Source organism: Streptomyces sp. NPDC051677 (assembly GCF_044453465.1).
Classification (GTDB): Bacteria; Actinomycetota; Actinomycetes; order Streptomycetales; family Streptomycetaceae; genus Streptomyces.
On sequence record NZ_JBITCT010000034.1, the window covers coordinates 1 to 48,373 of the forward strand.

At 70.8% G+C, this 48,373-nt stretch carries 28 protein-coding genes and 1 tRNA gene; 11 read left to right on the plus strand and 18 right to left on the minus strand.

Annotated features, from left to right (window positions below):
• Positions 1–1,365, plus strand: a 1,365-nt coding sequence (locus ACIBAF_RS32470; protein ID WP_399467761.1) for an AMP-binding protein, incomplete at its 5' end; no start/stop codon positions are given.
• Positions 1,366–1,901: 536 nt separating this feature from the next.
• Here ACIBAF_RS32470 and ACIBAF_RS32475 read toward each other — a convergent pair.
• From ACIBAF_RS32475 to ACIBAF_RS32540, 14 genes are all read right to left on the minus strand, one after another.
• A complete protein-coding gene (locus ACIBAF_RS32475; RefSeq protein ID WP_399467762.1) occupies positions 1,902–3,302 on the minus strand; it encodes a hypothetical protein in 1,401 nt (466 codons plus the stop codon).
• Positions 3,303–4,441: 1,139 nt separating this feature from the next.
• On the minus strand, positions 4,442–4,825 hold the full coding sequence (locus ACIBAF_RS32480) for a helix-turn-helix domain-containing protein (protein WP_399467763.1): 384 nt from the start codon (positions 4,823–4,825) through the stop codon (positions 4,442–4,444).
• The gene (locus ACIBAF_RS32485) at positions 4,825–6,054 is read right to left on the minus strand and encodes a tyrosine-type recombinase/integrase (protein WP_399467764.1); all 1,230 of its coding nucleotides are present in this window, start codon (positions 6,052–6,054) and stop codon (positions 4,825–4,827) included. The genes ACIBAF_RS32480 and ACIBAF_RS32485 overlap by 1 nt, the downstream gene beginning before the upstream one ends.
• Before the next feature lie 55 nt (positions 6,055–6,109).
• On the minus strand, positions 6,110–6,931 hold the full coding sequence (locus ACIBAF_RS32490) for an acyl-CoA dehydrogenase family protein (RefSeq protein WP_399467765.1): 822 nt from the start codon (positions 6,929–6,931) through the stop codon (positions 6,110–6,112).
• A gap of 11 nt (positions 6,932–6,942) precedes the next feature.
• On the minus strand, positions 6,943–8,076 hold the full coding sequence (locus ACIBAF_RS32495; RefSeq protein ID WP_399467766.1) for a thiolase family protein: 1,134 nt from the start codon (positions 8,074–8,076) through the stop codon (positions 6,943–6,945).
• Positions 8,076–8,873 carry an enoyl-CoA hydratase/isomerase family protein gene (locus tag ACIBAF_RS32500; protein WP_399467767.1) on the minus strand — a complete coding sequence of 266 codons (798 nt, stop codon included), beginning with the start codon at positions 8,871–8,873 and terminating at the stop codon, positions 8,076–8,078. Before ACIBAF_RS32500 ends, ACIBAF_RS32495 begins: the two co-directional genes overlap by 1 nt.
• Positions 8,870–10,060 (minus strand): CaiB/BaiF CoA transferase family protein, encoded by a 1,191-nt coding sequence (locus tag ACIBAF_RS32505; RefSeq protein WP_399467768.1) that lies wholly within the window; start codon positions 10,058–10,060, stop codon positions 8,870–8,872. The genes ACIBAF_RS32500 and ACIBAF_RS32505 overlap by 4 nt, the downstream gene beginning before the upstream one ends.
• A gap of 2 nt (positions 10,061–10,062) precedes the next feature.
• Entirely contained in the window at positions 10,063–11,637 is a 1,575-nt protein-coding gene (locus ACIBAF_RS32510; RefSeq protein ID WP_399467769.1) for a FadD3 family acyl-CoA ligase, read from the minus strand.
• Positions 11,637–12,818: an acyl-CoA dehydrogenase family protein gene (locus ACIBAF_RS32515; RefSeq protein ID WP_399467770.1), complete on the minus strand. Its 1,182-nt coding sequence runs from the start codon at positions 12,816–12,818 to the stop codon at positions 11,637–11,639. The genes ACIBAF_RS32510 and ACIBAF_RS32515 overlap by 1 nt, the downstream gene beginning before the upstream one ends.
• Complete coding sequence (locus tag ACIBAF_RS32520) at positions 12,815–13,768, minus strand: acyl-CoA dehydrogenase family protein (RefSeq protein ID WP_399467771.1); 954 nt, start codon at positions 13,766–13,768, stop codon at positions 12,815–12,817. The genes ACIBAF_RS32515 and ACIBAF_RS32520 overlap by 4 nt, the downstream gene beginning before the upstream one ends.
• 2 nt (positions 13,769–13,770) lie before the next feature.
• On the minus strand, positions 13,771–14,592 hold the full coding sequence (locus ACIBAF_RS32525; protein WP_399467772.1) for an enoyl-CoA hydratase/isomerase family protein: 822 nt from the start codon (positions 14,590–14,592) through the stop codon (positions 13,771–13,773).
• Positions 14,593–14,659: 67 nt separating this feature from the next.
• A complete protein-coding gene (locus tag ACIBAF_RS32530; protein WP_399467773.1) occupies positions 14,660–15,409 on the minus strand; it encodes a FadR/GntR family transcriptional regulator in 750 nt (249 codons plus the stop codon).
• Positions 15,410–15,502: 93 nt separating this feature from the next.
• Positions 15,503–16,270: an SDR family NAD(P)-dependent oxidoreductase gene (locus ACIBAF_RS32535; protein WP_399467774.1), complete on the minus strand. Its 768-nt coding sequence runs from the start codon at positions 16,268–16,270 to the stop codon at positions 15,503–15,505.
• Positions 16,270–17,436, minus strand: a complete 1,167-nt coding sequence (locus ACIBAF_RS32540) for an acyl-CoA dehydrogenase family protein (protein WP_399467775.1) — start codon at positions 17,434–17,436, stop codon at positions 16,270–16,272. Before ACIBAF_RS32540 ends, ACIBAF_RS32535 begins: the two co-directional genes overlap by 1 nt.
• 169 nt (positions 17,437–17,605) lie before the next feature.
• Here ACIBAF_RS32540 and ACIBAF_RS32545 point away from each other — a divergent pair, with 169 nt between their 5' ends.
• Positions 17,606–18,802: a serine hydrolase domain-containing protein gene (locus tag ACIBAF_RS32545; protein ID WP_399467776.1), complete on the plus strand. Its 1,197-nt coding sequence runs from the start codon at positions 17,606–17,608 to the stop codon at positions 18,800–18,802.
• 10 nt (positions 18,803–18,812) lie between these two features.
• Here ACIBAF_RS32545 and ACIBAF_RS32550 read toward each other — a convergent pair whose 3' ends face one another.
• On the minus strand, positions 18,813–19,391 hold the full coding sequence (locus ACIBAF_RS32550) for a TetR/AcrR family transcriptional regulator (RefSeq protein ID WP_399467777.1): 579 nt from the start codon (positions 19,389–19,391) through the stop codon (positions 18,813–18,815).
• A gap of 114 nt (positions 19,392–19,505) precedes the next feature.
• Here ACIBAF_RS32550 and ACIBAF_RS32555 point away from each other — a divergent pair, with 114 nt between their 5' ends.
• Both ACIBAF_RS32555 and ACIBAF_RS32560 read left to right on the plus strand, forming a co-directional pair.
• Positions 19,506–20,933, plus strand: a complete 1,428-nt coding sequence (locus ACIBAF_RS32555; protein ID WP_399467778.1) for an MFS transporter — start codon at positions 19,506–19,508, stop codon at positions 20,931–20,933.
• A gap of 44 nt (positions 20,934–20,977) precedes the next feature.
• Positions 20,978–21,051 (plus strand) — tRNA-Pro (locus tag ACIBAF_RS32560).
• Positions 21,052–21,150: 99 nt separating this feature from the next.
• Here ACIBAF_RS32560 and ACIBAF_RS32565 read toward each other — a convergent pair.
• Positions 21,151–21,387 (minus strand): hypothetical protein, encoded by a 237-nt coding sequence (locus tag ACIBAF_RS32565; protein ID WP_399467779.1) that lies wholly within the window; start codon positions 21,385–21,387, stop codon positions 21,151–21,153.
• Positions 21,350–22,447, minus strand: coding sequence for a LacI family DNA-binding transcriptional regulator (locus ACIBAF_RS32570; RefSeq protein WP_399467780.1), 1,098 nt, complete (start codon positions 22,445–22,447; stop codon positions 21,350–21,352). Before ACIBAF_RS32570 ends, ACIBAF_RS32565 begins: the two co-directional genes overlap by 38 nt.
• Positions 22,448–22,654: 207 nt before the next feature.
• Here ACIBAF_RS32570 and ACIBAF_RS32575 point away from each other — a divergent pair, with 207 nt between their 5' ends.
• The 7 genes from ACIBAF_RS32575 to ACIBAF_RS32605 all read left to right on the plus strand — a co-directional run bounded on the left by ACIBAF_RS32575 (position 22,655) and on the right by ACIBAF_RS32605 (position 35,360).
• Positions 22,655–25,765 (plus strand): alpha-mannosidase, encoded by a 3,111-nt coding sequence (locus ACIBAF_RS32575; protein ID WP_399467782.1) that lies wholly within the window; start codon positions 22,655–22,657, stop codon positions 25,763–25,765.
• An 88-nt stretch (positions 25,766–25,853) separates the two neighbouring features.
• Positions 25,854–27,158: an ABC transporter substrate-binding protein gene (locus ACIBAF_RS32580; RefSeq protein WP_399467783.1), complete on the plus strand. Its 1,305-nt coding sequence runs from the start codon at positions 25,854–25,856 to the stop codon at positions 27,156–27,158.
• Positions 27,155–28,135 carry a carbohydrate ABC transporter permease gene (locus ACIBAF_RS32585; RefSeq protein ID WP_399467784.1) on the plus strand — a complete coding sequence of 327 codons (981 nt, stop codon included), beginning with the start codon at positions 27,155–27,157 and terminating at the stop codon, positions 28,133–28,135. The genes ACIBAF_RS32580 and ACIBAF_RS32585 overlap by 4 nt, the downstream gene beginning before the upstream one ends.
• The gene (locus ACIBAF_RS32590) at positions 28,135–29,010 is read left to right on the plus strand and encodes a carbohydrate ABC transporter permease (protein WP_399467785.1); all 876 of its coding nucleotides are present in this window, start codon (positions 28,135–28,137) and stop codon (positions 29,008–29,010) included. Before ACIBAF_RS32585 ends, ACIBAF_RS32590 begins: the two co-directional genes overlap by 1 nt.
• 1 nt (position 29,011) lies before the next feature.
• On the plus strand, positions 29,012–30,313 hold the full coding sequence (locus ACIBAF_RS32595) for a glycosyl hydrolase (protein WP_399467786.1): 1,302 nt from the start codon (positions 29,012–29,014) through the stop codon (positions 30,311–30,313).
• Positions 30,300–32,621 (plus strand): glycoside hydrolase family 3 protein, encoded by a 2,322-nt coding sequence (locus ACIBAF_RS32600; protein WP_399467787.1) that lies wholly within the window; start codon positions 30,300–30,302, stop codon positions 32,619–32,621. The genes ACIBAF_RS32595 and ACIBAF_RS32600 overlap by 14 nt, the downstream gene beginning before the upstream one ends.
• A 102-nt stretch (positions 32,622–32,723) precedes the next feature.
• A complete protein-coding gene (locus tag ACIBAF_RS32605) occupies positions 32,724–35,360 on the plus strand; it encodes an endo-beta-N-acetylglucosaminidase (protein ID WP_399467788.1) in 2,637 nt (878 codons plus the stop codon).
• Between the two features lie 163 nt (positions 35,361–35,523).
• On the opposite strand, the gene ACIBAF_RS32610 is transcribed toward ACIBAF_RS32605, so the two are convergent.
• The gene (locus ACIBAF_RS32610) at positions 35,524–48,114 is read right to left on the minus strand and encodes a glycosyltransferase (RefSeq protein WP_399467790.1); all 12,591 of its coding nucleotides are present in this window, start codon (positions 48,112–48,114) and stop codon (positions 35,524–35,526) included.
• Between the last annotated feature and the right edge of the window lie 259 nt (positions 48,115–48,373).

The following is a 48,373-nucleotide window of genomic DNA, read 5'->3' on the forward strand; positions in this document are numbered from 1 at the left end:
ACGGGACGTCCCAAGGGCGTGGCGAGCGTGCACCACGGATGGGTCAACCGCATGGCGTGGATGCAGCGCCGGTTCGCACTGCGGGCCGGTGAGACCGTCCTGCACAAGACGACCCTCACGTTCGACGATTCGTGCCTGGAGATCTTCTGGCCGTTGGCGTACGGCGGCCGGGTCGCGCTGATCGAACCGGGGCGGCACCGAGATCCACGGGCCGTCCTCGACGCCGCCATCGCCTCACAAGCGGTCCACCTGCAGACAGTGCCGAGCATGCTCAGCCTGCTGCTGGACACGATCACCCCCGAGGATCGGAAAGCCCTCGCACTGCGGGCCGTCGTCTCCAGCGGCGAGGCGTTGCTGCCGGGGGCGGTGCGGCGCTTTGAGAAGCTGTTCCCGGGACGGCTGCACAACACCTGGGGCGCCACGGAGGTGTCGATCGACTCCACCATCCACACCTGCTCGGCAGCCGACCACGACGACACCGGCGCCGTCTCGATCGGCATACCCTTCGACAACAACCGCGTCACCGTACGCGACACCGCACTCCACGAGGTACCACCCGGCGTCATCGGCGACCTGTACATCTCCGGCACAGGACTCGCACGCGGCTACCTCAACGACCCGGTCAAGACCGCCGGCGCCTTCGTACCCGACCCCGACGACCCCGGCGCACGCATGTACCGCACCGGAGACCAGGGCTTCCGCCGGCCCGACGGATCCCTGAAGTTCACCGGCCGCAACGACCACCAGGTCAAGATCCGCGGCATGCGCGTCGAACTCGGCGAGATCGAGGCGACCCTGTCGCGGCACCCTCAGGTGGTGGAGGCTGTGGTCACGGTGCAGGCGGCGTCTGCGGAGCTGAAACGACTGGTGGCCCACGTCGTCCCCACGGGGGACGGAACGCTGTCGCCGGGAGCGGTACGCGCCTATCTGACCGGCAAGTTGCCGGAACACATGGTGCCGTCGTTCGTCCTCCTGCACGAGGCACTGCCGCTCAACGCGAACGGCAAAGTGGACCGCAAGCGCCTGCCCGAGCCCGATCGGCTGCGCGACTACACCGAGGTGGAGTACGTGGCACCCGGGCGGGACACGGAGATCGCCCTGGCCGGCATGTGGCAGGAACTGCTCGGGATCGACAGGGTGGGCATCCGGGACAGCTTCTTCGCCCTGGGCGGGCACTCGCTCGCCGTCACCCGCCTCAATGCCAGGATTCAGCGCCGCTTCGGCGTCGGGCTGCCGCTCCAGACCATCTTCGACCGGCCGACGATCGAGGCGATGGCCGGAGAACTTGAACGCCGCCTGCTGGAGCATGTGAACGAACTGTCCGAGGACGAAGTGGCGGCGCTGCTGGAAGAGATGGCCAAGTAACGGCGCGACGGCGGCGACAGGGTGAAAAGGGCGGATGCGTGACTCCGGGGAGAACTACGAGGCGGTTGACAGATTTGCGGCGCTCGACGAGGACGTCGTGGAGTGTTTTCGTTGGATCACCGCCTGGTGACCAGCGAGCCCGAAGTGCTCGGCCGTTCCCTCCACCGATTCACCGTGCCGTCCACCAGAGGCTTCCTGGTGGACGGCACGCCGCGGGTGTGCGGCTGTCAGACCGCGGCGAGGCGGGCCAGCAGGGCCTGACCGTCCGGGATACCGGGTCGGGTACAGGCGGCCCAGCCAGGTGCGGCCGCGAAGTCGCCGACGTCGCCTGCGGCAAGTCGTCGATCAGCAGAGCCAGGGCTCATTCATGATCGGCGACCGCACTCTGGAGATCGAGCCGGTCAAGCCCCGCGGCGGCACAGAGCTCAGGCAGAGTCTCACCGGGGGAGGAGTTCGGCGCCGAGCAGTGGTTCGGCGTGTGGTCCGCGGTAGCGCCGTCCAGTTGAGCTGACCGTCAAGTGCGCCGGACCTGGCCCCTACTCGGGTTCGGTGGGTGCTTGAGAGGCTTTGAGTCTGCTGGCGACATAGCTGGCGCGGTCTCCCCCGTTGAGCTTGTGCCAGTTGTGGGCTGTGCCGTCGGCGAGGCCGAGGAGGTCGGCGAGCATCTTCCAGTGGACGGCGCCGACCATGGCGAGCCAGGCCCCGTTGCGGGCCTTGCTGGTGCTGGGGATGCCCAGGCGGGTCAGTCGTCTCTGCAGAGTGTTGGAGGTCATGGGCTGGTCGGGTCGGAGACCGGGGAAGAGGTAGGGCGTCTCGCGGGTCCTGAGCGGGGCGGCCAGTGGGCGCCGTTCGTTGATCAGCTGTTGGAGCAGTGTCGACAGTCGCGGCCGGAGCCAGAGTGGGTCTCGGCCGAGTTGGAGACCGAGGACGCCGGGCTCCTCTGGGTGGACCAGGACGTGGCCGGTCGTGAGGCTCGCGAGTCGGTCGGTTCGCAGCCCGTATTGCAGGACGAGACAGCCGGCGACGCGGTCGGTGATGTGTTCGGACTCGTCGGTCTCCAGGCGGAGAGCGGTGAGGATCCGGTCGGCATCGCTCATGATCGCCCGGTCGACGGTCCTGGTCGCGGTGGCGATCGCGACGTTCTGAGGGATCAACTGGCAGGTGGCGGCCCAGAGCAAGAAGGAGCGGGCTTGATTCTGGCGGGGCTTGTTTGCGATCAGCCATCGGTCGACGAGGGTCTGGGTGATGTTGTCGAGGGTGTTGCCGCGGCGGCGAATGTGGGTGAGCAACACGTGTGCCGTCTGCAACTTGCGGCGGAGATGCTCGCGCTGGAACCGGTTGATACCGGACTGTTCGAGGCGGTGGTGAGCGAGGGGCATGAGATGCCAGCGTGCGTATCGGGCAAGGACCGTCTTGTCGTGCGGGTCCGTCACCTCGTCGAGACATACCTTGATGTCCCGTTTGAACTGGGCAAGTTGCTCCTCGCGAGGCTCCAGCACCTCGGCCAGTACCAGCAGTCCGCGTAGGTGCTGAACGGACGCTGTTTGCCGCAGGGCGTCCAGAGCCTCGTGTGAGCATTCCAGGTCACCGCTGGTCATCGCCCGGATCAGTTGACCGCCGGGCCGTCGCAGGTAGAGGACTAGGGAGTACGGCTGCTCGTACTGCTTCAGGACTTCGGCCAGCGGGGCAAGCTGGGGCGAGCGTTGGCCGTCGAGGCTGGCGAACGTCTCGTCGAGCTCCTGCAGAGCCCGACATCGGGGGCACTGCCCGTGCAGAAGTCTGCCCATCGCGTTGCAAGTCGGGCAGCGGTAGGCGAAGTTGACTCCGGCGCACTCCGGGCAGATCGGACCTTCCTCCTCCTGGCGGAAGACGGCCGCCATCTGGCCGCATCGGTGGCAGTCCGCGTGGGTGAAGCGGACCTCGTCGACGCAGGGCAAGCAGACCGGGCCTTCCGGCCAGTGACGCTCGGCTCTGGCGAGCGTCCCGCAGCGGCTGCAGGGGACACTTGCGGCCCCGTAGCACGAGACGCAACGTGGTGTGCCGTCCCAGCTCGGCATCGGCATGGACGGGTTCTGTCCACAGTCGCCGCAGGTGGGACCGGGGCGAGCGTGCTGCCAGCAGGCCGAGCACCACGGTCCGCGGGCGTCACGGGCGGTGACCACCTTCGTGATGCCGCAGCCGGAGCACGGTTGCGCACAGTCGCGACGACGGCAGTTGTCGCACCAGGGTTGGCCCTCGGTGTCGCGGAAGGCGACCGGCATGCTCCGGCGACAGATGCGACATGGCTCGCGTGGCCGCGTCTGCTGGGTGCAGGCCCGGCAGACCCCGGTGCTCAAAACGCCGATCTTGCGGTGCTTGCCGCAGCGCGGGCAGAGCACGAAGGGCGCCCGCCGGTTGTTGCACTTCTCGCAGAGCGGTCCGTCGTCTGCGATCCGGTCCACGGCTTTCATCTCGCCGCAGTCGACGCACTTGTGCCGGGGCCGATCACCGCGATGTTCCCGCTGGTAGCAGGCACTGCAGACCGGGCTCCCGTCCTCTTCGCGAGCGGTGATCGTTCGGGTGATGCCGCAGCGGGAGCACGGCTCGGCGAGTGCCCGCTTACGGCAGGTTTCGCACCAGGCGCCCTCTTTGGTGTGAGCCGAGGCCACGACCATGCGACCACAGACCCAGCACGCCTCCTTGGGCAGCGTCGTTCGGTGGCAGGTGTAACACATCCGCCCCGTGGGGGTGTTCTTCGTGGCCTTCAGGACGCGGCCGCAGACGTGACACGGCAGCGGGATGCGACGCTCGCGCTGCCAGCAGCGACAGCAGACCGGCTTCCCGTCCCGCCGTTCTGCGACTTTTCCGCCCCGCCCGCAGACGCAGCACGGCTCGGCCAGATTCCTCGACCGGCAGAGCCGGCACCAGGCCCCTTTCTCGTCCCGGAAGACCGCAGGCTCCTGACGTCCGCACTGCCAGCAGGTCTCCGTCTGCCGGAGCTTGGTCCAGCAGGTGTAGCACAGGCCCCGCGACTTCAGCGCGATCGAGCGGTCCTTGCCGCAGCCTTTGCAGATGCCGCGTTCCTTCCGCCCCACCCTCAGCCCTCCGCATCGAAGAAGTCCGCCGACAGCAGCGGCATATCCGGGACCACGGGCCGCGGGCCCTTCGGCGCCGGCTCCTCGACGTCCGGTTCCGGCTCGACCTCGACGACCAGGTCCTCGAACGTGCACTGAAGGATCTTGCAGAGCGCGAGGATCAGCTCCACCGGCATCTTCGGCGGACGGTCGGTCTTCACCAGCCGGTAGATGCTGCTGCGGTCCAGCTCGAACCCGAACTTCCGTAGCTCAGGCTCCAGCTTGGTAGTGCTGTACCAGTTCTTGCGGACAGCCATCAGCTCCTGCAGCCGCCACTCGTAGCGTGGGTGGAGAGCCTCCTGCCCCGCCTTCTCCTGCGGGTTGTTGCCAGCGGGAACCGCGGTCATCACATCTCCTTCGGCCGACCGGCGCCGACAAGCTCGCCAGTTGCCTGATCACTGAAGTCGTCGTCCATCTCCGCCTCGGCATCCGCCCTGGCGAACGCGGCCGCAAGCTGGGCTTCCTCGGCCGCATCCAGGAACTCGCGGACCTTGAGGTTCTTGAAGTCGCTGCTGAGCGCGGTGTAGATCGCGGTGGTTGCCGCGTGGGAGTGACCGACCTGCTCGGTCACGAACTGGCCGTCGTAGCCCGCCTCGATCAGCCTGGTCACATAGGTGTGCCGCAGGCAGTGGGGGCCCAGGCACTCCGGCAGCTCGGCGAGCTCGCGCCAGTGCTGGAACCGCTGGTTGAACGCACGCTCGGAGATCATCTCCTCGCGCTCGGTCGGGAACATCACGCCGTCGTCCGGGCGGTCAAGGTAGAACTGCGGGCGGATGTGTTCCATGTAGAGCCGGACGGTCTGCACTGCCCAGGGCCAGACCGAGATCACCATCCGTCGCTTTGGCGGCTGCCCCGGACCGGCCGGTTTGCCCCAGCGGACGGCCAGGCCCGCATAGTCGCCGAACTCCGGCAACTTGGCCTGTCGCCGCCAGTCGTGCGTCTCCAGCCTGGCAGCCTCCCGCCGCCGCAGACCCCAGCCGTACGTTGTGGTGAACATCGCCAGGTCACGGGCGGCGGCCAAGGCGCCCTTGTGTCCTGCCGCCCGCAGCCGCTTGATCTCCGGGTCCATCTGCCCGAAGAACTTCTTGATCTCGGCCCGCGACAGCGGCCGGTTGCCGCTGGGCTGCCCCATGTACTCCTGGGCGTGCCGGACCGCGTTGAGGTCACGCAAGGCGAAGCCGACGAACGTGCCGAACGTCTCCATGCAGACTTGCGGCCACTCATAGGCCGGATCACACAAGTAGGTCAGATACAGAGCCAGATCGCCCTGGTAGCCCCGCAGTGTGGAGGTTGTCACCCTCTTCGCCTGCACGGCCGACCAGCGGTCGAACAGGGCATGGTTCCAGACCGGCTCCCACGGATAGCCGTCGGCGAACGCCTGCACCTGCCGGACGATGCGGGCACGCGACCTGATCGTCTCGGGGGCCAGATGGCGGGCCCGCTGGTGATCGCCGAACCCTTGCAGCGTCTTCTCGAAGATCGCGGCCTGCGGCCGCAACATCGACACGCCCTCGACGACGTGCAGCCTGGCGGCCCCGGGCACGGTGGTGGCACCGCCCGAACTCCCACGAGCCATCCATCACCCTCCGCGACCGGAAGCCACCCGTGACGCCCACCACGTGATGCATCCGCTACACCACCGGTGCACGGAGTACACCAGCCACAGGAGTCGCGCAGGTTGGAGGCAACAAGGAATCACTCCTTCGAGGGACCATTCGACGCGGCTGGCCACGAGAAGCGGTACTGTCCAGGTACTTCACGGCGAACCCGTTGATGCAGTCCGCGCAACATTGCCCAGAGTCGAAGGCAAGCTCGACGGTGTCCTGCGTCCTGATGCCCATCTTGTCCAGCACCCGGCCGCGGGTGAACCCGGGCATGCCGTCCTCCACCACCAGCAGGGTGAGGCCCGAGCGCCGGTCGCCGGGGTCGGACGCGGTGCGCGCCACCACGATCACCAGATCGGCGAGCAGCCCGCCGGTGATGAACGTCTTCGCCCCGTCGAGCACATAGCAGTCCCCGTCGCGCACCGCGGACGTACGGATCCCCGCGAGGTCGGAGCCGGTGCCGGGCTCGGTCATCGCGATGGCGGTGAGCAGCTTCCCCGAGGCGAGCCCGGGGAACCAGCGCCGGCGCTGCTCCTCGTCGGCGTACGCGAGGAAGTAGGGCAGCACCACGTCGAGCTGGGTGCGGACCGTGCCCAGGGTGACCAGGGCACGGGAGGCCTCCTCCTGCAGGACGACGTTGTAGCGGTAGTCGGGCAGACCGGCGCCGCCGTACTCCTCCGGTACGGCCGTGCCCAACAGGCCCAGTGAGCCGAGCAGTTCGAAGAACGAGCGCGGCGCCCGGCCGGCCTTCTCCCACTCGGCGTAGTGCGGGACCACCTCGTTGGCCACGACGTCCCGCACCAGCGCGCGGAACGACTCGTGGTCGTCGGTGAACAGAGTGCGCTGCACGACAGCTCCCCTCAGGAGGCGAGTTCGACGAGGGTGGCGTTGGCGGTGCCGCCGCCCTCGCACATGGTCTGCAGGCCGTAGCGGATGCCGTGCGCGCGCATGTGGTGGATCATGCGGGTCATCAGGACGGCCCCCGAGGCGCCCAGCGGATGGCCGAGGGCGATGGCCCCGCCGAGCGGGTTGAGCCGCCCGGGGTCGGCGCCGGTCTCGGCCAGCCAGGCCAGCGGCACGGGCGCGAAGGCCTCGTTGACCTCGAACACGCCCACCTCGGCCAGTGCCACGCCCGCCCTGCGCAGCACCCTCTCGGTCGCCGGGATCGGCCCGGTCAGCATCAGCACCGGGTCGGAGCCGACCACCACGCCCGCCCGGTACCGCACGAGCGGGGTCAGTCCCAACCCCTGTGCCTTTTCCAGTGTCGTGATCAGCAGGGCGGCGGCCCCGTCGGAGATCTGGGAGGCGTTGCCCGCGTGGATCACCCCGTCCTCCTCGAAGGCGGGCCTGAGCCTCGCGAGCGTCTCGACGCTGCTGGCCCGCCGCACCCCCTCGTCAGCCGAGACGCCCGCCACCGGCACGATCTCCTGCTCGAACGCGCCCGCGTCCTGCGCGGCAGCCGCCCGCTCGTGCGAGAGCGCCGCGAAGGCGTCGAGCCGCGTCCGGCCGAACCCCCACTTGCGCGCGATGAGTTCGGCGGAGATCCCCTGGTTGAAGGCGAAGTCCTGGTAGCGGGAAAGGACTTGAGGGCCGTACGGCATCCCGCCCGCACGGCCCGAGCCCAGCGGCACGCGGCTCATCACCTCCACCCCGCCCGCCACGACCACCTCGTGCTGCCCGGACAGGACCGACTGCACCGCGAACTCCAGCGCCTGCTGGCCCGATCCGCAGGCCCGGTTGACCGTCGTCCCGGGCACGCTCTCAGGCCAGCCCGCCGCCAGCACCGCGTACCGGCCGATGTTGCTCGACTGGTCGCCGACCTGGGAGACACATCCCCAGATCACGTCGTCGACGATCTCGGGGTCCAGCCCGGTCCGCTCGACCAGCGCCCCCAGCACGGCTGCGGACAGACCGGCCGCATGCACCTCTGCCAGCCCTCCGCCCCGCTTCCCGACGGCCGTGCGCACCGCCGCCACGATCACCGCTTCCCGCATCACGTGTCCTCCGTCCGTCCCCGCGCCGCCCAGCGGCCTGTGAACCGTGGCGGGCGCTTCTCCGCGAACGCGGCGAACGCCTCCGGGGCGTCGGCGCAGGCGAAGTTGACCGACTGCGCCCGCGCCTCGCCCGCGAGAGCGTCCCGCAGGGTGCGGTCGGCGCCCTCGTCGAGCAGGGCCTTGGTCTGCGCGAGCGCGACCGGGGGGCCGGCGGTCAGCCGCGCGGTGACGTCGTCGACGAAGGCGTCCACCTGCTCCGCGTCCACCACCCAGGTGACCAGGCCGAGCGCACACGCCTCCTCGGCGCCGACCGTCTCCGCCAACAGGGCCAGCCGCTTGGCCTGTTGGAGGCCGACGAGCTTCGGCAGCAGCCAGGAGCCGCCCAGATCCAGGGAGAGTCCGCGCCGCGCGAAGATCTGCGAGAACGTGGACTCGGGGGTGGCCACGACCAGATCGCAGCCGAGCGCCAGATTCCAGCCCGCGCCCACCGCGACCCCGCACACCTTGGCGACCGTCGGCATCGGCAGCTCGTGCAGCAGCAGCGCCACTTCGGTCAACGTCCGCATGCGGTACAGCGGATGGGGCTCGCCGAGCCGGTCGGACAGGTCGGCGCCGGAACAGAACGCCCCGCCCGCCCCGGTCAGCACGACCGCCCGGACGCTCCGGTCGTTCCCCGCCTCGGCCAGCGCCGACCGCAGCGCCTCCCAGAGGTCGCCGTCGATCGCGTTCCTGCGGTGCGGACGGTTGAGGGTCAGCGTGCGCACCCCGTCCCGGTCGTCCGTCAGCAGCACGGTCACCGCACGGCCCCCTGATCACGCAGTGCGGCGATCTCCCCGTCGGAGAAGCCCAGTTCGGCGAGGACGGCGTCCGTGTGCTGCCCGAGCGCGGGGATCGCGCCCATCGGCGGCTCATACCCGGAGATCACCGGAGGCGGCAACAGCGCCGGCACCGGCCCGGCCGGGGAGTCGATCTCCCGCCAGCGGTCGCGGGCGGCCAGCTGCGGATGTGCGAGCACCTCGCTCGGCGTGTTGTAGCGGGCGTTGCCGATCCCGGCGGCGTCCGCGCGCTCCTGGACGTGCGCCAGCTCGTGCCGCCCGCACCAGGCGGCGATCTCCGCGTCCAGGACGGCCCGGTGCTCGACCCGCCCGGCGTTGCCGCGGAAGCGTGCGTCGTCCGCGAGGTCGGGGCGGCCCAGCAGCTCGCGCGCGAGCCGGTCCCACTCACGGTCGTTCGTCGTCCCGAGCACGACGGTCTGCCCGTCGGCCGTCCCGTACGCCCCGTACGGCGCCACTGCCGGCGAGCTCATGCCGAGCGGCTGCTGCTCGACCCCCGCGTGCCGGGTGTACGTCAGCGGGTAGCCCATCAGCTCGGTCATCGTGTCGAACAGGCTCACCGTCACCGACGCGGCCGGCCGGCCCCGGCCCTTCGCGAACAGCAGTGCCACCACGGACAGCGCCGCGTACAGACCGCTGGACACATCGGCCACCGGCGGCCCGGGCTTGGCCGGTTCCCCCGGGCGGCCCGTCACCGCGCACACCCCCGACTCGGCCTGGACCAGCAGGTCGTAGGCGCGCTTGTGGGAGAGGGGGCCGCCGGGGCCGTACCCGTCGATCTCGACCGGGATCAGACCCGGATGGCGTGCCTCCAGATCGGCGGGGGCGATGCCCAGCTTGGCCGTGGCGCCCGGGGTGAGGTTGGAGACGAGGACGTCGGCCCGGTCGAGGAGCCGGTGCAGTACGGCGAGCCCGGCCTCGGACTTCAGGTCCAGGGCCACCGACTCCTTGCCCCGGCCGAGCCAGACGAAGTGCGCCCCGAGACCGCGCACCACGTCGTCGTAATGCCGGGCGAAGTCGCCCCCGTCGGGGTTCTCCACCTTGATGACACGGGCGCCGAGGTCGCCGAGCGTGCGCGAGCACATGGGCGCCGACACGGCCTGCTCCAGCGCCACGACCGTGATCCCGGTGAGCGGTCCGCTCGTGTCCATGATCAGGCTCCGAATTCCGCGCGCAGTTCGTGCTTGAGGACCTTCTGGCTCGCGTTGCGCGGGAGACGGTCCACGAACCGCACATGGCGCGGCGCCTTGAAGTTGGCCATGTGCGCCCGCGCCCACGCCACGACCTCCGCCTCGGTGACCTTCGTGCCGGCTCTCAGGACGACGAAGGCGCAGCCCACCTCGCCGAGCCGCTCGTCGGGCACGCCGACGACCGCGACCTGGGCGATCGGCTCGTAGTCGAGCAGCAGCTTCTCGATCTCGGCGGGGTAGGCGTTGAACCCGCCGACGATGTACATCTCCTTCTTGCGGTCGACGATCGCGAGGTTGCCCGCCGCGTCGAGCCGCCCGACGTCTCCCGTGTGCAGCCAGCCGTCGGCGTCGACGGCCTCCGCCGTGGCCTCGGGGTCGTCCCAGTAGCCGCGCGTCACGTTGTAGCCGCGCACCAGGACCTCCCCGACCCCCTCGTCGCCCTCGCCGTCGGCGATGCGGACCTCGACGTCGGGGATGGGACGGCCGGTGGTGCGGGCCACCGTCTCCTCGGCGTCCCCGACACGGGTCGAGGTGACCAGCGCCGTCGACTCGGTGAGCCCGTACGCGCTGAGCACGATGTCGAAGGACAGCTCCTTCTTCATCGCGCGGATCAGGGACTCCGGGACGGTCGTGCCGCCGGTCATGGAGACCCGCAGCGAGGAGAGGTCGCGGGTGGGGCGGTCGGAGTGGTTCAGCAGGTCGTGGAAGATCGTGGGCGGGCCGAGCAGGATGCTCACCCGCTCCCGCTCGATGATCTCCATGGCCCGCCCGGTATCGAAGACCGCCATGGGGACCACGGTCACGCCGTGCAGGAAGGACGCGAGCCAGCCCGCCTTGTAGCCGAAGCAGTGGAAGAACGGCGGGACGACCAGGAAGGCGTCCGAGGCGCGGAACGTGTACTCCTGCGACATCCAGCCGTACGCGCGCAGCGACTGCCCGTGCGTGAGGATCACGCCCTTCGGACGGCCGGTGGTGCCGGACGTGAACATCACGTCGCAGACGTCGTCCGGGGTGAGACGGTCGATGGCGGCGTGTGCGTCCGCCGACCGGTCCCCGGCGGCCAAAAACTCGTCCCAGGAGAGCCCTGCCGATCCGCGCGGCCCGAGCAGCGAGACCGTCGTCCGAAGCGAAGGCAGCCCGGGGTCGGCCTCCTGGAGATCGCCGATGTAGTCGGTCCCCAGAAACGACGCGGCGGCGAAGAGCGCCTTCGCACCCGACTTACGCAGGATGTAGGAGATCTCCCGTGCTTTGAACCGGGTGTTGAGCGGGACGACGATCCCACCGGCCCCCTGGATGCCGAGTGCGGCGACGATCCACTCCGCCGAGTTCGGCGCGCACAGGCCCACCCGGTCGCCCGGCCCGATGCCGAGCGTGAGCGCCGACCGCACGGACCGGAGCATCAGCGACTCCAGGTCGCGGAAGCTCAGGCGCACCTCACCGGCCACCAGCGCGGTCGCGTCGCCGAACCGGCGGGCGGCGATCCGGACGACGTTCGGGACGCTCCGGAACTCCTCGTCGTGGCCCTTGAGCTGACCCATCAGCCGCCTCCGTCGGTCAGGCGCAGCACGCGCTTGGCGATGATGTTCCGCTGGATCTGCGAGGTACCGCCGTAGACGGAGGCGGCCCTGGAGTAGAGGTACTCGGCGAAGACCTCCCCGCCCGGCCCGTGCAACTCCTCCGGAAACACTTTCAACGCCGTCTCGTACAGGCGCTGTTCGGCCCGGGTCATCAGCAGCTTGTCGATCGACGACTCCGGCCCGGCGACCTGCCCGGCGAGCCGCTCGGCCGTGCGGCGGCGGGCATGCGCGACGAGGACCTCGTAGTCGACGAAGCACCGTCCGATCTCCGACAGCAGCCCGTCCGGCAGCTGTCCGCGCCGCTCGCGGGCGGTCCGCCGCAGCCGCTCCACCAGCAGCCCGTACTTCGACAGATGCCCGGTGTCCAGCGCGTTGCGCTCGTACGAGACCGTCGTCATGGCCAGCGCCCAGCCGTCCCCCTCGCCCCCGATCCGCTCCGACTCCGTCAGTCGTACGTCGTCCAGGAACAGCTCGCAGAACTCGTCGTCGCCGTTGGCCGCCCGCAGGGGCCGTACGGTCACGCCGGGCCGGTCGAGGGGGAGGACGAAGGCGGTGATCGACGCGTGCGGGGGAGCGGTGCGGTCGGTGCGGGCCAGAAGGAGGCAGTAGGCGGAGTACTGGGCGTAGCTGGTCCAGAGTTTCTGACCGCGGACGGTGTAGTACGCGCTGTCTCTGTGGCCGTGGCCGTGGTCGTGGCCGTGGTCGTGGCGCTCGGCGTAGGTGCTCATCCCGGCGAGGTCCGAGCCCGCGCCCGGCTCGCTGAAGCCCTGGCACCACACGTCGTCCCCGGCCAGCATGCGCGGCAGCAGGCGGCGGCGCTGGTCCTCGGAAGCGAACTCCAGCAGGGCGTGCGCGAGATAGCCGATGCGGGGCACGCCGGGCGCGCCGCGGACCCCCAACTCGTCGCTGACCGCCACCTGGTGAAGAGGCGTCAGGCCGCGTCCGCCGTATCGCTCGGGCACGTCGAGGCCGACCCAGCCGCCGGAGTGCAGCAAACGGTGCCAGCGGTGCAGGAAGACGGGGAGCGGCTCGCCCGGGAGGCGTTCGGGCAGCGGGTGCTCGGCGAGCCAGGCCCGGAAGTCGCCGCGCAGGCGCTCCAGGTCGGCCGGGTCCCCGAAGTCGAGGGGGGTGTCGGCCCTCATCGTGCGGCCTCCGGTTCCGCCAGCGCGGCCAGCAGGTCGGCGGTCGTCGCGAGCAGGTTCGCGCCCAGCAGGACCCTGCGCAGATACAGGTGCGCCACGTGCTCCCAGGTCTGCGCGATCCCGCCGAACACCTGCATGCCCGTGTACACCGCGTCCACGGCCGAGGAGTTCACCTCCGCCTTCGCGACCCGGGCCGCGGTGAGCGCCCGGCCGGGCGGCTCGTGGTCCAGGCACCAGGCGGCGTACCGGACGGCGCTCGTGCACGCCTCCACCCGGACCGTCGCGTCGGCGAGCAGATGCTGTACGGCCTGGAAGGAGCCGATGGGCCGCCCGTACTGGCGGCGCTCGCGGGCGTGGTCGACGCTCAGCGAGACGAACGCCCGGGCTGCGCCGACGAGTTCGCTCGCCAGGACGACCAGGGCGTACCCCTGCCAGCGCCACAGCTGGTCGCGGGTGAGCCTGCCCACTGCCGGGCCGGGGCGCGCGGTCCGCACGCTGCGCAGCAGGTCGGCGGTCGGGGCCGGGTCGCCCAACTCGGCCCGGATCACGGTGCCTTCGGCGCTCACGCACAGGGCGCTGTCGGCGCCCGCGCAGTCCCAGGCGACGAGTTCTCCGGGGTCGGCGGGGAAGCGCAGGTCGGGGGCGAGGGCGATCGTCGGCCTGCCGTGCGGGCCGCCCACCAGGCGGACCAGCTCGGGCGCCAGCAGGACCGTACCGATCAGGGAGGTGGTCAGCGGCTGACCGCCGTGCTCCTCGGCGAGCAGCGCGCACTCCTGGACGGTGGCGACCGGCCGTGCCGTGGCGCGCAGTTCGGCGAGGCCCAGCTCGTCGAGCGCCTCCTGTGCCGCCGCGCGGGCCGTGGGTCCGACGTCGTCGGCCGACCTCATCCGGTGCCGGGCCGCGAAGGACCGCAGCATGTCGCGGACCAGCAGGAACTCCTCGGTCTCCACGCTCAGGCCTCCTCGTCCGCAGGCGAGCCCGCCGCCCGGTCGGCGCCCCGTCGGGCGGACCGGGAGGCGAGCTCCTCGACGATGCGGACGTGGTCCGGGCTCGTCATCGTGGCCCGCTCCGCCAGCAGAGCGGCCTCCATGCCGCCGCGCGAGACCTGCTCCACCACCGCGGCCAGCGCCGCCTTCGTCGCGCGCAGGGCCTCGGCGGGCTGTGCGGCGAGCCGACGGGCGAGCGCGAGCGCCTCGTCCATCAGGCGGTCGCCGGCCACGACCCTGTTGGCCAGGCCCAGTTCGACCGCCGTCGTGGCCGGGATGCGGTCCCCGGTGAGGAGGTACTCCTTCACCCGCAGCAGGCTGGTCAGCAGCGGCCACAGGGTCACCCCGCCGTCGCCCGCGACCAGGCCGACCGACACATGAGGGTCGGCCAGGTAGGCGTCCTCGGCCATCAGCACCAGGTCGCAGCCCAGTGCCAGCGAGCAACCCAGGCCCACCGCCGGGCCGTTGACCGCCGCGACGACCGGCAGCGGGAAGCGGATCAGCTCGGTCTGGATCGTCCGGTCCAGGCGGATCGACCGCTCCCGCAGCTCAGGATCGGTGTGATGGCGGCGCAGGTGCTCGAGGTCGCCGCCCGCGCTGAACGCCCGGCCCGCGCCGGTGAGGACGACGGCCCGCGCCTCGGTGTCGTCGGCGAGTTCGCGCCACACCTCGGAGAGCCTGCGGTGCAGGTCTTCGCAGACGCAGTTCAGTCGGTCGGGGCGGTTCAGCGTGACGATCCGGATGTCGCCGTCGGCAGTCACGGTCAGTACGGGACGCACCTCGCTCATACCGGGATGGTATTAAAGGTGAGACCGAAACTGTCAATGGTGTTGCACGTATGCGAGAATCACATTCTCAAACTTTTCGGATCGAGGTGCGGTGGTCCACCTCGGCCGCCGCCTGCGCGAAGCCGCATACATGGCGTGTCATCCGCCGCGCGGCCGCCGCCTCGTCCCCGGCCCTGATCGCGTCGGTGATCCGGGCGTGGGCGCGGGCGGTCAGCTCACGGATGTCGGCGTCCAGGAAGCGCTCCAGGTTCGTGGCCGCGTGGATCGACCGGGACAGCGCGCTCATGAAACCGATGAGCAGCTCGTTTCCGCCCGCCTGCGCCACCACCGTGTGCCAGCGCACATTGGCGCGCAGGAACCGCTGGACGTCCTCCTCGGCTCCGACCAACTCCGCGTGGGCCGCGTCGAGTTCGGCCAGATCCTGGTCGGTGCGGCGGCGCGCCGCCAGCGCGGCGCACGCCGGTTCGATCGCCTCGCGCGTCTCGTGCAGCGCCTCCAGACGGATGCGCTGGCCCCGGATCACCAGCTGCACGGTGTTCGCCAGGGACTCCCGCCCCGGGCGGTGCACGAAGGCCCCGCCCCCGCGCCCCGGCCGGATCTCCAGCAGCCCCTCGACCTCCAGAATGCGCAGCGCCTCCCGCACGGTCGCCCGGCTCAGCCCCGTCTGCTCCACCAACTGCCGCTCCGGGGGCAGCGCCGTGCCCTCGCCGAACTCCCCGGACAGAATCCGCTCCCGCACCTCGGCCGCGAGCACGTCCGACGCCTTCGGGACGGTCAGCGTCTCGAAACGGGGGGCGGGCTGCTCGGAGCGCGGCACGGGACGGGCCTCTCGTCGGGGCGTCGAATTCTGAACCGAACGGCGTTTTCGGCCCTTCGGCCGAACCATTCAATACGTCGCCCCCGCCGACTGTCACATGACCAGGCCGCCGTCCACCGGCAGCACCTGCCCGGTGATGAAGGACGCCGCGTCCGAGGCGAGGAACACGAACGCCCCCGCGACCTCGTCCGGCTCCGCCCAGCGGCCGAGCGGGATCCGGGCCAGCATCCGCGGGGCGAACTTCTCGTTCGTGCGGATGGTCTCGGTCATCGGGGTCGCGGCCAGCGGGGCGAGGGCGTTGACGAGGATGTTCCTGCGGGCCAGTTCACGGGCCAGGGACTTGGTCAGGCCGATGACGCCGGCCTTGGCGGCGGAGTAGTCGACCTGGCCGAGCGTGCCGACCAGGCCGGCGGACGACGTGACGTTGAGGATCCGGCCTCGCCCGTCCTCCGGCAGGAACGGCAGCGCCGCCTGCGCGCAGCGGTACGCGCCCAGGAGATGGATGTCGAGGAGACGGCGGAAGGAGTCCTGCGCCAGCTTGTCGAACATGGCCGGGGCGGTGACCCCGGCGTTGTTGACGAGGATGTGCAGCGTCCCGTCGGCCAGGGCGGCGGCCCGCGCCACCGCTGCGTCGGCGGACGCCCGGTCCGTCACGTCCAGCCCCGCCGCCTCCGCGGTGAGCCCGGTCGCGGAGATCTTCGCCGCGACCGCCGCCGCGCCCGTCTCGTCGACGTCCGTCACCAGCACCGAGGCCCCGGCCCGCGCGAGCGCCTCGGCCACGGCGGAACCGATGCCGCCCGCGGCGCCGGTGACCAGTGCCGACCGTCCCGTCAGATCGAACAGTGCCGTACCGCTGCTCATCAGTAACTCCTCGGCAGTCCCAGCGTGTGCGAACCCAGGTAGTTCAGGACCATCTCCTGGCTGACCGGTGCGATCCGCATCAGCCGGGCCTCGCGGAAGAAGCGGGCCACGGGATACTCCTCGGAGTAGCCCATGCCGCCGTGGGTCTGCAGGGCCCGGTCGGCGGCCGTGAACCCGGCGTCGGCGCACAGGTACTTGGCGGTGTTCGCCTCCCGTCCGCAGGGCCGGCCGTGGTCGTACAGCCAGGTCGCCTTGCGCAGCACCAGCTCGGCCGCGTCGAGCCGGGCGAGCGCGTCGGCGAGCGGGAACTGCACGCCCTGGTTCATCCCGATGGGCCGTCCGAACACCACCCGGTCGCGGCCGTAGCGCACGGCCCGCTCCAGCGCGACGCGCCCGATGCCGAGCGCCTCCGCCGCGATCAGCATGCGCTCCGGGTTGAGCCCGTCGAGCAGATACCGGAACCCCTGTCCCTCCTCGCCGACCCGGTCCTCGACGGGGACTGGCAGGTCGTCGATGAACAGTTCGTTCGAGGTGACGGCGTTGCGGCCCATCTTCGGGATGGGCCGGACGTCGATGTGGTCGCGGTCCAGGTCGGTGAGGAACAGCGTCATCCCGTCGGTGCGCTTGTCCACCTCGTCGAGCCTGGACGTGCGGGTCAGCAGCAGGATCTTCTCCGACTCCAGCGCCTTGGAGATCCACACCTTGCGCCCGCTGACCACGTAGTGGTCGCCCTCCCGGCGCGCGTACGTCGTGATGCTCGCGGTGTCGAGTCCGGCGCCGGGCTCGGTCACGCCGAAGCAGACGTGCAGGTCGCCGGTGGCGACGCGCGGCAGGGTGCGCCGCTTCAGCTCCTCGGAACCGTGCACCACCACCGGATGCATGCCGAAGATCGACAGGTGGATCGCGCTGGCGGCGTTCATGCCGCCGCCGGAGCGCGCGACCTCCTCCAGCAGCAGCGTGGCCTCGGTGATGCCGAGGCCGTGGCCGCCGTACGCCTCGGGGATCGTGACGCCCAGCCAGCCGCCGCCCGCGACGGCGGCGTAGAACTCCTCGGGGAACGCGTGGCTCTGGTCCTTCTCCATCCAGTACCGGTCGTCGAAGTCCTTCAGCAGTCCGGCGACGGCCCCCCGGATCGTGTTCTGGTCCTCGGTCAGTTCGAAGTCCACGGCGGGGACACCCCTCTGCCGGATCGACACGATGTGTACGCGGCGTGCGAAACATATTAAAGGTCAGACCAAAGCGGCCCTCATGTCAACTCCTCCGTACGGGTCCGGGGCGACGCCGTCCGGAGTGTTGGCGTCGAAGCCGGTATGACGATCAGCCCATAGTGCGCATATGACGCGTACCCGTACGGCGCTGCTGTGCGCCGCCGCCCTTCTCGCCACGAGCCTCCAGACGGTGGCCGCGAGCGCCGTCCCCGAAGGCCACGACCAGGCGTGCACCGCCACCCGGAAGCCCACGGGCCAGGCCCGCCAGGTCCTCGACATCGTCCGCCGGGCCAAGAAGGAACTCGACCTCAAGGCCGCCCTCGTCAAGGTCACGGTCGACGGGCGTGAGCTGGTCACCGGCGCGGTCGGCGAGTCGCTGACGGATGTGCCCGCCACCCCCGCCATGCACTTCCGCACCGGTTCGGTCGGCATCGCCTTCATGGGCACCGTCCTGCTCCAACTGGCCGAGGAGGGCAAGGCGGACCTCGACGCCCCCGTCTCCCGCTGGCTGCCCGACCTGCCGCACGGCGACAAGATCACCCTGCGCATGCTCGGCGACTCGACCTCGGGCCTGCACGACTACGTCCCCGACCCGGTCTTCCTGAAGAAGCTGTACGCCGACCCGTGGCAGCACTGGACGCCGGAAGAGGTCGTCGGGATCTCGCTGAGCCACCCCCTGTGGTACGAGCCCGGCACCAACTGGAGCTATTCGCACGCCAACTTCGTCCTCCTGGGCCTCGCCCTGGAGAAGATCAGCGGCACCCCTCTCGACCGCCTCCTGCGGGAGCGGATCACGGGCCCGCTCGGCCTGCGCAACACAGGGAGCAACGACACCGCGCTCATCCCGCCGCCGGTGCTGCACGCCTACGACGACGAACGCGGCACCTACGAGGAGTCCACCTTCTTCAACCCCTCCTGGACCACCGCCCCCGGCGCGGTCATCACCCAGGACATCTGCGACCTCGCCCGCTCCGGGCAGGCCGTCGGCTCGGGCGAACTGCTCTCACCGGCCGCCTTCCGCACCCAGCTCAACCCGGGCACGGTCGGCCTCGGACACCCGACGGCCCGCTGTCCCGCCACCGTCTGCCTGCCGATGACGGAGGACTTCCACTTCGGGGTCGGCGTCGTCGTCAAGAACGGCTGGGTGGTGCAGAACCCGTCGTTCTTCGGCTACGCGGCCGTGATGGCGTACGAGCCGCACAAGCGTCTGTCCATCGCGGTGTCGACGACCGTGGGCCCGAACGCCCCCGCCGGCAACACCTCCCAGACGATCACGGAACGGATCGCGGAACTGCTGGATCCCGGCCACCCGCTCGCGGACTGACCGGGGCGTCTCAGCGCCCGGCGCGCACCCCGTCCAGGGCGATGGCCAGGACGCGGTCGCGCTGGGCGTCGTCTACGAAGGCGGTCGCCGTGACACCGGCGACCAGGCGCAGCAGATCGCCGAAGTCCATGTCCGCGCGGGCGACGCCGGCCTGCTGCGCCCGCTCGAACATCGGGCCGCCGGCCCCGTACAGCGACTCGCGGCAGGCCTGGAAGATCTCCGACTCGCCCTCCAGCGCCTCGCGCACCGCCCGCTTGGTGACCATGTAGGTGGCGAACCGGTCGAGCCAGGAGGTGAGCGCCTCCCACGGTTCCCGGTCGGCGAACTCCACGGCCGACCGGCACAACGCGTTGACCTCGTCGGCGTAGACGCTCTCGAAGAGCGCCCGACGGGTCGGGAAGTTCCGGTACAGGGTGCCGATGCCGACCCCCGCCCGCCGGGCGATGTCCTCCAGGGAGGCCTCCGAGCCGTGCTCGGCGAACGCCTCGCGCGCGGCCGTGAGCAGCGCGTCGTAGTTGCGGGCGGCGTCCTTACGGGTGGGGCGCTGCACCGCGACGATCTCGCTGACGGGGAACTGCTGGGCCGGCACTGCTGCCTCCTGGGCGGACTCGGTTGAACCGGAGGGTTACCTCCGCTACAGTGGAGGGGTGCCTCCACTTTATCAGTCCGAGGCCGTCTTCCCCTCTTTTCGAGAGGCTTCTTCATGCCCCGCACGTCCACCCGCCTCACCTTCGCGGTCCTCGCGACCGGTGCGGGCGTGTTCTCCATGCTCCAGTCGCTGATAGCGCCGGCCCTGCCGACCGTCCAGCACGCCCTGCACACCTCGCAGTCCACCGGGACCTGGGTGATGACCGCGTATCTGCTGTCCGCGTCCGTCTTCACGCCGATCCTCGGCCGCGTCGGCGACCTGATCGGCAGGAAGCGCACCCTCGTCGCGGTCCTCGTCGCCGTTCTGGTGGGCTGTCTGCTCGCCGCGCTCGCGCCGAACATCGGCGTCCTGATCGTCGCCCGCGTGATCCAGGGCGTCGGCGGCGCCCTGTTCCCGCTGTCGTTCGGCATCATCCGGGACGAGTTCGCCCCGTCCCAGGTGGCCGGCAGCATCAGCAACCTGTCCGCCGTGATCGCCGCCGGCGGCGGCGTCGGCATGGTCGCGGCCGGACCGATCGTCTCCGCGCTCGACTTCCGCTGGCTGTTCTGGATCCCCGTCGGCATCGTCGCCGCCGCCGCGCTGATCGCCCTGCGCTATGTCCCCGAGTCGGCCAACAGGGCTGAGGGCAGCGTCAGTTGGCTGGGCGCGGTGCTTCTGTCGGGCTGGCTGGTCGCCCTGCTGCTGCCGCTCAGCCAGGCGGGCAACTGGGGTTGGGGCTCGGCCCGCGTGATCGGACTGTTCGTCCTGGCCGTGGCCCTGTTCGCGCTGTGGCTGACGGTCGAGGCCCGCTCCCGTTCCCCCCTGATCGACCTGCGCATCATGCGGCTGCCGGCCGTGTGGACCACCAACCTCGCCGCCCTGCTGTTCGGTGCGGGCATGTACGCGATCTGGTCCTTCCTGCCCGGCTTCGTCCAGACCCCCAGCACGGCCGGCTACGGCTTCGGCGCGAGCGTCACCGCCTCCGGACTGCTGATGCTGCCGATGCTCCTCGCGATGTTCGTCTCCGGTGTGCTCAGCGGTCGCCTCGAACCCCGCGTGGGCGCCAAGGCGTTGCTCACGACCGGTGCCGGACTCGGCGGGCTCGCCCTGGGCTTCCTCACCCTCTGGCACGACGAGCAGTGGCAAGTCGCCGTCGTAGCGGGCGTGTTCGGCCTCGGCATCGGGCTCGCCTTCGCCTCGATGGCCAACCTGATCGTCGGCAGTGTCCCTCCCGCGCAGACCGGCGCCGCCACCGGCATGAACGCCAACGTCCGCACCATCGGCGGCTCCATCGGCGCCGCCGTCACCAGCGTCCTGGTCACCGGCCGCCTCCAGCCGTCGGGCCTGCCCTACGACTCCGGCTACACCCACGGTTTCATCCTGCTGACGCTGCTCTGCCTGGGCGCGGCCCTCGCCGCCCTGCTGGTCCCCGCCCGGCGCCCCACCCGCCCGTCGACCCCGGCCGCCCCGGCGCCGACCGCCGCACCCACCCCCGTACGGTAAGGTTCACCTACGCGTTCTCGCAGCTCACCGCCGCGGAAACGCCTCGGGACGTGGCGCAGCTTGGTAGCGCACTTGACTGGGGGTCAAGGGGTCGCAGGTTCAAATCCTGTCGTCCCGACTTGTGAGAGTCGCTGGTCAGGGCCGGTTTCGGAGGAATCCGAAACCGGCCCTTGGCCGTTCTTGGGGACCAGGCGGGGACCGGCGTCCTTGACCGGGGTCAGCGGGTGACGGCGATCGGGCTCGGCAGCGAGCGCGGTGTGCGTACGTCGTGCGGGCCGGCGGACAGGACGAGTCGGGCGACGAGGGGGCGGATCTCCTCGACGACGGGAACCTTGCGGGTCCGCTTGCCCTTGGCGCCCTTGACGGGGGCGTCACCGCGCAGCCACCCGCCGGCGGGCCCCCTCGGCTTCGCCCGTTCAGCGCCCCTCCACGGCGCCGGCCGGATGCGGACCACGGTCGGCAGGAGGAGCCGGCGGAGCCGTACTTCCTCGTACGACCAGCCGGGGTGTAGGAGCCTGCGTGGCACGGGGGTCCGGGTCGTCGGACATCACCCGGAGCAGTTCGGTGGCCGTGAGCGTGCCCAGTGCGAAGGTGTCGCGGGTCAACGCGGTGACTGGCGGATGCGCCATGGTGGTGAGGACGGAGTCGTCGAAGGACACGAGCGAGACGTCGCCCGGGACGGAGAGGCCCATCTCCGTGGCCACGCCGAGACCGGCGATCGCCATGACGTCGCTGTCGTAGACGATCGCCGTACAGCGACGGCCCGCCCGGAGCAGTCGACGGGTCGCCTCCGCACCCTGGGCGTCGGAGAAGTCGGTCGGGATGGAGTCCACCTCCGTGCCGAGCGTGGTGCGTACGTCGCCGATGGCCTGAAGCCGGCGCCGGGTGTGCTGGAAGGACGTGATGCCGCTGACATGTCCGATGTGGCGGTGCCCCAGGGAGGACAGATACCGCAGAATGCCGACCATCGCGGCGTGGTCGTCCACCCATACGCTGGTCAGCGGCATGGGACTGTCGTGACTTCCCAGCGTCACCGCGGGAATGCCCAGGTCGGCGACGAGCTGTGGCCGGGGGTCGTCGACCTCCAGGTCGAGCAGGACCAGCCCGTCGACGCGGTTCTCCGCCGCCCAGCGCCGGTACACCGCCGTCTGCGCCTCGGTGTCCTCGACGATGAGCAACTGGGTGGCGATGCCCTGGCCGGACAGGCAGGACTGCAGGCCGGAAAGGAAGTGCGCGAAGAAGGGCTCCACGCCGAGCGTCCGGGCGGGACGGGCGATGACGATGCCGACCACGTCGCTGGACGCGCCCTTGAGCGCGCTCGCGGCCCGGTGCGGACGCCAGTTGAGCTCGTCGGCGACCTCGAGGATCCGCCGGCGCGTCGCCTCGCTCAGACCCGGACGCCCGTTGATCGCCAGGGAGACCGCCGAGACCGACACACCGGCCAGCCGCGCGATGTCGGTGCTCTTGAGACGTGGCGCCGCCTGCCCCGCTCCCGCTTGCTTCTTCCGTGCCATCGGACCTCCACCGCCGGCCGTACCGGCGTTACCCGACTGTGATGATTCGGCGCGGTGACTGCGCTGCTAAAACGTATTAGTCTGCCGCCACTCGCACCAAGACTAAAACGTATTAGAGCATCTGCACGGCATGCACTGCTGACTGCACATCGAAGCAATGACGTTATTGGTCCGGCTCCTTCGCCCTCCCGTACGGAGAGATCCAAGGTGCACAATCACTTCGCTTCGACACTCGACCGGCTCGACCGCGTACGGCGGGAACGCATCCTCCCCCGCGTCCGCACCCGGCTTGCGGAAGTCCTGGTCGAGGCCTGGACCGTCGGGGACGATGGTGAACCAGTGAGCCCCGGTCACGCACTCGGGCTGACCACCGACGCGGGCCGCACCCGTCCCGACCACCGGCCCTTCGCGCTGGGCGACAGCTGGGGCCCTGCCTGGTCCACGACCTGGTTCCGGGTCCACGGCACGGTGAACCCCGGTCAGGCCGGACCTGTCGACCTCGTGCTGGACCTCGGCTGGTTCGACCACTCGGTCGGCGGTCACTGTGAGGGCCTGGTCTTCACCGGGGACGGCACCGTCGTCAAAGGGCTCCATCCCCGGCAGAGCAGCATCCGGCTCAAGGACCCCGACCACGACTGCGGTCTGCTCGACACCGAGGGACGCTTCGTGGTCCATGTCGAGGCCGCCGCCAATCCCCTCCTGCTAGGTCTGCCGCCCTTCGTCGTCACCGAGCACGGTGAGAAGGGCGCGCGGGAGCCGTTCGAGGAGTTCAGGCTGCGCCGGGCGGAGACCGCCGTGTTCTCCCCCGACGTGCACGGCCTGCTGTGCGACCTGGACGTACTGGGCGGCCTGGCCGCGGAACTCACCGAGGAAGAACCACGGCGCTGGCGGCTGTTACGCGGCATCGAAGAGGCCCTGGACGTCTACGACGAGACCGACGCGGCGGCCACCGCACGGCAGGCACGCGCGGTGCTGGCGCCGTTGCTCGCCGCGCCCGCCCACCACAGCGCCCACCGGATCACCGCCGTGGGACACGCACACATGGACTCGGCGTGGCTGTGGCCGCTGCGCGAAACGGTGCGCAAGATCGGCCGCACCGTCTCCAACGTCCTCGCGCTGCTGGACACCCACCCGGACCTGATCTACACCATGTCCGCCGCGCAGCACTTCGCCTGGCTGGAGGAGCACCACCCCGAACTCTTCGACCGGTTACGCCGGTACGTCGAGCAGGGCCGTCTCGTCCCGGTCGGCGGGATGTGGGTGGAGCCGGACGGCGTCCTACCCACCGGTGAGTCCATGGTGCGTCAACTGACCTACGGCAAGCGGTACTTCCTCGACCGGTTCGGCATCGAGACGCGCGAGGTGTGGCTGCCGGACTCCTTCGGCTACTCGGGCGCGCTGCCACAGCTTGCGCGCCGGGCCGGCGCACGCTGGTTCCTGACGCAGAAGATCTCATGGAACGACACCACGGCCTTCCCCCACCACTCCTTCTGGTGGGAGGGCATCGACGGCACCCGGATCTTCACCCACTTCCCGCCCGCGGAGACCTATGCCGCCGAGGTCACCGCCCGCGAACTGCGGCACGCGGTCAGCACCTTCAAGGACAAGGCCATCGCCTCCCACTCCCTGCTGCCCTACGGCTACGGAGACGGCGGCGGCGGTCCCACCACGGAGATGGCGGAACGGCTGCGCCGCTTCGCCGACCTGGAGGGCGCTCCACGCGTCGCCTCGCGTACCCCGGCGGAGTTCTTCCACGACGCCGAGACCGAACTCCAGGCGATCACCGAAGCCTCACCGTCCCTCGCTCCCGTCCACCGCGGTGAGCTGTATCTGGAGCTGCACCGGGGCACTCTGACGTCTCAGGCGGCCATGAAGCGGTACAACCGGCGCTGCGAGTCGCTGCTCCGGGCCGCCGAGTACCTCAGCGCGGCCGCCACCGTCCTGCACGGCACGCCCTGGCCGCGGAAGGAACTCGACGAGATCTGGCGCGGTGTGCTCCTGCATCAGTTCCACGACATCCTGCCCGGCACCTCGATCAGCTGGGTGCACCGTGAGGCGCGCGCCTTCTACCGGACTGCCGTGGCGCGCCTGCACGACATCGTCGAGCGGGCCGCCAAGACACTGGGTGGAGCGGGGGACGACGGGGCCGCCGCGGCGCTGCCTCCGTTCCTTCCCGCCCCCGTCCAGGGCCCGACCGGCGCCGGGGGCGATCCGGCCGCCGTCCGGGTCACGGGCACCGAGGCCAAAGCCACGGTGCTGGACGACGGACTGCTCCGGGCCGTCGTCGACGCCGACGGCCACCTCGTCTCACTCGTCGACCTGCGCAGCGGCCGGGAGACCGTGCCGCCCGGCAGGCGCGCCAACGAGCTGCAGATCTTCCGTGACGAGCCGGTGCGCTGGGACGCCTGGGACGTGGACCGCCACACCCTGCGCCGGCCACGAACGGTCGGCGAGGTCACCGGCCGCAGGGTGGTCCACGACGGCCCCGACGCCGGCGTCGAGGTCGTCCGCCGGTTCGGCGCCTCGGTGTTCACCGTGACGACGTGGCTGCGCGCGGGCGCCGGGCGGCTGGAGACGGAGTGCGCCGTCGACTGGCGGGAACGCGAGCACCTGCTCAAGGTCGCACTGCCGGTCCATGTCATGGCCCGGACCGCGCGGTTCGAGACGCAGTACGGGTACGTGGAGCGTCCGCTGCTGGTGAACACCGCGGCCGAGGACGCCATGTTCGAGGCCGCCATGCATCGGTACGTCCACATCGCCGACGGCGCCTACGGCTTCGCGATCCTCAACGACACCATGTACGGCGCCGACGCGCGAGCCCAGGGCGACGCCACCGTCGTCCGGCTGTCTCTGCTGCGGGGCAGCCGGTTTCCCGACCCGGACGCCGACGTGGGCCGTCACACCTTCCGTTGGGCCCTGCTGCCCGGTGTGGACGTGCCCGCCGCGGTGGAGGCCGCCTACCGGTTCAACGCACCCGAGGTGAGCGGCCCCGCGCACCTGCGTCCCCTCGTACAGCTGGAGCCGCTGAGCGGTCACGCGATCGTCGACTGGGTCAAACTCGCGGACGACGGTTCGCAGGACCTCGTCGTGCGGGTCTATGAGACCCAGGGCGGGCGGGCACGGGCCCTGCTGCGCCCGTCCGCCGCCCTCGGCACGGACCTCGTCGTACGCGAGACGGATCTGCTCGAACGCGACTTCCGGCCCGAGGACGGCCTGCCCGGGGCCCTCCACCCCGCCTCGGACGGGTCCGTCCCCGCGGACGGCGCGTACCTGGACCTCGGCCCCTTCCAGGTGGCGACCCTGCGGATCACCACCTGACCTCCGCCGTTCCACACCGCCACGCACCCCACCGTCACGCACCCACACCGTCCCACACCGTTGCGCACCACGCGTGAGGAGAACCCACATGACATCAACGGGCAGACGGCCCACGCTCGTCGCGGGCGCCCTGTTCGGATCGCTGCTGCTGTCCTCGTGCGTCATCGGCGGCGGCTCGACGCCGAAGGCCTCGGATGCCTCGGGCGGAGAGGTGTCCGGCACGATCACGTTCCAGACCTGGAACCTGAAGAACGACAAGTTCACCTCGTACTTCAACGACCTCATCGCCTCCTTCGAGAAGGCGAATCCGGGCACGGACGTCAAGTGGGTGGACCAGCCCGCCGAGGGCTACCAGGACAAGCTGTCCGCCGACGCCGCGGCCGGCTCGCTCCCCGACGTCGTCGACATGGGGCCGGAGGCCGCCTACACCCTCGCGCAGGCGGGCACTGTGCTGGACCTCGGCAAGGCCGATCCCGAAGCCAAGGGCAAGTACCTGGACAAGGCGTGGGAGGCGATGACGTTCGACGGCCTGGGCGGCGGCACGTACGGCTACCCGTGGTACCTGAACACCGGGCCGTCGTTCTTCAACAAGGCGCTGCTGGAGAAGTGCGGTCTGAGTGCCGCCAAGCTCCCCACCACCTACGACGAGCTGTTCGACCAGGCCGAGACCATGGCCGGCAAGTGTTCCGACGACGAGATGATCGCCAGGATGCCCGCCATCGAGACCTTCGGCGAGTACGGCGTGGAGCTGATGGACAAGGACGGCAAGAAGTTCACGTACAACAACGCCAAGGGCGTGGAGCTCGTCGAGCGGTTCAAGGATCTGTACGCCAAGAAGGGGTTCACCGAGGAGGCGCTCAACAACCTCCAGACCAAGGAGGTCGAGGAGTTCAAGGCGGGCCGTCTGGCCTATCTGCCCGGCAGTTCCTACACCCTCACCGACCTCAAGGACACGGCGCCCAAGGTCTACAAGAACCTGGCGATCGGGCCGCGGATCAACAACGGCTCGCCCAACATGTACATCGAGTCGCTCGTGGTGAACGCACGGTCTGAGCACCAGGCCCTGGCCGTGGCGTTCGCCAAGTACGTGACGGACTCCGCCCACCAGCTCGCGTTCGCCAAGAAGGCCTCCGTCTTCCCCTCGTCGGCCGGAACGCTGGACGACCCGTACTTCACCAAGGACGACGGCGATCCGGCCACCAAGGTACGGATCGAGAGCACCGCCCAGGTGAAGAAGGCGGTCGTGTGGTGGCCCCCGGCGTTCTCGGGATCCGCGGACAGCGAGACGCTGCGTGAGCAGATCGCGCAGGCCCTGCTGGGCAAGAAGTCCGTGAAAGCGGCGCTCGACGCTTCCGTCAAGTACTCCAACGAACGGCTGGAAGCGAACGGATGACGACCACGGCCCAACGCACCACCGCGCAACGCACCACCGCACGAAGCGCGTTCCCCGACCGGCCGAGCGGCCGGGTGCGCCGGCGCCGAGGCCACCTGTCCACCCATCGCTGGTTCCTGACCCCGTGGCTGTTCCTGGCGCCGGCGCTGACCGTCATCGTGCTCATGGTCCTCGTGCCGTTCGTCAACACGCTTCAACTCGCCTTCACCGACTCGACCTTGCTGAGGACCGGCGGGTTCGTGGGCGGGGACAACTTCCGGAAGATGTTCGCCGACGAGCGGTTCGTGACGGCCCTGCTGAACTCCGGCCTCTACACGGTGTGTGTCGTGCCCGTCATGGTGGTCCTGCCGCTGGTTCTCGCCGCGCTGGTGAGCTCGACACGGCGGCTGGCCGGTTTCTTCCGCACCACCATGTACCTGCCCGTCATCATGTCACCGGTCGTCGTCGGGCTGATCTGGACGAACATGCTCGACAAACAGGGCCTGGTGAACGAACTCGCCGGCACGCTCCGTGTCGCCTCCGAGCCCTTCCCCTTCCTCAGCGACCGGTGGCTGCTCCTCTTCAGCGCGATGTTCGTCACCGTGTGGATGGGCATCGGCTACTACATGGTGATCTACCTGGCGGCCCTGGTGAACATCGACCGCAGCCTGTACGACGCGGCGGCCGTGGACGGGGCGGGCACGGTGCGCACCTTCCTCGACGTCACCGTCCCCGGGGTGCGTTCGACCATGGCGCTCGTCGCGGTGCTGTCCTCGGTGGCCGCGTTCCGGGTGTTCGGCGAGATCTACGTCCTCACCGACGGCACGGGAGGGGTGGGTGGCGGCGACCTCACGATGACCATGCTCATCCAGCGCGAGGGCACCGGTCTGCAGGCGCGTACCGGATACGCGAGCGCGATCAGTCTCGTCATGTTCGTCATCCTCGGCGGGCTGCTCCTGGCGCAACTCGCCGTACAGCGCAAGCAGAGGAACTCCTGATGTCCCACCTCGACTCCCCCCGCACCGGGGCCGGGGCGCCCCGCGGCCGGCGTCGGGCCCTGCCCGGCGCGGTGGCCCGGTACACCGTTCTGGCGCTGATGGCCCTGCTGCTGGCGGGCCCGTTGGTGTGGCAGCTCTCGCTGTCCCTCAAGGGCGCGGGCGAGCCGCTGTACGAGCGGCCGCCCCGGGTGATCCCCGAACACCCCACGTTCGAGCACTTCGGCACGGTGCTGGACCGCATCCCGGTACCGCACTACCTGTTCAACTCGCTGCTGGTGGCGGTCATGGCGGTGGCCGGCAACGTCGTCGGCGCGACCTGCGCCGGCTACGCCCTGGGGAAACTGCGCTTCCGCGGCAGGTCCGTGGTGACCGTGCTCGTCGTCGCGGCCCTGCTGGTGCCGTCGGAGGCGGTGCTGATCTCGCAGTTCCTCATGGTCAGGGCGGCCGGACTGGCGGACACGCTCTTCTCCGTCGCCCTGCCGACCCTCGTGGCGGCACTGAACGTGCTGCTGATGCGCAACGCCTTCCGCGCTCTTCCGCCGGAGTTCGAGGAGGCCGCCGTCGTGGACGGCGCCAATGCCTGGCAGCGGTTCATCCGGGTGTCCGTCCCCCAGGTCAGGGGCGTGATCACCGTCGTGGCGGTGTTCTCCTTCGTCGGCTCGTGGAACGACTTCCTGTGGCCGCTGATCGTCCTGTCGGACGAACAGAACTACACCCTCACCGTCGGTCTGAACCGGCTGCGCGGCACCTTTTACGACGATCCGCGCCTCATCGCCGCCGGCACGATCATCGCCCTCGTTCCCATCATCGCGTTCTTCGCCGTCCTGCAACGCTACTTCTTCCGTGGGTTGGAAGCCGGCGGACTGAAAGGTTGAGATGCTGAGGTTCGGAGTCAACTACACCCCCTCCCAGGACTGGTTCTACTCCTGGCTGGATCCGGACTGGAAAGCCGTCCGCCGCGACCTGGAGGCCGTGGCAGCCCTGGGGCTCGATCACATCCGCGTCCTGCCGCTGTGGCCTGTGGTGCAGCCGAACCGGACGCTGATCCGCCGCCGCGCCCTGCGGGACGTCCGCCGGGTCGTGGAGATCGCCGGTGAGGCCGGTCTGGACGCCGGCGTCGACGTCCTGCAGGGACACCTGTCCGGATTCGATTTCGTGCCGAGCTGGCTGACGGACTGGCACCGGCGCAGCATGTTCAGTGACCCCGACGCCGTCGCCGCCCAGGTCCACCTGGTCGAAGCGTTCGAGGAGCAGCTGCACGACCTGCCCAACTTCCTCGGGCTCACCCTGGGCAACGAAATCAATCAGTTCGCCTCCGCGATGCACCCCACCCCGATGTCCGCCACGACGGAGCAGGTGACGTCCTGGCTCGGCGCGCTGCACGGGGCCGGGCCGCGCGTGGCCCGCCACTTCCGGCTCAACGCCGAGTTCGACGCCGTGTGGTACGCCGACGGGCACGCCTTCGTACCGTCCCACTCCAGCCGGTTCGGCGGGATGAGCGTGGTGCATTCCTGGATCTTCAACGGCACCGCGCAGGGATACGGCCCCATGTCACACGAGAGCGTCCACCACGCCGCCTACCTCGTGGAGTTGTCACGCGCCTTCGCCGTGGACGCCGCCCGCCCGGTGTGGCTGCAGGAGGTCGGCGCGCCGCTCAACCAGCTCACCGAGGCCCAGGCGCCCGACTTCTGCGAGCGGACGGTACGCGCGGCGGCCGACAGCGAGACGCTGTGGGGGATCACCTGGTGGTGCTCGCACGACGTGGACCGCCGACTGGGCGACTTCCCCGATCTGGAACACAGCCTCGGCCTGCTGGGCGCCGACTCGGAGGTGAAGCCGATCGGGCGGCGCTTCGCCGAACTCGCCGCGGAACTGCGCGACCGGCCGCGTCCCGCGTCCCGGCGCGAAGCCGTCGTGGTTCCGGTCGACGGCGCGGACGTGCCCCTTTCCCGGGCCGAACTCTCGCCGGGGGGCGGCGTCTTCGAAGCGTGGATGGATCGTGCCCGCGCCGGCGCGCGCCCCGCTCTCGTCACCTCCGGCACCGCCGCCGACACCGGCGCCCTCAGCGCTCGCGGAATCGAGCGTCTGGTCTCCGCCGACCCGACCGGCCGCACCTTCTACACCTCCGTCAGCGACGCCGAGGTACTGCAACGGACCGCCGCCCATGTCGACGGCTGACCTCAGCAGGGCCTCGCCCTCCGCCGTCGAGCGCCTCCTCGCCGAGCTGTCCCTGACCGAGAAGGTCGGCCAGCTCAACCAACGGCTGTACGGCTGGCAGGCCGTCGAACGCACCGCCGACGGCGGGTTCCGGCTCACCGACCGTGCGCGGGCCGAACTGGACCGGTGGGGCGGCCTCGGGGCCCTGTACGGGGTGTTTCGCGCGGACGCCTGGTCGGGCCGCACCTGGGACGACGGCATCCGCCCCGAGGAACGCGCCGAGGTCGCGGCCCTGGTCCAGGAGGAGGCGGTCCGGGCCGGCCGGCACGGCATCGGCGTCCTGCTCTCGGAGGAGGCGCCACACGGTCACCAGGCCCTCGGTGGCACGCTGCTGCCCACGAACCTGGCTGTCGCCGCCGGTTGGGACCCCCGGACGCTGACGGAGGCGGCGGCGTCCGTCGCCGAGGAACTGGCCGCGAGCGGGGTGCACCTCGCCCTGGTGTCGGCCCTCGACCTGTTGCGGGATCCGCGCTGGGGCCGGGCCGAGGAGTGCTTCGGGGAGGATCCGCTGCTGGCGGCCGAACTCACCCGGGCCGTGGTGACCGGCATGCAGAACGGCGGTCAGGACACACCCGCCCCCGGCGGTGTCGCCGTCGTCCTCAAGCACCTGGCCGCCCAGGGCGAGGCGGTCGGCGGGCGCAACGGCCAGTCCGCCGTCATCGGCGCCCGCGACCTGCATGAACTGCATCTGCCCTGCGTCCGGGCGGCGGTGGAGGCGGGCGCGCGGGGGTTCATGGCGGCGTACAACGACATCGACGGCGTGCCGTGCTGCGCCAACCGTGAGCTGCTCACCGGATTCCTGCGCACCGAGTGCGGGTTCGACGGGATCGTCATGGCGGACGGCCTGGCCGTGGACCGGCTGGCCACCATGACCCAAAGCCCGGTCGCCGCCGCGGCGGCCGCGCTGGAGGCCGGCGTGGACCTCTCGCTGTGGGACGACTCCTTCGCCCTGCTGGACTCGGCCGCGGCTGAGGACCGCGGGCTGGCCGCACTGGTCGACGCCGCCTGCCGCCGGGTGCTCACGCTGAAGTACCGCATGGGCCTGCTGCCGGACCGGGGCGGCGGCGGGTCCGGCCACGACGAGGCGCGGTCCGCCCACGCCACCGGGGTCGCGGAGACCGCAGGAGGCAGGGCGGCCGCACGGGAGCGGCTGACGCTCGCCGCCCGTGCCACGGACCGGGTGTCCAGGCGCCTGGCCCGGCAGTCCCTGGTGCTGCTGCAGAACGCCGGAGACCTGCTGCCTCTGGATCCGCGCAGCCTCACCAAGGTGGTGGTGGCGGGCCCCAACGCCCGCGATGTCACCGCGCTTCTGGGGGACTACGTTCCGCCCCTGCCCGAGGAGGGGGCGGCGGTCGGCCTGGAGGTCGCTCTGCGCCGAGCCCTGCCGCACGCCACGGTGGCGAGTTCCCCGAGCGTGCCGTCGGCGGCCGATCTGGGCGACGCCGACCTGGTGGTCCTCGCCCTCGGCGGAACGAGCCACCGCGCCTACGCCGACCGTTTCGCCGCCAACGGCGCTGTGGCCGAGGCCCCGGTCATGGCCACCGCGGGCGAGGGCGTCGACCTCGCGGACGTGTCCCTGCCCGGAAACCAGGACGCGCTGGTCGCCGCCGTGCGGGCACGCTCACGCTGCCCCGTGGTCGCCGTCGTGGTCGCGGGCCGGCCGCATGTGCTCACCGCGGTGACCGAGCACACGGACGCCGTGCTGTGGGCCGGGTACCCCGGCCCCCACGGCGCCGGCGCCATCGTCGACGTCCTCCTCGGCGTCGTCGAACCGGTGGGCCGGCTGCCGTTCACCGTGCCCCGTCGTCCCGGCGTGGTCCCGGTGCGGTACAACGACCGGCATCCGGCCGCCGACGTCTACCGGGATGCGCCGGACCCGGTGCTCTTCCCCTTCGGCTTCGGCCTGCGGTACCGGCCGGTCGTCTTCGACGGGCTCACGGCGGACATGGCGGGGCCGGCCGTCCAGGTCAGCGTCGGCCTGACCAACCCGGCCGACGCCGACGCCGAGGTCGTCGTCCCGTTGTTCGCCCACCGCGGCGGCGGAGTCGTCCTGCCCCGACTGCGGGAACTGCTCGCGTTCCAGCGGGTGACCGTCCCCGCGCGAGCCCGCGTCACCGTCGTCTGGGACCTGCCCGCCGCTCGCTGCCTGGCTGAAGGCGCGAGCCCGCGGGCGCGAACCGATCTGTACGTGGCGGACCTGCACACCGTCCTCCACCCTTACGGCACTTCGCGGACCGGCCCGTCCTCGGAGCCGGCCATGCCCCGGTAGCCCCTTCGGAGAAAGCGAGGCAACGTGTTGTTACGGCATCGCGGAACGGGAAGCGGAACGGGAAGACGGTCCGCCCTACGGGCCTGTGCCGGTGCGCTGGCGGTGGTACTCGCGCTCACGCTCGACGCCAAGAGCGCCGTGGCCACCGACACCCTGCCCTGGACCGGTGACAGCGCGGTGGGCGCCAACCAGCCCTACCAGCACGGCTACTCACCCACCGACCTGCTGCGCTGGAACCCCGCTGACGACACCGACGCGGAGTACCTGCGCGCGAAGGTGCCGCTGCAGCAGCGGGTGGTCGCCAACTCGGCGACCCAGCGCAACCGGGCGCTGCCCACGCAGACCCAACAGCTCACGCTGGCGGGCGACTACGGCAACGCCTTCTTCGAAAGCCACCCGTACACCAACGAGTTCAGCCAGTACCTGTTCAACTACTGGCAGTACACGGACGTCTACGCGTCCTGGCACGGCATGCCCACCGAGGGCGTCCCGAGGGACTACTACGACCCGAACCTGGACTGGCGGGAGAAATGGTTCGAGTTCGGGATGCTGAACCTGCCCAACCCCGGCTACACCAACGCCGCGCACGCGAACGGCGTGCGGTCACTGGGCTGCATCTTCTTCTCCCCGAACGACCGCGGCGACCAGGCCTACTCCGAGCTGCTGGTCCGCGACGCCGGCGGCGGCTTCCCCGCGGCCAGGAAGCTCATCGAGATCGCCGAGTACTACGGCTTCGACGGCTATTTCGCCAACCAGGAGAGCTCCGTCGCCCCGGCTGACATCCCGGCCTACAAGCAGTTCCTCAAGCAGCTGCGCGACGGCGGGCTCTACGTGCAGTGGTACGACTCCATCGACAACTCGACCGGCGCGATCTCCTACCAGAACGAGTTCAACGCGGTCAACGCCCCCTTCGTGCGCGATTCCCGGCTCGGTGACGTGTCCGCCTCCACCTTCCTGAACTACTGGTGGAACAAGACCAAGCTCACCAACTCGAAAGCGTACGCGGCCGGTCTGGGCCTGGACTCCCGCAAAAGCGTCTTCGCCGGCGTCGAGGCGGGGATGTACCAGTTCGACCAGCCCTACAACCTCGACGACAACCTCGGCGCCGACGGCGCCCCCATGAACGCCATCGCCACACTCGGCGCCGACTTCGTCTCCTCCGACTACGCGGACAAAACCCACGACGACGCCCAGGCGCAGGTCTTCGACCGGGAACGCCGTTGGTGGACCGGCTCCTCCCAGGGCGCCACCAGCCCCGACGGCGCCTGGAAGGGCATCTCGAAATACATCGCCGAACGCTCCGTCATCAACGGCAGCACCTTCGCCACGTCGTTCAACACCGGCCACGGCCTGTCGACCTGGAACGAGGGCAGGCTGTCCAACGACGCCGAGTGGGGCAACATCAACCTCCAGGACATCCCGGTCACCTGGCAGTGGTGGATCGACGCGGCCCGCTCGCCGCTGACCGCGGACTTCGACTACGGCCCCGAGTACACCCCGGCGAGCAGGTTCTCCTACCAGAAGATCGGCGCCTACGACGGCGGCAGCTCCCTCGTCCTCAGCGGCACGCTCGCCAGTGACAACACGGTGCGCCTCTACAAGACCGACCTGACCGTGACATCCGCCTCGACGCTCGACCTCACCTACGCCAAGCCCTCGGCCGACGACGACTCCGAACTGCGGCTCGCCCTGGTGCTGGCCTCCGACCCGGACAAGGTCGTGCAGGTTCCCCTGGCCGGTTCCGGCCGGCGCACCGACGGCTGGACGACCGCCACGGCCGACCTGTCCGCCTATGCGGGCCGGCGCATCGCCTCGCTCGGCCTGGTCGTCGCCGCCGGAGCGCAGCCCATCGAGAGGTACCAGGTCAACCTGGGCGCCCTGGCCCTGCACGACGGCGTCGACCGCACACCGGCCGTCCCCCAGGGTCTGGCCATCACCCAACTGCTGCCCGACACCGACGAACTGTTCCTCTCCTGGCAGCGCAGCGACTACGACACCGTCCGCCGCTACGACGTGTACCTGGACGACACCTACCTCGGGGGCATCTACGACGACGTCTTCTACGCCAAGCACTTCACCGCCGCCTCGGGAACCGTCAAGGTCGTGGCGGTGGGCCCGGACGGCAGCCGGAGCGCGCCCGCCGTCGTGCCGTTCGACCTGGGGACGGCGCCGGGCAAGGTGACTGCCGTGGCCGCCCGGGACGGCACGCTCAAGGCGACGTGGACGCCTCCACCGTCGGGGCAGCCGGTCACCCTGAAGGTGACGAGCGTCGACACATCCGCCCCCTACACCAAGGAGGTCACCGTCCCGGGCGGCGGCACGGGCACGACACTGACCGGCGTACCCGTCGACGGCGCCGGCTACGTCCTGACCGCACGATCGGGGAGCGGCACGACGACCGCCGTTCGCGGCGCCTTCGCCGATGCCGAGATCACGCCCTATCCCGCCTCCGCGGTGCGGGTCAGCGGAAACTCCTTCACCTTCTCCCGGCCCGCACTGGCCGACTGGCACACCCTCACCGTCCTGGAGGACGGCCAGCCGAAGTCGTTCGCAACGACGTACGGATCAGGGAACAAGCCGTACATCATCCGCGGCCGCACCACCCGTGCCGCGATGACAGTGACCATGTCCCGCTCCGCCAGCAGGGTCGTCGCCGTCCTGGAGGACTACGCGGGCAACAGGACGCAGACGGTCCTGCGGGGCAGCCAGGTCGTGTTGCCCGACTCCGGTGGGGCGTGAGGGGCTTCGCCGACGCTCGCAGACTCATGACGCGGCACTCATGAGCACCCCGCACCGCTGCTTCCTGTGATCGGAAGGCATTGAGGGCGACGCCGGACGGCGTCGCCCTCAACGGTGTGCCTGCCCTGGGGCCGCCCCCGTGGGCGCCGGTCCCGACGGCCGGTCAGGAGCCGAAGCGGCTTTCCCAGAACTGCTTCGCCCTGCTGAAACGGTCCGTGGTGTTCCGCATGTGCGCCTGGGCCACCGACAACTCACAGTCGGCCGTCCCCGCGCCGCCCGCGAGGGCGGCCGCCGCCTCCGCCTCCCGGACGGTCATCGCGGCCGCCGCCATCGCGGCCCTCGCCTCCTCGAACTCCCGCAGGATGAGCTCTCCCAGCGGATCCGGTCGGCCCCCGAACGCGGCGCCCCCGTCCGAGCCGGCCCCCGAGCCGCCGTCGGAGCCTCCGCCGTTGTCGCCGAGGCGCACGCCGGCCTGGCCCTGCCGGACGTCCTCCTGCGCGCCCAGGGCCCGGGTCAACCCGGCGCGCATCGCGTCATCGGTGTTGGCCATGCCGACGAAAGGGTCGTCGTGCGGCTGCGACGAGGTTGCGACGGGCCTCGGGGCGTCGAGGAAAGCCTGCGGGACCGTGGGCCGCGCGGGCCCGGGAGTCTCGTACGGCGCTGTGACGGGATCGGGATCGGGGGCGGGCTCCTGACCGACCGACGGCTGCTCGAGGATGCGGTCCGGAACCCGTAGGTTCGCGAAGTCCTCCTCGGGGATCGGCCGCAGCGTGGGCGACCAGAGCCCGCGCCAGGCCCCGGAGCGGCTGCCGAAGGAGTTCGCGGGTACGTTCACCGTCGGCTGGGGTTCCGTCTGTGCCGCCTGTGTGCCCTCTGGCACCGGCGGCTGAGGCCGGGGCTTCGGCGGGGCCGGTTCTCTGCTCCGGTCCGGCGCGAACAGCTCGGGCAGTGCCGTCTCGAGTCCGCCCAGCAGCCGGCCGTCCCTGCCCAGCGGCAGCATGGCGAACAGACCGTGCGGCGCCCTCACTTCGAGCGTGCGGTGCGGCCCGTGGAAGACCACCGTCAGGTCGAACTGGTAATAGCGGTAGGGGCGTTTGACCTTGCCGGTCCTGGAGTTCTCGTCGTTGGAGGCGTCCCGGTACCCGGCGGCGTTGCTGCGGGAGACCCCTCCGGCGACCGGCGCGGCGCCGTAGACGGTGGTCGGCCCGGCGCCGTCGCCCACGGTCCGCAGGCCCGCCCCCGCCGACCAACCGCTCGACTCGGCTGCGCTGTACGTCGTGGCCGGGTCCTCCTTGGAGAACCGCGCCGCCTCGTACTCCACCTGCGTCGGGCCCACCGTCCTGGCGTTGTCCAGACGGAAGCCCACCGAGACCTGCCGGCCGTTCACCGGCACGCCGTAGGTGTGCTGCAGCAGCCGGCCGATGTTGGCCTTCACCATCCCCGTACCGGTGAAGTGGGCGTACGACGGGCCGGCGGTGGTGGTGAAGTCGGCGCCCTGGACCCTCCAGGGCTCGGCGGCATCGAGGTCGGGCGTCCGCCTGGCCGCCGAGGCGGCCAGGGCCGCCCACCGCTCCACCGCCGCGGCGGCCGGGACCGCCAACGGGTGCAGGCGGTACAGCAGTTCGGCCGGGAGTTCGGGCACGGGCCGGCGCTCGACCCATCTCGGCTGCACGCCGTACACCCGGCTGACGGGTGGTACGGGTCGGTCAGCGGCGGGCCCGGTCAGATGCGAGGGCACGAGAACGCGTACCTCGCCCTCGGCCTGTCCCGCACCGTCGAACCAGGTCCACCCGCGGTGCTCGTTGAGCACCCTGGCGATGCGCTCGCGCGAGTCGAAGCCGTGGTGCGCCACGCTCAGCAGTGCGTGGTGCACCACGGTCACCGGCAGATCCAGGACCCGGGGCAGCTCGGTCGTACCGCCCACCTCGACCCGGAAGACCACCCGGTGGTTGAACTCCTCCAGCGGGTCCTTCGGCTCCTGCGGGTCCGCGTCGTAGATCTCGGCCCGGGCGTTCGCCTGGGACACCGTACGGCTGCTGGTGTGCCGGTAGCCGGCGTTGACCTCGAACCCGTCCCGGCCGCTGGCGTGGAACGCCCCCGCCCGGGCGTGGAACTCCCCTCCCCATGAGGTGAAAGCGCCCTCGTCGTCCTTGGTGTTCAGGGTGGCCGACGTCGCCACGTTGACCTTGGCGTCGGGGCGCGTCCGGTGTTCGTGCGCGGCCCGCAGCTCCTTCGCGACAACCCGTACCCAGACGTAGGAGGTGGCCCCCAGGAAGCCGGGCACCGGCAGCCAGGCCCAGACGCCGGTGCCCATCAGCACCGGCATCTGGTTCTCCAACGCGTCCGAGGAGAAGAGCTGGTGCAGGGTGCGGTGAAGCAGGTCGGGGCGCGGCGAGTCCGTCGACGGCCCCGCCGGGAGGACGCCATGCGCCTGGAGACGCGTGGTGATCACGTCCATGACCTGGTCCGCGCGCAGCCGCTCGACCCGGCCGACGCCCCCTGCGACGTCGGAGGTGAGGTAGTCGCGGTCGAGCCGGACCGGCGGGGCCTGTTGCTCCGCTGCGGGGACCGTCGCGGGCGCCGGGTCGCCTGCTGCGGGCTTCTCGACGGCCGGAGCCTGCGCGCCTGCCTGTTCCCTGCCCTTGCTCTTGCCCTTGCCCTTGACGTCGGCCTCGGCCTGCGGCTGCGGCAGCACATCCGGCAGCACCCGCTCCGGGACGAGCAGTTGGAGGCCGTCGTCCACGCTGAGGTAGCCGGTCAGCTGCTGAGTCCTGCGGCCCTTCCAGCGGATCGCGGTGAGCTCGAAGACCGGCCGCGCCAGCACCTCGTGCGGCCGCGCCTTGTAGGTGGCCTTGTTTCTGGCGACCTGCCCGGTCTCCTCGCGGAAGCTGTCGCTCCACCCCTTGGAGGCCCACCCACGGGCCTGCAGGTACAGATGGCCGCCGCTCTCGCCCACCGAGGACTTCTGGTCCCGTACCGGGCCCTCGGCCGGGTCCGGTACGGGTTTCGCGCCCGCCGCCGTGACATAGCCGCCCACCGTGCCGCTGACGCCGACCTCACGTGTGGTCCCCGAGGCCGACCCCTGAGCGGTGTTCGTCTCCTTGGTGTCGACGACGTCCACATCGAGCTGGGTCGCGCCCAGGTCCTTCGGCGCATACGCCCGCAGCCGCAGCCGGAACCCCTGCTGGAAGCCCTTGCGGTGCTTCAGGTCGCCCTCGTGACCGAACCGGCCGACCATGTCGTTGAAGGCCGATGCCAGGACGGCGGGGTCGGCCAGGGCGTGGATCTCGTCCGGCCAGAACTCGGGGTTGGCCGCCCACTCGTCGCCCAGGCCGTTGAGCCGCGCATACAACTCGGCTGCGAGCCGGGTGAGTTCGGGTGCAGTGAGGAAGGCGGGGATGACGCCCGCGGTGCCGCCGTGCGCGAAGTCGAGGTACTGGTCCCCGGCCGGCCAGGCCTTGTCCTGCGTCGCCGTGCCCACCCGGGCCAGCTGCTCGGCGGCGACCGGTGTTCCGGGGACGAACGCGTGCGGCACGACGACCTGCGCCACCACGTCCCCCGGCCGGTCCACCCACCAGGTTGTGGGCGTCCCGTCCGGCCGGGGCTTGCGCAGCACCTCCTTCCTGTCACCGTGTGGCTTCAGCGGGGTGAGCTGCTGCTCGTAGACGATGTTGTAGACGTACTCGTCGGTGCCCGCCTTCGGCTTGGACCGGCGGCTCGACTTGTTGCCGCCCGTGAACGAGGTGTCCCTGCCCCGGCTGTGCTCGGCGAACACGCCGAAGCCGCCGATCTGCATCGAGAGCACGTCGAGGATCCTGACCCCCAGGCCGCCGCCGATGCTGCCCCGTACGCCCCACCGGGTGCCCCGGTGGCCGGAGACACCGCCGCCGGCGCCGACGACCGACTCGACCTCCAGTCCGGTCTGCATGTCGCCGGGCAGCCGTTCCAGCAGGTGGCCGCGGACGGACAGCCGGTAGGGCCGGTTCCCGACCCAGACGGTGCGCCGGTAGCCGGCGATCACCCGGCCGAGGTCCTGCTCCATGGCGGGCCGGCCGAAGACGGACGACAGCTCCCGCTCCACGGTGGTCCAGTCGCCGACCTTGTCGCGGCGCTCCTCGACCTCGTCCTTGAGGGCGGCGAGGAAGTGGTCCTGGACCAGTTCGGCTCCCGGCAGGGCGAGCGTGGTCGCGTAGCCGCCGCCCTTGCGGGACGCCGTCGCGAGGGGCTCGCGCGGGTGGGGCGCCGGGGGCTTCCCGTCCAGCCGGGCGGGGCGCCGGGTCGGGCGTACCAGCGAAGTGCCCGACTCCCTCAGCAGCGCCCTGACATGGGGCTGGGTCTCGACCGGGCCAGGGCGCAGCGGCGGACGAGCGGCCTCCTCGGCGGGAGTGGCCGGCGGGCGGAACGCCGGGGTGTGCACGGCGCCCAGTACCCGCCGCTCGAAGTCCGCGGCCTGCGGGCGGCCGCGCCACATCGTGCCGAGCTCCGATTGGACGGTGCGGGTCACCTCGCCGATGTCCGGGTGGGTGGGCGAGGTGACGGAGACCGTCATCCGGAGGCCGGCCGCGTAGGTCACCTGCGGCTTCTTGGACTTGAACTCGGTGTGTCGGACGGCGCTCGCGGACAGCGTGTATCCGGCGCTGCGTGTGGAGTTCGAGGTGACGCTGACGTCGGGCACGCGGCCGGCGACCACGGCTCCCTCGCCGAAATGCGACAGACCGCTCATGAGCAGCCCGCCGGTGACGGCAGCGCCGGAACTTCCGTCTCTCACAGTCGAGTTGCCGGTGGTGATCGCCTCCAGGCCGCGGCTGAGACCCGGCTCGGAGAGTCCGAGGAACTGCAGGCTGTCGATATCGGCCCGGATGGTGAAGGAGGCCCGGAAACGCCGGAGTCCGCCCTGCAGGGGCACCTCGATCGGCCCGGTCGGCAGGCCGGAGGTGAGCACCCAACGGGCGTACTGGCGCAGGTTCCGCTCGGCCAGCCACGGCTCCAGCTGGACCATCACGTCCCGGACCGCTGTGGCGGGCACCCCGGCCGTGAGCAGCGTCCGGTGGAGTCCGGTGATCAGCGGGACGGTGTCGAGGGCATTGAGGTATCGGGGGTTCCGAACGGGCCGCTGCATCCCCGGCTCCGGCCCCTCGGACGCGCCGTCTCGCACCGCGCCCACGTGGGCCGCGTCGGCCCGGAAAGCGGGCGGGAAGGCGACACCGAGGTCACGCGGGATGACGGCCTCGTTCTGCAGTTCCCCGCCGTCCACGAACACACGGAACCGGACGTCGGCGTCGGCCGCCGAGAACTCCTTCCATTCCGGGTGCGTGCGGTGCGCGGTCTTGACGGTTCGCTCCGCGCCCCAGCTCCCGGTGGTCGAGGCGGTCATGCCGACCTGTGCCAGGACGGGCGCGCCGGACGCGTGTGCCAGACCCAGCTGGACAGCGGTCTGCACGGCGGCGGACACACTTGAGGTGACGATGCGCGCCCCGGTACGCGTCGTGGACTGGGTACCGACCCGCAACTCACGGTCACCTTCGGGCACCCAACCGGAGGGTTCGAAGACATCGGCCGGGACGGCGCCCGTAGCCGACGCCTCCCCGGTGCTCGCGTCGGCGGTGGCGGAGCCGTCTGCGAGGGTTGTGGCCGGGTTGTGCGGTCGGATGCCCGTCAGTACCGGCCGCAGCCAGACCAGTCGGTTGTTGACGACCACCGCGCGGCCCTTGGCGAGCACCTCGTTCCACTCCGCCCGGTCCGAGATGGCGAGGATCTCCTCCAGTACGGGCATCGTGGCCCGCCGCACGACCCGGTCGGGGATGTGCGAGGCGACGACGGCTGCCCACAGCTGGGCGCGCTCCCGCGACCACCGCGGCACGCGCCCGACCTCGGCGTTGCCGAGCGCGCCGTGGTCCACGTACCAGGGATGGCTGCGCGGCGCGGGCAGTAAGGACGGGGTGCGATCCTCCGTCCGGTCGGCGGGAGGCGGCACGGCCGCAGGTCGCTCGCCTGGTTCGTCGTCCGGCGGCGGCGTGCTCGGGTCCCCTCCCGCGAGCGGGTTCGGGAGGTCGCGGATCACCGGCCCTGAGCGGAAGACGTCCCCGATGGCGGCCAGATCGTCGGCGCCCAGCGCCGGGCCGTCCTCGCCCGAGCCGGGCGCGGGGCTGCCGTCCGGCAGCCCGACGAAGCGCAGCAACTCGTGGAGCAGGCGGTGCTCCGTCAGCGGGCTGCCGGTCTCGTCGACCGGACGCACCTCGGTCGTTCTCGTCCCGCCCGGCTGCCCGTGCACTCGCAGTACGTGGTGCGCGCCGGCGGGGTCCGCGAGGAACTCCACGTTGAGGTGGAACACGCTGCCGTCGGGCAGTTCGAAGAGGGGGGCGTTGACCGCCCGTTGCACCGTGAGCGTCGTCCGCTCCGCCAGGCGGCGGGTTTCTTCGGCCGTGATCCCGGGCTCGGGGGCCAGGTGGATGCGTAGGGTCGCGTCGCTGATCCACTCCCCGGACGCGGCCTGGAACCGCCGCGCGTCCAGTCTGATCCGGCTCATCGTGCCCGCCGGCCGACCCGGCGCATACGGTCCCGGCCTCCGCGGATCGAAGTGCTCGGCGTCGATCGCGGCGGGCTCGGCGAGGTCGCGCAACTCCGTCCATGGGTCCGGGGCGAGGGCCGCGGGTTCGCCCGGCAGGGCGCCCCCGTCTTCCTCTGCGGTTTCGGTGACCGTCTCCAAGGCCGTCGACGATGCGGGCGCACCCCGGCCTTGCGTACGCGCGGGCGGGGGCGGCGGGTGGGGGACACCGCTTGTGGAGGTGGATGCTGCCGCGTGGGTGGGGGCGGCCGTCCAGGGCGGCTGCTGCGCGGTGGCCTGCCGGATCCGGTCGAGTGCGGTGAGGACGTTCGTCAGGCTGGGGCCCGCTGGGCGGCCGGCCAGCTTCTGGGTGATCCGGTTGTGTGTCTCGGCGGCGTAGTCGCGGTACTTGTCGTTGTTGTCCGGGAGGGTCTCGCTGTCACCGATCTTGAACTGGTAGTCCCTGAGGATGTTCTCCCGTTCCGTCTGCAACTCGTTGAGGACCGGACGCAGCTCGGGAGGCACTCCTTCCCTGAACGCGCCGGTGATGGGGAGGGTTTCGTATCCGCGACGGATCTGGAACCGGATGCTCATGAGGTGCTGCTGGATCAGGCCGACGTGCTGCTCGGCACTCCTGCGCTGTCCGCGCAGGGTGGGCTGGGCATCGGTGAGACGGTAGACCACCGGCCGGTCGGACGGCTTACTGGCGACCAGTACGTCGTACTCGTGGTGGAGCGCCTCGGTGATACGGGCTTGGGTCGCCCAGGGGATCACGTACTTCTCGACGAACCTGTCCACGGCCGCCCGCTTCTGGGCCTGGGTGTTGATGTTGTTCTTGAGATGGCCGGGAGCGTGCTCGTCGAAGAACCGCTCCACGTCCGCCCTGGACAAGGGCTTGTCGCCCTCCTCACGCAGATTGCTGTTGTTTCTGTGGGCCGCAATGACCTCGCGGAGCATCTTCGCCGTGCTCGCGTACTTGGCAGGAGGCATGAACCCGGTGCCCTCGGTGAACACCGAGAAACCGGGCATGCGCTCACGGGGGATACCGAGTTTGTCACGCAGCTCGTTCATGGGCCTGACATCGCCCCAGGAACCGGGCCTGCCCTCGACAACCCCGTCGGTATACGTGCGCAGCGAACCAGGCAACGCCGTCTGACGCAACAGCTCGAGAGACTCGGGCTCCCTGATGCCGAACTGGTTGGACGCGAAGTGCTTGTCGACGTTGAGGTCACGCGAATTCCCGCCGGAATTATGCTCGGTGACCGCATCACGTGAGATCTCGTTCACGGTGTTCAAAGGCACCAGGAACGAACGGATCATAGGCTCCTGCGCATGAGCGGCCTCATACTTGTCAACCCACTTGATCTGCCGCAGAGGCTGCCCGATGCTGACCCACAGCACTTTCTCCGTGTGATCGACCGACCCCGTGTGGACCTGGACGACACCACGCTCGTCCTGACCGATGTCCTTGAACAACGGTTCACCGCCCAGCGCGTCACCGAACACTGCCGAGTAGACAGGAACAAACGGTTCACCCTCAACGATGACCACCTCCGGAATATCCCGGTTGATGAACCCCTTCCCGTCACCACTGGTGACCTCACTCGCACTCAGGTAATCCGCACCCGGAATAGCCAGAGCAGGCCGGTCGAGATCGAAATCATTCAGAAGGCTATGCGCAGCATTGACCGACGCATCGCTGAACTCGCCGCCCGGCAGCCGATCGATCGCCTGCCGGATCTCACCCACCCACGCAGCCTGCCGCCCCGCGGCCACCCTCTCCAGGAACTCTGTGATCCGCCGCTTCAGCAGGTCGGCATCCACCTCCGGCCTGACGACCATTTTCCTGAGGTCCCGAAGGAAACCGTCGAACTCCCGCAGCTCGTTCTGATCCACCAAAACCGAACGCCCAGCCCGCTGCCTCCCCTTCCCTGCTCCCGACGAACCCACGACCCGCGGCGGCGGATTCACCAGGTCGTGTGAGCTGAGGCCTGAGTGCCCCACGGTGTCCGCACCGTGCTCCGGCGCGGTGCGGTCGGGTGTCCGTGTCCCGGCGCTTTGCACCGAAGGCTCGTCGGCCCTCGCCATGACGTCGCGGAAGCCCTCGTACCTGTCGTTCTCGGCGCGGGTGGCCTCAACGGGGTTGGACGGGCGGTTGTGGACGGCTGTCGGATGGGGCCCGTAGAGCCGTTCCAGGAGCGGCAGCAGTTCCGGGGCGTTGCCGCGGACCCAGTCGGGGCCGTTGTTGCGCTCAAGGCCGGTGTAGGGGTCGGTGCCGTGGTTGGTGCCCAGGTAGGCATTGGTGAGCTGGGCGAAGAACTCCAGCTCGTCACGAGCGGCGTAGGGCTTGACCAGGTCACCGCCCGCGTCACGGACCGTGGCGCCGTCGGGCCATTGTGCACTCTCGCCCTGCTTGTCGCGGACCTCCCAGCTTTCGTGGATGGCAGCCTGGTCCGCGTCATTCAGACCGTATCGATGGATGGTGTGGGCGAACTCGTGCGTGGTGGTGGAGTAACCGTCGGCGTAATGCCTGCCCTGGCCGATTCGGGTCTCCCCGCCGAGAAGGTTCTCCTCAGTGACAGCGGTGTGGCGTCCGCCGGACCCGCGGATGTCGTCCCAGCCCCGGTCACCACCGGCCTCACCTTCGGCGTGTCTGCCGCGCAGGTCATGGAAGGGATGGAGATCGGTCATCCTGATGTCCTTGGGAACCACGACCACCTGCGCGCCTTCGATGAGCAGGCGTGCGGCGGTGTCGGGGTCCTGCAGCATCCGGGCGACCTGAGCCTGAGCCTCCTGCCGCACGGACGCAGGCTGCTCCGTTCCCTGCGGAACATCCACCAGCAATCGGGCGGCAGTCTCCGCGAACTCCTCGGACGACAGGCCGTCACGCAACGCACCGACAAGCCCAGGGTTCCTGGCCAGCCACCGGCGGTACTCCGGCTTGAGCGACTCAAGCGTCTGCGCACGCTCCCGCGCGGTCACCGACGGCAGATCCCCGACCAGCTTCTCGGCATGCGGCGGCCTGGTCGCCACGTACCCCGGCTCCCGGCCCTCATCACCAGACACCGACTCCCCGGCAGCCGCCCCCTGCCGACCACCGGTCCCCGCAGAACCGACGGGCTGATCGGTGGTGTGGTGGATTGGGTCGAAGGGCGGCGGTGGGAAGGCGGCGGCCTCGTACTCCTGGTTGTCGCTTTCGGGGGTGATCCAGTCGAGCGGGGTCCAGCGGTCGACTTCGGCGGGGTCGAGTGCGGTGCCCTGTTCGGTTGGTGAGACGGCACCGAGCCCATAACTGACGGTCTGTTGGTGGAGGGCTTGGGCCACGGCCATGGGACCGGTCAGGAAGGCGCCGTTGGTGGCCAGTTCACTGCCGGGCCAGGTCCGGGCATCGTCGTGGATGGCGCCGATCAGCCGGCGAAGGAACTGGGAGTTCGCGGGCGCGAGGATGAAGTTGTTGTTGAACTCGGCGGCTGCCATACGGTGCCGGACGACGTCGCCGAGGGAGACCTGGTCTGCGGTGATGCCCCTCTTGCGGGCCAGGTCCTCCTGAACGAAACGGAGTTGGGCGTTGTCGCGGATCATGGGGGCGAACAGGGGGATGTCGTTGCCGCCCATGGCGGGCAGGGGCCGGTGCAGGTCGACGTTGCCGGGGGCGATGTCCAGGTCGGCGTAGACCCCTCCCTCGGTCAGCAGGACGGCGTAGCGGGCCACGTCCGAGGCGACGGGGAGGGCTCCTCGTTCGGTGCGTGCGTTCTCGTACAGGTCGCGCAGTTTGGCCAGGTCGGGGTCGGCCAGTGCCTGGGTGGGCGCGGGGGTGGCGAGCCACCTTCCGAACACGCTGTTGGCGCGGTGGGCGTTCCGGGGCGGGAGGAGGTCGGTGATCTCTTTGAAGACGGCGCCGACGGCCCGGATGCTGCTTCGGGTCTGGGGCGTCCAGGTGCTGACTGCGCTGCCGGTGGGGGTGGTGGTGGTGTCGGTCCAGATCTGCATTCTCCATTGGGCGCGTCGGGCGCGGCCGGCCCACGCCAGCAGGTTCTGCTGGGCGCGGGAGCTGATCGGGGCGCCGATCCAGACGAAGTTGATGGTCCGGTTGACCTCCCTCAGGGTGCCGGGCTGTCCGGTCAGGCCGGCCATCCACCGTTCGGCCTGGTCACGCAGCTTGACGGCCTCGTCGTGATGGGGGCGGCCCTGGGCGTGGTCGGCGCGTTCACGGACGCGTTGCAGCACGATCCGGGCGGCGCTGAGCTGTCCGGCCTCCTCCAGGTCGGCCATGTCGCGCAGCACCGTCGCCTGCTCGTACGAGGTCAGCGGACCGTTCTTCTTCGCCAACTGGTGACCGGGGAGAGCCGATGCGGAGGCGGATGCGGAGGCGGATGCGGAGGCGGATGCGGACGTCGAGGCCGACGGTACCGGGTTCGAGGCGACCTGGTCCCTGCCTGAGCCGGTGCCACCGTGGGTACGGGTGGTGCCGTGTTCACGGCCGAGCCGACGGGAGAGTTCCCGCGCGGCGTTTTCACCTTCGCGGTGGAGGGTGTGGGCGACGCGGACGGTGACGTCGTCCAGCAGTTGCCGGATGCGGGTCTGGTCGGGGGTCGAGCCGTCGACCGTGACCGGGATCTGGTGACCCTGGCTGACCAGGCCGTAGGCGCGGGCCATGAGGGTGTCGTACCGGTCCGACGGGAGTTTTTCCAAAGACGCCCGCAGACGCCGCAGCTCCAGCGGACCGGACACCTCGCCGTCGGTCTTGTCGGCGTCGGTGGCGCCTGCTGTCGTCGGCGCTCCCGCCTCGGCGGTCACGTCCGCCGGAGGGCTTTGCGATTCGCCGGAGAGCAGTGCGCCCAGCGAGTACACGGCTGCGTTGACTTCGCCGCTAGGGTCCACCTGAGCCCACAACAGCGGCGTGGCCGGGCCCTGGTCGTCGGCCACGGGCACGACGACCGGTGCGCCCAGTGCGTCGGCCAGCGCCTGCGGCAGGGCGAGCGGGGTGACACCCTGGACGCCCGGGACTGTCATCGCGTCCGGAGTCAGCGGGACCGGGAGGACCACCGGCTCGCCCGGGCGCCAGCCCATGTTCTGCTGCAGGAAGTCAGGCAGGTCGGTCAACGCCACTGTGTGCGTGCCGAGTTGCAAGACCTCGTGCGCCGGGTCGTACGTCGCCCCATACAGCACCGGCGGCACCTCGCCGCCCGGCTGCACGGCCCCAGGCAGCATCTGCCCGGCCAGCACCTGACCGGAGAGGACACCGTGCCGGATGATCTCCGCGGCGACCAGGTGCTGCGCTCGCACCATCGCCGGGTGGATCTCCGCCCCCGGGCCGCTGTCCGGCTCCGGCACGAGCGGGGCGACACCGCGCGGGTCGACACCCGGCAGCACCTCGTGGGCGCGGACGGTGAGTATCGTCGAGGCGTGCACCAGGGCGGTGTCGACGGTGTCGGGAGCAAGGTCGGGGTCGGTGAGGACGGTGCGCGCAGCGTCCGGGTCCCAACGGGGGTCCTGCGACCGGTCCGGCGGCGGTGTCGGCGTGCCGGACCGAATGTCCGCACCCGGGCGCGGCTGAGCGGTCGTGGCGGAACCCACGGCGTCCGGAAGCGGCTGAGCGGTCGTGTCGACCTGCTCCGCACCGGCGGATGTCAGCGAGGTCGGCCGCGAGTCCGGACCGACCGGGCGGTGGCCGTCGGAGCCCGTGATCCGGTCGGTGCCGATCGCCTCGGTACGGCCGCCGAACTCCTGGCTCACCCGGGCCACTTCGTCCGGTCCGGTTGACCCCTGCGTCTGCGCCGGCTGGTCGCCCCCGCGCACCGTCTCGCTCTCCGGCAGGCCGTCGACACGGCCGGACTGGGCCGGGCCGCTGCCCCGTTGCTCCGGTGTGAGGCCCGGGCTTCCGGACGGCGGTGCATCCGTGTCGGCCAGACGCACGGTCACCGGTGTCGGCCCCTGACCGGAAGGGCGGGGGCCGAAGGAATCGGTGTTCCGGGCGGCCCCGATCTCGTCGCTGCGCCCGCCGGACCGCTCGTCCACCCTGGCCACCCCGGCCGGGCCGCCCGATGTCCCGGACCGCGACGGCACGTCGGCGTCGGCGTCGGCCGAACGCTGTGCCGCCGACGTCCGCGAGCCTGCGCCCGCGTCGCGCGGGTCCTGCGGCTTGGCGGTGGTGGGACTGGGCGAGGGGTTCTCGAGTTCGGTGGCGGATCCGTTACCGTCCCTGTTCATCGTCGTCCCGGCGCCCTTGGACGAACCGTGGCCAACGATCCCGCCACCTGAGCCGGGCTCCGGCTTGAACGTGGTGACCGGGTTGTCGTTGCGGGTGTACGGACGTGCGCCGCCCCCGGAGCCGTCTGCCGGCCTCCCCGTGCCCGACTGCGGATGGGAATTGGGTTTGTCGCCGCTCGGTTTCGCGGGCAGGCTCTGGCCCTTGCCGGGGAACGGTTCGGTCCTGGAGGCACCCGCGCTCTGGTCCGGGCGGCCCGTT

Bases quoted from the DNA above. Each gene is read 5' to 3' on its own strand.
- ACIBAF_RS32600 (WP_399467787.1), top strand. From the start codon at position 30,300: ATGTCGACGGCTGACCTCAGCAGGGCCTCGCCCTCCGCCGTCGAGCGC.
- ACIBAF_RS32595 (WP_399467786.1), top strand. From the start codon at position 29,012: ATGCTGAGGTTCGGAGTCAACTACACCCCCTCCCAGGACTGGTTCTAC.
- ACIBAF_RS32580 (WP_399467783.1), top strand. From the start codon at position 25,854: ATGACATCAACGGGCAGACGGCCCACGCTCGTCGCGGGCGCCCTGTTC.
- ACIBAF_RS32495 (WP_399467766.1), bottom strand. From the start codon at position 8,076: ATGCGGGAAGCGGTGATCGTGGCGGCGGTGCGCACGGCCGTCGGGAAG.
- ACIBAF_RS32535 (WP_399467774.1), bottom strand. From the start codon at position 16,270: ATGAGCAGCGGTACGGCACTGTTCGATCTGACGGGACGGTCGGCACTG.
- ACIBAF_RS32505 (WP_399467768.1), bottom strand. From the start codon at position 10,060: ATGGACACGAGCGGACCGCTCACCGGGATCACGGTCGTGGCGCTGGAG.
- ACIBAF_RS32610 (WP_399467790.1), bottom strand. From the start codon at position 48,114: ATGAACAGGGACGGTAACGGATCCGCCACCGAACTCGAGAACCCCTCG.
- ACIBAF_RS32525 (WP_399467772.1), bottom strand. From the start codon at position 14,592: ATGAGCGAGGTGCGTCCCGTACTGACCGTGACTGCCGACGGCGACATC.
- ACIBAF_RS32570 (WP_399467780.1), bottom strand. From the start codon at position 22,447: ATGGCACGGAAGAAGCAAGCGGGAGCGGGGCAGGCGGCGCCACGTCTC.
- ACIBAF_RS32485 (WP_399467764.1), bottom strand. From the start codon at position 6,054: ATGGCTCGTGGGAGTTCGGGCGGTGCCACCACCGTGCCCGGGGCCGCC.
- ACIBAF_RS32480 (WP_399467763.1), bottom strand. From the start codon at position 4,825: ATGACCGCGGTTCCCGCTGGCAACAACCCGCAGGAGAAGGCGGGGCAG.
- ACIBAF_RS32555 (WP_399467778.1), top strand. From the start codon at position 19,506: ATGCCCCGCACGTCCACCCGCCTCACCTTCGCGGTCCTCGCGACCGGT.
- ACIBAF_RS32545 (WP_399467776.1), top strand. From the start codon at position 17,606: ATGACGCGTACCCGTACGGCGCTGCTGTGCGCCGCCGCCCTTCTCGCC.
- ACIBAF_RS32510 (WP_399467769.1), bottom strand. From the start codon at position 11,637: ATGGGTCAGCTCAAGGGCCACGACGAGGAGTTCCGGAGCGTCCCGAAC.
- ACIBAF_RS32585 (WP_399467784.1), top strand. From the start codon at position 27,155: ATGACGACCACGGCCCAACGCACCACCGCGCAACGCACCACCGCACGA.
- ACIBAF_RS32515 (WP_399467770.1), bottom strand. From the start codon at position 12,818: ATGAGGGCCGACACCCCCCTCGACTTCGGGGACCCGGCCGACCTGGAG.
- ACIBAF_RS32590 (WP_399467785.1), top strand. From the start codon at position 28,135: ATGTCCCACCTCGACTCCCCCCGCACCGGGGCCGGGGCGCCCCGCGGC.